General features: G+C 68.8%; 56 protein-coding genes and 1 riboswitch (2 of these 57 only partly in view). Of the genes, 22 read left to right on the top strand and 34 right to left on the bottom strand.

The window, feature by feature from the left end:
• On the top strand, positions 1-217 hold the 3' portion of the coding sequence (locus HNP44_RS02250; RefSeq protein ID WP_259141712.1) for an MFS transporter. It extends 1,133 nt beyond the left edge of the window; only the last 217 of its 1,350 coding nucleotides appear in the window; the start codon falls outside the window, past its left edge; the stop codon is at positions 215-217.
• 113 nt (positions 218-330) lie between these two features.
• Here HNP44_RS02250 and HNP44_RS02255 read toward each other — a convergent pair whose 3' ends face one another.
• Positions 331-936 carry a TetR/AcrR family transcriptional regulator gene (locus HNP44_RS02255; protein ID WP_259141663.1) on the bottom strand — a complete coding sequence of 202 codons (606 nt, stop codon included), beginning with the start codon at positions 934-936 and terminating at the stop codon, positions 331-333.
• On the bottom strand, positions 933-1,637 hold the full coding sequence (locus tag HNP44_RS02260; protein ID WP_259141662.1) for a TetR/AcrR family transcriptional regulator: 705 nt from the start codon (positions 1,635-1,637) through the stop codon (positions 933-935). Before HNP44_RS02260 ends, HNP44_RS02255 begins: the two co-directional genes overlap by 4 nt.
• A 129-nt stretch (positions 1,638-1,766) precedes the next feature.
• Between HNP44_RS02260 and HNP44_RS02265 the strand changes: the two genes are divergently transcribed.
• Positions 1,767-3,062 carry an ABC1 kinase family protein gene (locus HNP44_RS02265; protein ID WP_259141661.1) on the top strand — a complete coding sequence of 432 codons (1,296 nt, stop codon included), beginning with the start codon at positions 1,767-1,769 and terminating at the stop codon, positions 3,060-3,062.
• A gap of 70 nt (positions 3,063-3,132) precedes the next feature.
• On the opposite strand, the gene HNP44_RS02270 is transcribed toward HNP44_RS02265, so the two are convergent.
• The 17 genes from HNP44_RS02270 to HNP44_RS02350 form a co-directional block, all read right to left on the bottom strand.
• Positions 3,133-3,486 carry a hypothetical protein gene (locus tag HNP44_RS02270; RefSeq protein ID WP_259141660.1) on the bottom strand — a complete coding sequence of 118 codons (354 nt, stop codon included), beginning with the start codon at positions 3,484-3,486 and terminating at the stop codon, positions 3,133-3,135.
• Entirely contained in the window at positions 3,483-5,096 is a 1,614-nt protein-coding gene (locus HNP44_RS02275; protein ID WP_259141659.1) for a flavin-containing monooxygenase, read from the bottom strand. Before HNP44_RS02275 ends, HNP44_RS02270 begins: the two co-directional genes overlap by 4 nt.
• A complete protein-coding gene (locus HNP44_RS02280) occupies positions 5,097-5,963 on the bottom strand; it encodes an SDR family NAD(P)-dependent oxidoreductase (protein WP_259141658.1) in 867 nt (288 codons plus the stop codon). It lies immediately after the preceding gene.
• The gene (locus HNP44_RS02285) at positions 5,960-7,528 is read right to left on the bottom strand and encodes a flavin-containing monooxygenase (protein WP_259256826.1); all 1,569 of its coding nucleotides are present in this window, start codon (positions 7,526-7,528) and stop codon (positions 5,960-5,962) included. Before HNP44_RS02285 ends, HNP44_RS02280 begins: the two co-directional genes overlap by 4 nt.
• A 77-nt stretch (positions 7,529-7,605) precedes the next feature.
• On the bottom strand, positions 7,606-8,310 hold the full coding sequence (locus HNP44_RS02290) for a hypothetical protein (RefSeq protein WP_259141655.1): 705 nt from the start codon (positions 8,308-8,310) through the stop codon (positions 7,606-7,608).
• Between the two features lie 21 nt (positions 8,311-8,331).
• Positions 8,332-9,276, bottom strand: coding sequence for an MlaD family protein (locus HNP44_RS02295; protein WP_259141654.1), 945 nt, complete (start codon positions 9,274-9,276; stop codon positions 8,332-8,334).
• Positions 9,276-10,163, bottom strand: a complete 888-nt coding sequence (locus tag HNP44_RS02300) for an MlaD family protein (RefSeq protein ID WP_259172164.1) — start codon at positions 10,161-10,163, stop codon at positions 9,276-9,278. Before HNP44_RS02300 ends, HNP44_RS02295 begins: the two co-directional genes overlap by 1 nt.
• Positions 10,164-10,288: 125 nt before the next feature.
• Positions 10,289-11,359: an MlaD family protein gene (locus HNP44_RS02305; RefSeq protein WP_259141652.1), complete on the bottom strand. Its 1,071-nt coding sequence runs from the start codon at positions 11,357-11,359 to the stop codon at positions 10,289-10,291.
• A 61-nt stretch (positions 11,360-11,420) separates the two neighbouring features.
• Positions 11,421-12,476, bottom strand: coding sequence for an MlaD family protein (locus HNP44_RS02310; RefSeq protein ID WP_310437650.1), 1,056 nt, complete (start codon positions 12,474-12,476; stop codon positions 11,421-11,423).
• Entirely contained in the window at positions 12,473-13,453 is a 981-nt protein-coding gene (locus tag HNP44_RS02315; RefSeq protein ID WP_259141650.1) for an MCE family protein, read from the bottom strand. Before HNP44_RS02315 ends, HNP44_RS02310 begins: the two co-directional genes overlap by 4 nt.
• Before the next feature lie 20 nt (positions 13,454-13,473).
• Complete coding sequence (locus HNP44_RS02320; RefSeq protein ID WP_259141649.1) at positions 13,474-14,520, bottom strand: MlaD family protein; 1,047 nt, start codon at positions 14,518-14,520, stop codon at positions 13,474-13,476.
• Positions 14,521-14,523: 3 nt separating this feature from the next.
• The gene (locus tag HNP44_RS02325) at positions 14,524-15,390 is read right to left on the bottom strand and encodes an ABC transporter permease (RefSeq protein WP_259141648.1); all 867 of its coding nucleotides are present in this window, start codon (positions 15,388-15,390) and stop codon (positions 14,524-14,526) included.
• Complete coding sequence (locus tag HNP44_RS02330; RefSeq protein WP_259141647.1) at positions 15,390-16,223, bottom strand: MlaE family ABC transporter permease; 834 nt, start codon at positions 16,221-16,223, stop codon at positions 15,390-15,392. Before HNP44_RS02330 ends, HNP44_RS02325 begins: the two co-directional genes overlap by 1 nt.
• A complete protein-coding gene (locus HNP44_RS02335; protein ID WP_259141646.1) occupies positions 16,220-17,119 on the bottom strand; it encodes an alpha/beta hydrolase in 900 nt (299 codons plus the stop codon). Before HNP44_RS02335 ends, HNP44_RS02330 begins: the two co-directional genes overlap by 4 nt.
• Positions 17,120-17,323: 204 nt before the next feature.
• The gene (locus tag HNP44_RS02340) at positions 17,324-18,637 is read right to left on the bottom strand and encodes an ABC1 kinase family protein (RefSeq protein ID WP_259141645.1); all 1,314 of its coding nucleotides are present in this window, start codon (positions 18,635-18,637) and stop codon (positions 17,324-17,326) included.
• A 114-nt stretch (positions 18,638-18,751) separates the two neighbouring features.
• Positions 18,752-19,321, bottom strand: a complete 570-nt coding sequence (locus HNP44_RS02345; RefSeq protein WP_259141711.1) for an SRPBCC family protein — start codon at positions 19,319-19,321, stop codon at positions 18,752-18,754.
• 17 nt (positions 19,322-19,338) lie between these two features.
• Positions 19,339-20,925 carry a flavin-containing monooxygenase gene (locus tag HNP44_RS02350; protein WP_259141644.1) on the bottom strand — a complete coding sequence of 529 codons (1,587 nt, stop codon included), beginning with the start codon at positions 20,923-20,925 and terminating at the stop codon, positions 19,339-19,341.
• Positions 20,926-21,109: 184 nt separating this feature from the next.
• Here HNP44_RS02350 and HNP44_RS02355 point away from each other — a divergent pair, with 184 nt between their 5' ends.
• On the top strand, positions 21,110-21,676 hold the full coding sequence (locus HNP44_RS02355) for an SRPBCC family protein (protein ID WP_259141643.1): 567 nt from the start codon (positions 21,110-21,112) through the stop codon (positions 21,674-21,676).
• A gap of 15 nt (positions 21,677-21,691) precedes the next feature.
• Here HNP44_RS02355 and HNP44_RS02360 read toward each other — a convergent pair whose 3' ends face one another.
• From HNP44_RS02360 to thiO, 3 genes are all read right to left on the bottom strand, one after another.
• Entirely contained in the window at positions 21,692-22,495 is an 804-nt protein-coding gene (locus HNP44_RS02360; protein WP_259141642.1) for a thiazole synthase, read from the bottom strand.
• Positions 22,488-22,685, bottom strand: coding sequence for a sulfur carrier protein ThiS (gene thiS, locus HNP44_RS02365; RefSeq protein ID WP_224645278.1), 198 nt, complete (start codon positions 22,683-22,685; stop codon positions 22,488-22,490). Before thiS ends, HNP44_RS02360 begins: the two co-directional genes overlap by 8 nt.
• Complete coding sequence (gene thiO / locus HNP44_RS02370) at positions 22,676-23,713, bottom strand: glycine oxidase ThiO (RefSeq protein ID WP_259141641.1); 1,038 nt, start codon at positions 23,711-23,713, stop codon at positions 22,676-22,678. Before thiO ends, thiS begins: the two co-directional genes overlap by 10 nt.
• Positions 23,709-23,820: riboswitch (TPP riboswitch) on the bottom strand. (Overlaps the previous gene by 5 nt.)
• A 33-nt stretch (positions 23,821-23,853) precedes the next feature.
• Between thiO and thiE the strand changes: the two genes are divergently transcribed.
• Complete coding sequence (thiE, locus tag HNP44_RS02375; RefSeq protein WP_259141640.1) at positions 23,854-24,519, top strand: thiamine phosphate synthase; 666 nt, start codon at positions 23,854-23,856, stop codon at positions 24,517-24,519.
• Positions 24,520-24,636: 117 nt separating this feature from the next.
• Here the strand turns inward: thiE and HNP44_RS02380 are convergent, their stop codons facing one another.
• Positions 24,637-25,107 carry an NUDIX hydrolase gene (locus HNP44_RS02380; RefSeq protein WP_224645283.1) on the bottom strand — a complete coding sequence of 157 codons (471 nt, stop codon included), beginning with the start codon at positions 25,105-25,107 and terminating at the stop codon, positions 24,637-24,639.
• 152 nt (positions 25,108-25,259) lie between these two features.
• Here HNP44_RS02380 and HNP44_RS02385 point away from each other — a divergent pair, with 152 nt between their 5' ends.
• From HNP44_RS02385 to HNP44_RS02395, 3 genes are read left to right on the top strand one after another with little or no spacing between them, the layout of a single operon-like run.
• Entirely contained in the window at positions 25,260-26,597 is a 1,338-nt protein-coding gene (locus tag HNP44_RS02385; protein ID WP_259141638.1) for a hypothetical protein, read from the top strand.
• Positions 26,594-27,574: a glutamate ABC transporter substrate-binding protein gene (locus HNP44_RS02390; RefSeq protein ID WP_259141637.1), complete on the top strand. Its 981-nt coding sequence runs from the start codon at positions 26,594-26,596 to the stop codon at positions 27,572-27,574. The genes HNP44_RS02385 and HNP44_RS02390 overlap by 4 nt, the downstream gene beginning before the upstream one ends.
• Positions 27,575-27,580: 6 nt before the next feature.
• On the top strand, positions 27,581-29,911 hold the full coding sequence (locus tag HNP44_RS02395) for a serine/threonine-protein kinase (RefSeq protein ID WP_259141636.1): 2,331 nt from the start codon (positions 27,581-27,583) through the stop codon (positions 29,909-29,911).
• A gap of 128 nt (positions 29,912-30,039) precedes the next feature.
• Here the strand turns inward: HNP44_RS02395 and HNP44_RS02400 are convergent, their stop codons facing one another.
• From HNP44_RS02400 to HNP44_RS02410, 3 genes are read right to left on the bottom strand one after another with little or no spacing between them, the layout of a single operon-like run.
• Positions 30,040-30,867 carry an ABC transporter ATP-binding protein gene (locus HNP44_RS02400; RefSeq protein WP_259141635.1) on the bottom strand — a complete coding sequence of 276 codons (828 nt, stop codon included), beginning with the start codon at positions 30,865-30,867 and terminating at the stop codon, positions 30,040-30,042.
• 8 nt (positions 30,868-30,875) lie between these two features.
• Positions 30,876-31,967 (bottom strand): FecCD family ABC transporter permease, encoded by a 1,092-nt coding sequence (locus HNP44_RS02405; protein ID WP_259141634.1) that lies wholly within the window; start codon positions 31,965-31,967, stop codon positions 30,876-30,878.
• Positions 31,964-33,067 (bottom strand): FecCD family ABC transporter permease, encoded by a 1,104-nt coding sequence (locus HNP44_RS02410; RefSeq protein ID WP_259141633.1) that lies wholly within the window; start codon positions 33,065-33,067, stop codon positions 31,964-31,966. Before HNP44_RS02410 ends, HNP44_RS02405 begins: the two co-directional genes overlap by 4 nt.
• Before the next feature lie 43 nt (positions 33,068-33,110).
• Here HNP44_RS02410 and HNP44_RS02415 point away from each other — a divergent pair, with 43 nt between their 5' ends.
• A complete protein-coding gene (locus HNP44_RS02415) occupies positions 33,111-34,037 on the top strand; it encodes an ABC transporter substrate-binding protein (protein WP_259141632.1) in 927 nt (308 codons plus the stop codon).
• A gap of 19 nt (positions 34,038-34,056) precedes the next feature.
• On the opposite strand, the gene HNP44_RS02420 is transcribed toward HNP44_RS02415, so the two are convergent.
• The 5 genes from HNP44_RS02420 to HNP44_RS02440 all read right to left on the bottom strand — a co-directional run bounded on the left by HNP44_RS02420 (position 34,057) and on the right by HNP44_RS02440 (position 40,910).
• Entirely contained in the window at positions 34,057-35,616 is a 1,560-nt protein-coding gene (locus tag HNP44_RS02420; protein ID WP_259141631.1) for an adenylate/guanylate cyclase domain-containing protein, read from the bottom strand.
• Positions 35,616-36,773 (bottom strand): acetate kinase, encoded by a 1,158-nt coding sequence (locus HNP44_RS02425; RefSeq protein ID WP_259141630.1) that lies wholly within the window; start codon positions 36,771-36,773, stop codon positions 35,616-35,618. Before HNP44_RS02425 ends, HNP44_RS02420 begins: the two co-directional genes overlap by 1 nt.
• Positions 36,770-38,881, bottom strand: a complete 2,112-nt coding sequence (pta, locus tag HNP44_RS02430) for a phosphate acetyltransferase (protein ID WP_259141629.1) — start codon at positions 38,879-38,881, stop codon at positions 36,770-36,772. The genes HNP44_RS02425 and pta overlap by 4 nt, the downstream gene beginning before the upstream one ends.
• 24 nt (positions 38,882-38,905) lie before the next feature.
• Entirely contained in the window at positions 38,906-39,916 is a 1,011-nt protein-coding gene (gene fgd / locus HNP44_RS02435; protein WP_259141628.1) for a glucose-6-phosphate dehydrogenase (coenzyme-F420), read from the bottom strand.
• An 85-nt stretch (positions 39,917-40,001) separates the two neighbouring features.
• On the bottom strand, positions 40,002-40,910 hold the full coding sequence (locus HNP44_RS02440) for a SpoIID/LytB domain-containing protein (RefSeq protein WP_259141627.1): 909 nt from the start codon (positions 40,908-40,910) through the stop codon (positions 40,002-40,004).
• A gap of 221 nt (positions 40,911-41,131) precedes the next feature.
• On the opposite strand from HNP44_RS02440, the gene HNP44_RS02445 reads away from it, so the two are divergent.
• Positions 41,132-43,000 carry an ABC transporter ATP-binding protein gene (locus tag HNP44_RS02445; protein ID WP_259141626.1) on the top strand — a complete coding sequence of 623 codons (1,869 nt, stop codon included), beginning with the start codon at positions 41,132-41,134 and terminating at the stop codon, positions 42,998-43,000.
• A 19-nt stretch (positions 43,001-43,019) separates the two neighbouring features.
• Here HNP44_RS02445 and HNP44_RS02450 read toward each other — a convergent pair whose 3' ends face one another.
• Entirely contained in the window at positions 43,020-43,382 is a 363-nt protein-coding gene (locus tag HNP44_RS02450) for a VOC family protein (protein WP_259141625.1), read from the bottom strand.
• A gap of 1 nt (position 43,383) precedes the next feature.
• Positions 43,384-44,208, bottom strand: coding sequence for a MerR family transcriptional regulator (locus HNP44_RS02455; protein ID WP_259141624.1), 825 nt, complete (start codon positions 44,206-44,208; stop codon positions 43,384-43,386).
• 66 nt (positions 44,209-44,274) lie between these two features.
• Here HNP44_RS02455 and HNP44_RS20870 point away from each other — a divergent pair, with 66 nt between their 5' ends.
• The 8 genes from HNP44_RS20870 (at position 44,275) to HNP44_RS02495 (ending at position 49,113) form a co-directional block, all read left to right on the top strand.
• Positions 44,275-44,493: a hypothetical protein gene (locus tag HNP44_RS20870; protein ID WP_374758719.1), complete on the top strand. Its 219-nt coding sequence runs from the start codon at positions 44,275-44,277 to the stop codon at positions 44,491-44,493.
• A complete protein-coding gene (locus HNP44_RS02465; protein ID WP_259141623.1) occupies positions 44,490-45,233 on the top strand; it encodes an ankyrin repeat domain-containing protein in 744 nt (247 codons plus the stop codon). Before HNP44_RS20870 ends, HNP44_RS02465 begins: the two co-directional genes overlap by 4 nt.
• Before the next feature lie 67 nt (positions 45,234-45,300).
• Positions 45,301-46,107 carry a class I SAM-dependent methyltransferase gene (locus HNP44_RS02470; protein ID WP_259141622.1) on the top strand — a complete coding sequence of 269 codons (807 nt, stop codon included), beginning with the start codon at positions 45,301-45,303 and terminating at the stop codon, positions 46,105-46,107.
• Complete coding sequence (locus tag HNP44_RS02475) at positions 46,104-46,421, top strand: cupin domain-containing protein (protein WP_259141621.1); 318 nt, start codon at positions 46,104-46,106, stop codon at positions 46,419-46,421. Before HNP44_RS02470 ends, HNP44_RS02475 begins: the two co-directional genes overlap by 4 nt.
• A gap of 41 nt (positions 46,422-46,462) precedes the next feature.
• On the top strand, positions 46,463-47,101 hold the full coding sequence (locus tag HNP44_RS02480; RefSeq protein ID WP_259141710.1) for a helix-turn-helix domain-containing protein: 639 nt from the start codon (positions 46,463-46,465) through the stop codon (positions 47,099-47,101).
• A 94-nt stretch (positions 47,102-47,195) separates the two neighbouring features.
• Positions 47,196-47,663, top strand: a complete 468-nt coding sequence (locus HNP44_RS02485; protein ID WP_259141620.1) for a hypothetical protein — start codon at positions 47,196-47,198, stop codon at positions 47,661-47,663.
• Positions 47,663-48,328, top strand: coding sequence for an ABC transporter ATP-binding protein (locus tag HNP44_RS02490; RefSeq protein WP_259141619.1), 666 nt, complete (start codon positions 47,663-47,665; stop codon positions 48,326-48,328). Before HNP44_RS02485 ends, HNP44_RS02490 begins: the two co-directional genes overlap by 1 nt.
• Positions 48,325-49,113, top strand: coding sequence for an ABC transporter permease (locus tag HNP44_RS02495; protein WP_259141618.1), 789 nt, complete (start codon positions 48,325-48,327; stop codon positions 49,111-49,113). The genes HNP44_RS02490 and HNP44_RS02495 overlap by 4 nt, the downstream gene beginning before the upstream one ends.
• Here HNP44_RS02495 and HNP44_RS02500 read toward each other — a convergent pair.
• Entirely contained in the window at positions 49,076-50,038 is a 963-nt protein-coding gene (locus HNP44_RS02500) for an alpha/beta hydrolase (protein WP_259141617.1), read from the bottom strand. The two genes, HNP44_RS02495 and HNP44_RS02500, sit on opposite strands and share 38 nt — an antisense overlap.
• Positions 50,039-50,189: 151 nt before the next feature.
• Between HNP44_RS02500 and HNP44_RS02505 the strand changes: the two genes are divergently transcribed.
• From HNP44_RS02505 to HNP44_RS02525, 5 genes are all read left to right on the top strand, one after another.
• Positions 50,190-54,098, top strand: coding sequence for a Pls/PosA family non-ribosomal peptide synthetase (locus HNP44_RS02505; protein WP_259141616.1), 3,909 nt, complete (start codon positions 50,190-50,192; stop codon positions 54,096-54,098).
• Between the two features lie 54 nt (positions 54,099-54,152).
• Positions 54,153-54,629: a GNAT family N-acetyltransferase gene (locus HNP44_RS02510; protein WP_259141615.1), complete on the top strand. Its 477-nt coding sequence runs from the start codon at positions 54,153-54,155 to the stop codon at positions 54,627-54,629.
• Positions 54,630-54,666: 37 nt separating this feature from the next.
• Entirely contained in the window at positions 54,667-56,031 is a 1,365-nt protein-coding gene (locus HNP44_RS02515) for a M1 family metallopeptidase (RefSeq protein WP_259141709.1), read from the top strand.
• A 138-nt stretch (positions 56,032-56,169) separates the two neighbouring features.
• Positions 56,170-56,541 carry a YciI family protein gene (locus HNP44_RS02520; protein ID WP_259141614.1) on the top strand — a complete coding sequence of 124 codons (372 nt, stop codon included), beginning with the start codon at positions 56,170-56,172 and terminating at the stop codon, positions 56,539-56,541.
• A 34-nt stretch (positions 56,542-56,575) separates the two neighbouring features.
• Positions 56,576-56,963 carry the 5' end (the start) of an RNA polymerase sigma factor gene (locus HNP44_RS02525; protein WP_259141613.1) on the top strand. Its footprint extends 875 nt past the window's final position, so only the first 388 of its 1,263 coding nucleotides appear in the window; its start codon is at positions 56,576-56,578; the stop codon falls past the right edge of the window.

Below are 56,963 nucleotides of genomic sequence, written 5' to 3' on the forward strand. Positions count from 1 at the left end.
CGCGGGCATCGTCGGCGGCGCCATCCCGCCGCTGATCGCCGCGAAGTGGGTGGCGGACGGCAACCAGCTATGGGTCGGCTTCATGCTGGCCTGCCTCTCCGCGGTGAGCGTGCTCTGCTGCTGTTTGATGGCGGAGACCAAGGACCACGACATCGTCGAGTCCGCGCCGGCCGACCAGGACGACGCGCGCCCCGGCGAGGACCTCGCCAGCGTCTAGTCGACCACGCCGTCCGGGCCCCGCCGACGAGCGCTTCGCGACCATGCGAGCGCCCACGGCGGGGCCTGCTCTGCTCGCATCATCGTCGCGCGTGAGCCGCGTGCTGTGGACCGTCAGCCGATAGCCCCATACAGCAACAGATCTGTGATCACTCGGGCGGACGCCTCGGGTGTCGACACATCCACGTCGTTGATCGTTCCCGCCACGATGCCCGCCACGTACGACAGCCATGCTTCGCTGACGAAGACAGGATCCAACCGCTCGTTGATCAGACCGACGTCCCGCGCCTTGTCGAGGGCTGCCCGGATGTCGGCTGCCGCTGAACGGAACAGCGTGACGTACTGCGCGAACGACTCCGCATCGACACCCGGCACCTCGAGCAACAGGAACCGGTAGGTCTCGCGGTTCTCAGCGACTTCGGTAAGCACCGCGAGCGAGCCCTCATGGACCACTGATTCGAGCAGGTCGACGGTCACGGGCGGTTCGAGCCGGTTCAGCGCGGCACGCATCTGCGCCACCAGAGCGGACGTGTGGCGTTCGACCAGGACCGACAGCATCTGGCGCTTGCTGTCGAAATAGTTGTAGAAGGTGCCGTGGCTGACCCCGGCGCGCTCCGTGATCTCGCGAACACCGATGGTCGCGTAACCATCCTCGAGAAAAGCGGCGAGAGCAGCGTCGAGCAGTTCGGCTGCGCGGCCGGATCCCACTGGCTCCGTCACCTATTCGCCCCCTCGCGGGCGGAGTCGGATAAGATCCCGCGCCGAACCATCGTTGCGGCCGAAGCCACGAAGGCCTCGCGCTGGTCGTCCTCGCCGGTGAGTGCGAGGATGAAGCCGGGAAGAGCGAGGGTGGGCAGCAGTCGGCCCAAGACGCGACTTTCCGCTACCGGATCCGCCGTTCGGGTTCGCACCCAGTCACGCTCCCGAGCATGTTCGAGTGCGCGCCCCGCCATTCCGTCGAAGGTCTGATAGAGCCCTTGGATCCGGTAACGGAGTTCCTCGTCGACAGTGCCCGCTTGCACCAACAGCACTTTGAGGAGCTCCGGTCTGCCGTCGACCAACGCGTACAGGCGATCACCCAGCTCGGAGACGATCTTGCCGGCCTCGGTGAACTCGCCGGTCGTGGTGACGTCGAACATGTCATCCGGCGAGATGGCGGTCATGAGCTCATCGACGCACATGTCGAAAACCAGATCGAGCAACTCTCGCTTGCCGTCGACGTACCGGTACAGAGTCCCCTGACCCATCCCTGCACGCTTGGCGATGTCCCCGACCGACGCTTTCTCGTACCCCTGCTCGGCGAAGACCGAGAATGCGGCCTCGGTCAGCTCGGCGCGGCGTCGTTCGGCCAACCCGACGGAGCGCGGGCGCCCGCGGCGTGGCGCGGCGCCGGCATTCGCTTCGGACGTCAACTCGGACATAGGAGATCATCTTATCCGCAGTTGGCGCAACATCGAAAACGAAACGGTGGTACTGCAGAGAGCGTCTTGCAATTAATCGACTGACGTATCACTATCATACGAGTCGTGTCGAATGCGTGAGGAGCGAACATGCCGGATATCACCCGGGGAAGTACCCGCCGAACGGCGAAACTGATCAGTCTGCCGCTCGGTGCCGCGGGCCGTAACGCTGTCGGCTGGGGCAAGAAGCTCGCCGGCGCCGACAAGGCGGAGGTCAACGCCCAGCTCCAAGCACGCGCGGCCGAGCAACTGTTCGAAGTCCTGGGCGAACTCAAGGGCGGCGCGATGAAGGTCGGCCAGGCCCTCAGCGTGATGGAGGCAGCGGTTCCGGAGGAGCTGTCCGAGCCCTATCGCGAAGCTCTCGCGAAGTTGCAGAACGAGGCACCGCCAATGGCGCCGGAGGCTGTGCACAAGATGCTGACCCAGCAGCTCGGATCCGGTTGGTCCACGCGCATCGCCGAATTCGACGACACAGCGGCTGCGTCCGCGAGCATCGGCCAGGTGCATCGCGCGATCTGGCACGACGGACGTGCCGTCGCGGTCAAGGTGCAGTACCCCGGCGCCGACGAAGCCCTGCGCGCGGACCTCAAAGCGCTGAGAACGCTCAGCCACATCATGAAGCCGCTGACCCCCGGGGCCGACATAGCGTCACTCGTCGACGAGTTGACCGAACGAACCGAAGCCGAACTCGACTACCGCTACGAAGCGACCAATCAACGGATCTTCGCCAAGGCCTTTCACGAGGATCCCGACGTGCTCATCCCGAAAGTGATCGCGAGCGCACCGAAGGTACTGGTGTCCGACTGGGTCACGGGCACCCCGCTGAGGGATGTCATCACCAGTGGTCAGCAGCGTCATCGCGACGACGCCGCGCGCAAACTGACCCAGTTCGAGCTCAGTTCCCCCAGCAGGACCGGTCTCCTGCACGGGGATCCGCACCCGGGCAACTTCATGATCGCCGACGATGGCCGACTCATCGCCCTGGACTTCGGGGCGGTCGCTGAGTTCCCCGACGGCATCCCACCCGCCGTCGGAGCGATCCTCCGTCTGGCGCGCGACGAGCGATTCGACGAACTCACCGGCCTCCTGCGGGACGAGGGTTTCATTCCCCGGGACTATCAGATCTCGCCGGACGAGATCGAGCAGTATCTCGCGCCGTACGTAGATCCGCTGCGCAGCGAGTCCTTCCACTTCACGCGCAAGTGGCTCGCGCGCGCATCGAGTAGTGCACTCGACCCTCGAGGGGAACAATTCCGCACCGGTCGCATGCTCTCGTTGCCGCCGCAGTACCTCATGATATTTCGTGTGCTCCTCGGCGTCGTCGGCATCTGCTCGCAGATGGAGGCTGAGGCGCCGTACCGCGCGCTCATGGAGCAGTGGACCTGAGATCCCCGCGGCAGACGAGAACGCCCCAGCCCTCGTGGGGCCGGGGCGCGCCCGGTACGTTCCGCCTCGATCACCTCGTCATACGGTCGACCGCGAAGCGGACGATCCGTTCCGCGAGGTACACACCGTAGGCGAGCAGAGCAACGACGCCCACGGATCGGGATCTGCGCTCGATCAGTGCGAGACCGATCGCTGCCTCGGAGAGTCCGTTGACGACCACCCACTTCTCCGTCTCGTCCGGGAAGAAGGGCTTCGAGATCAATACGAAGGGCTTGGGAGCGACGAGGTGCGCCAAGCCAGACGCCGCGAGCGCGATACCGGAGACGCGCGCCAGGACGTCGAACACCGTTCCCGCCGACGACGCCGCCCACTTCACGGTGCTCACCGCGCCCGAGACTGTGTTACGCGCCCATACGAGTGTCATGATCGAGCCTCCTGATTGAGATCAGCGGATAGGACGCCGGCGGGCACCGGCAGTGGCGCGCCAGGGTTTCCCGGGGCTGCTGCGAACTCGAAATCGGACAGCGGGAAGTTCTTGCTGGCCCGTGTCGATTGGTAGGCCGTGGTGGGTCGGAGGAATCCGAAGTCGCCGTGCTTGTCGATGTAGTACGAGTTGGCATCGACGCAGGACTTCCCGTGCATCAGAGTGGCTTTGCCTCGTTCCGAGATGAAGTCGAAGAACCTATCGGTCGCTTCCGTGCTGACGGCGACCGAGGTCGCACCGCGTCGCTCCGCCTCCCCGATGACTCGGGTGATGATGCGAATAGCGTTCTCCACCATGACGTGCCAACTGCTCCCACTCCACGCGAACGGGCCGAACACCATGAAGTGATTGGGGAGCTGCGGCATGCAGACGCCCTCGTATGCGCGGGCGCGGTTGTGCTCGTAGAAGTCAGCGAGGTCGAAGCCGTCCCTGCCGCGCACGGGACGTCGACGGTACGGGTCAGGAGACTGAGACATCTCGAACCCGGTCGCCAGCACGAGGACATCGATGTCCCGGTGAACGCCGTCTCGAGTCTCGATACCGGTCTCGGTGACGCGGGCGATCGGATCGGTGACCAGATCCACGTCCGGTCTCGTGTACGTCTTGTAATAGAGGTTCGACACACTGGGCCGCTTACACCCGAACCCGTAGCCGGGCGTCAACTTCTTTCGTAGCTCACCATCGCGCACTTGGGTGAAGAGGAAGGCTCGGCACGCCCACGCCGGAATCAGCGTCAACGGAGCGATCTGCTTGCCGTACACCGTGACACCGACGAGCCCCACCTCCACCGCACCGGCTACCAGTCCACGGACGACGGACTGAAGGACCGGCAGGACCCGGAAGGCGGTGCGTACCATCCGCGGAATCGCGAAGTCGGGTTTGGCGAACACCCAGATGGCGCGGCGTTGGTACACATCCAGATGAGCAGCCATCCTGGCCAGCTGCGGAACGAGCTGGACCGAGGTGGCTCCCGTGCCGATCACGGCTGCCCGTTTGCCCGCGAAGTCGTAGTCGTGATCCCAGACCTGAGTCTGAATCACTTTGCCCTGGAACTTGTCGAGGCCTTCAATGTCTGGCAGTCGCGGTTCGACGAAGGCACCGAGCGCAGTCACCACGTATTTCGCCGTGACCTCATCGCCCGTTGCCAGTCGAAGCCGCCACCATTGCTTCTCCTCGTCCCACTCCCTACTGGTCACGTCGGAGTCGAACCGCAGATGCGCTTCGAGCCCGTACTTGCCCACGAGCCGCTCGATGTACTGCCGGACTTCCGCACCCTTGGGAAAGGTTCGGGACCAATCGGGATTCTTCTCGAAAGAGAACTGGTACACGATTCCCGGAACATCCACTGCAACATCCGGATAGGAGTTCGCGAGCCAGGTGCCGCCGACTCCCGGCGCCCGCTCGAGAATGACGAAGTCGCCTATCCCGGCACGCTTGAGGCCGATACCGACTCCGAGGCCCCCGAATCCCGCTCCGATGATCGCCACCAGATGGTCGGGCTGAGTCTTCGCGCCCGATGCCTCCCGGACCACTTTCGCCTTCCTGGCCATCTAGTTCTCCCCTCCCACGATCTCCGCCTGTCTGCTGATCCGGGAGTCGTACTCGTGCCGCGCGGGTTTGTCGTACGGCGCCAGTGTGCGATCTGCGCCGAACAGACTGCGGCCGAACAACCACAGACCCTCCGGCACTACGTGATAGATCCGCAGGAGCGGCACGGTTCCGGCCGGCGCACCGACGACGGCGGGCCGTCGCGCGAGGGTGCCGACGGCACGCCGAGCCACCACGTTCGGCGTCACGATTCCCAACCTCTCCCACCACTTGAACGGAATCCCGTCGACCAATTGCGTGCGCACGGCTGACGGCATGACCGTCGAGAGTGTGACGCCCGTGCCCACCAGTTCCTCACGAGCACTGCGAGCGAACCCAGTCGCCGCGTGTTTGGACGCGACGTAGGATGCCAGTCCAGGCGAGTGAATCGCCCCAGCGGCGGACGTGATGTTGATGATGTGACCACGTCCGCGAGCGATCATCCTGGGTGCGATCAAGCGGTACGAGTAGTAGTGCGCCCAGAAATTGACGCGCATCGTCGCCTGCGCGACGGCCAGCGGCTCCTCCAGGAGAGGCCCCACCGGCATGATTCCCGCGTTGTTGACCACGATATCGAGCGGCCCAAGGAGAGCCTCGACCTCATCAACGAGGACTTCCAGCGCCTCGGGGTCGCCCGCGTCGAGCTCTCGCCCCACGGCACCGCGGCCGAGTCGCTCCGCCGCGCTCCGCGCCACTTCGCCGTCCAGATCGGCGATCACGACGACCGCACCCTTCTTGGCGAGCCGTTCAGCGATCGACAGACCGATACCACGGGCGCCTCCGGTGACCAGCGCTACTGCGCCGCGCGTGTCGAAGGTCTCGAACTTCATGCGATCGTCCTGTCTGCGAGGTCCTGTTCCACATCGGTGGAAGTGATATCGATGCCTCGGAACTCGTACGCCGACAGATCCACGTTGCGACTCTGCTCCTTCGCCTCGAAAAGGCTCGTCGGCCTGATGTACGGCATGTCGCCGGCGGAGTTGACGTAGTAGGTTCGCAACCCGGCATTGACCGAATTGAAGTAGTAGTCGATGTTCTCGTCGTTCCGTCGGATCTTCGCGTGATAGGCGTTGTGCGCGCCCCATTGGACCTCGGCGGACTGTGCACCTCGTGCCATCGTCGCCTCGATCACGTTGATAGCGTGGCCGGACGAGATCTCCACGAGCTCATGCCATCCGGTACCGATCCACGAGTACGGACCAACCAGGATCCACCGGTTCGGAAGCTGCGGCCCAGCGACCGACTGGTAGGCCTGCAACCGCTCGGAGTTGTAGAAGACTCCGAGATCGAATCCGTCTCGACCCACCACGGCCCCCTCGACGTAGCTCTCGGGATCGGAGAACAAGTGGTATCCGGTGGCGAGGACGATCGCGTCGAGTTCGAAGACACGCCCATCTCGAGTGACGATTCCCTCGGGCACGATCCGTTCGATCGGATCCGTGACCAGCTCTACGTTGTCCCGGTTGAACGCCTGGAGGAAGGAGTTCGACAGCGTCGGACGTTTGCCCAGGAGTCCGTAGTGCGGCATCAAGCCTTGTCGTGTTCCCGGATCCCGTACCACCGCACGCAGATAGCCGCGATAGACCGTTCGGGCGACGCGGTCGAATACCGGTGCCCCTAGCCGGAACAATCTTCTCGGTGTCTGGTACACGATCCGCAGCCCTACCTCCACCACGAGATTCGCGATCAAGGACAACAGATGCCCGGGCCCCGGCGCCGCGATGAGATTACGAATCGGTGCAGGAGTGGCGAAGTCGGGCTTGGGCAGGGCCCACACAGGCGTCCTCTGAAATACAGAGAGGGTTGCGACGGCAGGTGCGATCGAGGGCGTGATCTGCACGGAGCTAGCACCCGTGCCGATCACCGCGACACGCTTTCCGACGAGGTCATAGGTGTGATCCCACTCGTTCGGACGAAGAACGGTGCCCGCGAACTCCTGATATCCCGGAATACCCGGATCGTCCTTCGCGGTGATGTACGCGCCGACCGCCGAAATGACGAACTGCGCGGTGATCTCCTCACCTCCGGAGGTGGAAAGCCGCCACAGGCCGGCGGAATCGTCCCAGTTCTCTCGCTCGATCGACGTATTCCATCTCGCGTGCTGGTACAGGCCGAAACGGCTCGCCACCTCCCGGTGGTACTCGAAGACCTCGCGCCCCTTGGGGAACATGCGGGACCACTTGGGATTGCGGGCGAATGAGTACTGGTAAGTGAACCCCGGTACGTCCACCCCGAGCCCGGGATAGTGGTTATCCCGCCAGCTCCCTCCGAAATCCGAGCCGCGCTCGACGATGAGGAAGTCCGAGATACCACGACGCACGAGCTGCGCGGCGGCACAGATTCCTCCAGGACCGGCACCGATGATCACGATGCGATGTTGAGGCTGTTCAGCCATCACTACCTCCTTGGACTTAGAGATACTGACATATCATTCACCTAATTGTCAATGATCGAATCAGTCACTACAGCAGGTCATTTGATACCCGGCAGGCTTGAGGCAACACCCATCGATTTCGGATCGGGCCCGAAGTTCGCGACCTTCCACCGGCCATCGAGTTGCACCACGACCACCCTCAGCACCATCACCTGCGTGGACTTGTCCGGCTGTTGCGCCGTGGTGCTGGTCTGGTTGGCGATCACGATGACGTCCCACGGCTGTCCGTTACCCGGCGGGTGCGCGAGGTCGCCGTCGAACTGACTGTGTACCACCTCGCCGGAAGCGACCATGCGCAGCTGCTGCTGCAGCTCGACGATCAGTGGACCGGCACCGTTCTCGTTCATCGCGAAGGTGTCACCGAAGGACTTCGTCGTCCCCTCGGCAAGCGACGTGACGTAGTCAGCAGCGCGATTGAAGTCGATCGTCAGCGCCTTCTTGGTGTAGTCCTCGGCGGTCTTGCGCACTGCGGCGAGATCGGTCAATGCGTCGGCGGCTCTGTCGGCTCGCACCTGAGCCTGCGCCACTCTGCGCTCCAGGAAGAAGGCTCCCAGTGCGGCGACGAGAATGGTCACGAGAAGCGCCGCGAGAACGATGCGGAGTCGGCGTAGCAGTACGCTCACCCGTTCCTGCGTCGAGCTCAGCTCCGCTCGGAGCCGGTCCTTCTTCGCTCTCTTAGGCTTGGGCGCATCGATCTCGATCGAGGGATCAGGCTCGGTGGCTTCCACGAGGTCAGTGGTCATCGTCTTCCTCTGTTCAGTCATCTATTTCACCGCTAGTTCCACACGTGCGGGCCCGCCGACGGGGAAGGCCCGAATCCACATGTCGGTGAACGCCCCCGCATTCACCCTGATGCCTCGGAGCTGCCCCGTCACCGGCGCAAGGCTGTCGGCGAAGTCGCCGACCGACGGCAAGAAGGACGACAGAGTCGTCATCAGGTCCGTCAAAGGTGGGCCCAGCGCATCGAAGCCGCGACTCTGCCGCTGCATGTCACCGAGTCTGCCCAACGCCACGACCACCTTCCCGAAGGCCGGCCCTAGGGCGGTGGCACCCGCACCGATTCCCGAGATGTACTGCGTCGCTCCCATTCCGGTGAGCCGCATGGTGAGCGACTGCCCCTCGTTGAAGAGTCCGACCGCATCCCGCCCCTTATCGTGAGCGGTCTGCCCGACCAGGGAGACGATCGCTTTGAGGTTCGCCAACGTCGCCTCGTCCGATGTCACCTGGACCAACAGATCACCCATCCGGCGCACGATCACTGGATCGATCAGCTCGCCGAGCCGATCGATCTTCGCCGTCAGGTCGCCGGCAGTGGCGGTATCCGCCACCTGCTGCATCGCGATCCCAGAGCCCTCCCGCAGGTAGGGACCTGCCGCATCGACCGGCCGGAAGTCGAGGTACTGCTCCCCCGCCGCCGAGAGGTTCTGCACCGCGACCTTCGTCGACGCCGGGATCTTCTGCGCGCCGTCGATCGCGAGCCGCACGCTGAGCCCCTCCGGGCCCGCAATGATCGACCGGACCTTACCGATGGGCAGTCCGAACAGCGTGACGGGCGAGGTCTCCATGAGGCCGGATGACCTCTCCATCTGCACGACGACGTCGAAGGTGCGTTTACCCGGTTCGAGCCGGAGCACGTCGACCACGATGTACGCGGACGCGGTCACGACGATGACGACCAGGGTGACGACAGCCAGAATCCCTTTACGCATCAATACACCCCGATCGCTCGGAGGAAGTCGGCGAGAGCGACGGCTCGGCCGTCCCTCGTAGTGGAATTCACAATGTTCACCTCGGTGGGTCCGGAAAGGAAGGGTCCCAGCTTCTTCGCGACAAGGTCGCGGATCAGGTCCCCATTCGTGGTCAGCGAGCGATCGAGCTCGGCCACGGTCGCCACCATCGGATCAAGCATGGAGACCAAGGTCTTCAGATCGCGATGAGTGGGCTGCTCCAGCAGATCCGCGCCCGGCTTGGTCAAGAACCTCAGATCGGAGATGAGCACGACCATCGACATGAACAGGTCCTGCATCTTGCGGTACCGTTCGGGGCCGATCGTGAGGACGCGATCGATCGTGGCCGCATTGCGCGCCACTTCGTCCAGGATCTTCGCATCTCCGTCCATGAGTCGCCCCATGACTCGTGTCGATTGGCCGGCCTCCAGAATCTGCCGAGTCGCCGTCCGTGTCAGCTCGGCGAGCTCGGCACGATTCGCGGGCACAGCACCATTGACCTCACGGATGGTCTTCTGCACACGACCGACCAGACCACCGTTGATGAGTTGCCCCACGCTGATCATCACTGTTTCCACGTTGTCCGGCGGCGAGGTCTGGGAGAGGGGAATCGTGTCACCCGGCCGCAGGTATCGCGTCGACGCCCCGGACGGCACTACCAGTGCGAGGTACAGATCTCCGAGGATCGTGCCCTGGCGCAGCTCAGCCCGAGTCTCGACGGGGAGTCGCACGTCACGGGCGATCTCGATCGTTGCCGTGGCCGTCCGTTCTCCGAGCGAGACGCTGTCGAGCCGGCCCACCGGAGCGCCGTCGAGCAGAACCTTGGCCCCGGACGGGATGTTGAGGACGCTCGAGAATTCGATGTGCACCTTCTGCGTGGGTCCAGATCTCCCGTCCGGAACGGGAATCGCCTCGAGAGTCACTCCGCATCCGGAAGTGACGGGGACCGACACCAGGAGAAGGGCCGCGAATGCCGCGGCGGTGCGCCGTGCGATCACCGTCCGCCCCCCATGATGAGCTGGACCAGGCCGACGCTGGACGAGTCGACGATGCAGTTGGGCGGTTTAGCCACCGCAGCACAGATCCTTGCGGTGTCCTGTCCCCGCAGGTCCACTACTGGTGGCTTCCACATGACCCGCAGTGCACCGGTCTTCGAGTCGAAGAGTTGATCGGTGACCGTGGCCAGGCCGGGAAGCCGGGCCAGGATGTCGCCGATCCGGGTGGCGTACGGCGCGAGTGTGTTAACCCATGGACCGAGGTACTTGAGCAGGGCGACGATACGAACCCCATAGTTCCCGAAGAACCTGCCGTAGATGGGTACGAAGTGCGTGGCCCGCTCGAGCGTCACGGTGAACTCCTCGGAGAAGGCGGTGAAGGCCTTGAGCGACGCGTTCACGGTCTCGATCGTCGTACGGATATCAGGCCAGGACCGGTTCGCTTGTGCTGTCAGCAGATTCGAGTTCTCCAAAAGTCGACGCAGAACAGCGTCAGTCTCTGGGGCATCCCCGGCCATCTGGACCAGGCTTCGCATCAACGTGGAGAAGTCCGCTCCGCGTTGCGAGACGACCCGATCCGCTACAGTGCCGATCTGGGCGAGGTCATCAGTACGGGGTTTGCCCGGCGTGCTTTCCGCATCAGCCCCGAGCGCGTCGGTCAGGAGTCGATCGGTCACCGTGAAGTTCTCGCTGACTCCCCGCGGTGTCTTGGTGCGCGACTGCGGGATGCACGACGTTCGATTCAGGGACGGTCCGCCGGTATACGGCGCGGAGAACTCCACGCGACGGTCCGTGACGATCGAGTTGTCGATCACCACCGCGCCCACATCGGCGGGCAACGCGATGCCGTCATCGACGGACAGCGACATCCGGACACCGCCGGGCCGAGGCTCGATCCGCTGTACAGTGCCCACGGGAACGCCCATCAGGCTCACTGTGTTCCCCACGTACACCCCCACGGCGTCTCCGAAGTCCGCACACACCGTTGAACGGGCCTGGACGAAGTTCGTCCGCACCAGGCTCGTCCGTGTCGCCACATACCAACCGGCGGCACCGACCAGCAATGTCACGACCAGCCCGAGTAGAGCGAGGCGTCCGAACCAGCGCACGTTCGACGCAGATGTCTGCACCTCAGCACCTCTTCGCAGCATTGGGAACGCAGACCTGGACTCCACGCACGGTCTGCCCTGACTGATCGATGACGACGCCCTGATCGCCGAGCACCTTCCGAAGTTGCTCAAGGGCGCTGTCGACGGACTTGAGCGATCCCTCGACGGAATCGGCGGCGGGCTTGAGTCGCGAGAGCAGATCCGCGCCGGCGTCCACGGCCTTCTCGAATCCGTCCTGGTAGAACGATCCGACTCTGTCGAGCAGGACGAACAGTCGTCCGAGGAGGTTGAACACCCTGCGAACCTGGTCGTACCGGACTCCCAGCCCTACCCCGATCTGCCCGACGTTGTGGATCAGGGTGAAGAGCATGTCGCGGTCCGCCGCTGTGGCGGCGACGTACTCGTCCGAGACACGCAGAGCTCCCCTGAGTTGATCGGTGCGCGAGCTCATCTGTTCCGCGAATACCACACTCGCATCGATCAACTCGGTGAGCGCCCCCTCGTTGCCGGACACCGCCTTCCGAGCGGACTCGATGATCTTCCGTCCGGTCTTGCCGTCGAGCGGCTCGATTTTGGGCGTGCTCTGCTCGACGATGTACGACATGTCGTAGGTACCGGTCACCCGGTCACGAGGAATCACCGTCCGCCCGAGATCGGCACCGCCCCGAGGGGCGAGCTGGAGGAATCTGCCGCCCACGGGGGTCAACATCTTCACGCCGATACTCGTCTCGTTTCCCATCCGTACCGAGGATTTGACCGTGAAGGTGAGCCTGACGCGATCCCCCTCGACCGCGATCCGCTCCACCTTGCCGACGGTGATGCCGGCGACACGGACCTGGTCACCGGGCCGGACTCCCGAGGCGTTCCCCATGTCTGCGCGGTATTCGGAGTATCCCGGCGGTCGTACGTAGAGCACGCCCAGCGCGATCGCTACGACCCCCACGAGCAGCACAGCGAGTACACCCACCGCGATCTGGTCCCGCCTGTTCTCCTCGTCGCCACGCAGCCGGCCCGTTCCGAGAAGTTCCTGTCCGCGTTCGAGAAGCTGCTGTCGTGCGGAGATCATCGATGAGCTCATCGGCAGGCAACCACCTTCGTGCCACCGATCAGAATCTGCACCGTCGCAGGCAGATCCATTCGGCCCCGCGAGCAGGTCATGGTCGGCTCCGGCGCCGGAGGCAGACCTCGTGCGAACCTGTCGAGCAGGCCGGGAACAGACTTGATCGCGTCGATGATCTGAGGCGTGGCCGGCACCAGGCGGTGTGCCATCGCTTCCAAGGCCGTCCGATTGTTGTCCAACGCCCCCACGAGGCTCTCGAGCACGTCGATGAGCGGTACCAGGACACGGTCACCCTCCGACAGCGACTCCTGGACCACGCCGATGTCGGCGGTGAACTTGACGACGGTGGCATTGAGCTGCGTCACCAGTTTCGCAACCTGTCCCGACCGTCCGGAGATTTCGCCGGCGACCGTGTTCAAGTTCTCCACCATGCGTCCGATCACCTCATCCCGGTTCTTGGTGAACGTCGCGATCTTCGCCAATGACTGGACGGCCGGTGCCAGCCCGGCGTCGTCACCTTGTAAGACGATCTGAAGGTTCTCCGCAAACGTGTTCAGCTCCGCCGGATCGATTTCATTGATCAGCGGCGCGACACCGTTGAAGAGCTCAGTGATGTCGAACGACGAGATCGTCCGGGCCGGAGGGATGATCTCCGTCTGATTCTGGTGCGCCCTCGCGCCGTCCTTCCGGACTATCTCCAGGTATCGCTGGCCGATCAGGTTCTGGTACCGGATCGCGACCTCCGAATTATCCTCGGGCGCGTGCGCGTTCTGGGCGGTGAACGTCACTCGCGCGAGCGCACCATCGACCTCGACCGAGGTCACCTTGCCGACGGCGACGCCGGCGAGCCGGACACTGTTGCCTCGGTAGAGGCCCGCGGCATCGTTGAACAGCGCGGAGTAGGTCCCGACCTTCCCCTCGACAGGTGCCACCATCGTCTGCATGATCACCACCATCGCTGTCACGACGACGGCGATGAAGGCGAGCACCGACACCAGAGACACTCGGAAGCCTGTCATTTCGGGTTCGTCTCCTTACTGATGAGCGCGGGCACCGCGATCTGCGGTGCGGCGGAGAGGATGAGCTCGACGTTCAGACGCGTGCGTCCGTCGCTGCCAGTAGTGAAGGCGTCGGCCGTCCCTTTCAGGGCGGTGCTCAGTCGGTCGTACGCACGAGGGAAGGACGCGAACGAGACGACCGTCGGCACCCCCAGATCGAGGGCCACAGCGATGATCTTGGTCAACGCGGCATTGTTGTCGTGCAGCATGTTTCCCAGCGGGAGGACTACCGTCTTGGAAAGCTTGAGGATCGCGTCGTTCGAATTCCGCAGCCTCACGTGATCGTCCACGTATCCCGATGTGTCGAGCGACGTGGTGACGACGGAGAGCATCGGCGTGATCGCCGGTTGGATCGCGTCGATCGAATCCGCGGCGTCCGTGAGGAACCGCGTCAGAGTGATCTTCTGGTCCTTGGCCACCTGGGAGACCACTGGAAAGGTCTCCTTCAACAGGCGAACGTACGGGTCGGAATCATTGGTGAGCTTCAGGATCGCATTCACCACCGCGGGATCGCCGAGCGTTCCCGTCAACTTGCCTGCCCGGTTGAGAACGCTGGTGAGCGTGCCGAAGGACATATCGGAGCGCACCCCCAATGTCTGTCCGTTGGACAGTGGCCGCCCCCGCTGCACACCCGGCACGAACTCGATGTCCGTCGAGGTGAACATGCTCGACGCCGTGTACACCGGCACCACATCGGTCGTGAGCGCGCGCGCCTGAGCTGGATCCAAATCCAGCGTCACGTACTGCTTTCCGTCCGCACGCACCTGAACCTCGTCGACCCGACCGATCCGCAGGCCACGGAACCTGACGTCCGTCCCGGATTGCAACCCGTCGCCAACCTTGTCGGAGGTCAGGGTAACGACGAAACGCTCGTCGAAGCCGCCTGTGGTCCACCGTCCGATCACGTATCCCACCACGACGAGAACGATCATGACTGTGACGCCGACTTCAGCCAATCGCCTGCGTGCCGGCTCCCGCCCCGATGGGTCCTTGTACAAAGGCATGCTCTACCCCGTGATCCTCACGCCGGAGTCGAATCCCCAGAACAGCAGCGTCATCACCATGTCGAGCGAGACGACGATCACCAGGCTGGCCCGAATCGCACGTCCCGCAGCGACTCCCACGCCCTCCGGGCCACCACTGGCGTAGTAGCCCTGGTAGCTGTGAATGAGGATGACCGCGACCGCGAAGACCACCGCCTTGACCAGCGAGTAGCCCATGTCCTGCGGGGAGATGAAGGACGAGAAGTAGTGGCCGTACGTTCCCGAGGACTGTCCGTGCACCACGGAGACCATCAGCTCGCAGGTGAGGTAGCCCGCGATCAGAGTCAGGAGGTAGAGCGGCACGATGGCGACTACGCCCGCGATCACCCGGGTGGTGACGACGAAGGGTATAGGCCTGATCGCGGATGCATCCAGCGCATCGATCTCCTCCGACATGCGCATCGCACCCACTTCGGCGGTGATCCGGCAGCCCACCTGCGCCGCGAACCCGACCGCTGCGATGAGCGGTCCCATCTCCCGGGTCGTCGCGTACGCCGCCACCAGACCGGTCAACGGCCCCATGTTCACCATGTCGAGGAGCGAGAAGCCCTGGATCGCGATCGTTCCCCCCATGGCAACGCCGAGGAAGACGAGCACGCCCAGCATTCCGCCGCCGACGATGATGGCACCGTTGCCGAAGACCACGGCACCGATGTGGCTGAGGATGTGCTTGGGATAGGTCCTGACCGCAAACGGAACCGACCGGAGAGCAAGCATGACGAACCTCGCCTGATGGCCGAGCATCGCGAACGCCGTGACCGGCCTTCCCAACGCCGCCCCCATCGCGGTGCGCACCCGTCCCAGCCGGAACGGGACGTACGGCGCCGCCATCAGACGATGCTCCGCATCGGGAAGAACATGGTGGTCACCTGCGTCAACGCCATGTTCAGACCGAATGCTGCGACGACGCCCACGACCACCGCGGCGTTGACCGAGTCGGCGACCGCCTTCGCGCCGTGCTTGGTCTCCATGCCCCGCTGGCAGGCGACGACGGCGACCACAAGTCCGAAGATCAACGACTTGCCCACGGCGATCACAACATCCGTCATGGACGAAAACGAGGCGAACGAGGAGAGATATGACCCGGGCGCGACCCCCATGAAAGCGATCGAGATGAAGTAGCCGGTCGTCACACCCATGATGATGGCCAGGAAGCAAATCAGGGGCGCGACCCCGACCATGGCGACGATCCGCGGGGCGACGAGGCGACGGACGGGGTTGATTCCCATCGCGCGCAACGCATCGATCTCCTCGCGCATCGCCCGGGCCCCGAGATCGGACGCCACCGCGGCACCGGCCGCGCCACCCAGCAGCAGCGCGGCGACGATGGGCGCTCCCTGTTGAATCACCCCCAGGCCTCCGGCCGCCCCCGATACGCTCGTCGCACCGACCTGCTGCGTCAGGCTGCCGACCTGCGCGGCCACGATCACCCCGAACGGGATGGAGACGAGCACTGTGGGGGTCGCGGTGACTGTGACGATGAACCAGGTCTGCTTGACGCACTCCCGCCACGAGAATCGCCTGGTCGCGATATCGACGATCGCGTAGTAGACCGCGCCCGCCGCGATCTGGATCGCCCGGCCGAAGGTGGCGAGTGAGTCGACCACCGTCCGCGTCAGATAACTGCGGAACCGTCCCAGGACGCCGTCGATCGAGTCGATCATGCCGCGACTCGTCTGCTGGCGCGCAGGGCGGTGCGAATGTGCTCGGTGATCGAGGCGACGGCACTGCGCGCCTCCGGGATCACATCAGCGCCGACTTGGAAGACGTGCAACTGGCCTGGGTACACCTCCAGTGTGACTCGCACTCCTGCTGCGGCGAGGCGAGCGGCGATGTCCTCCGAGTCCGGCCGCAGGATCTCGCCACCACCGACCTGAATGAGGGTCGGCGGAAGTCCGCGCAACTCGGCCTCCGTCGCTGACGCCGGCGTGAGCAACTTCTCGAGGGCATCCCGATCCCTCTCGGAGGCAAGGGTCATCTGCCACATCGCGTGGAGTGCACTGGCGGGGAACAGCGGATCGTTGACGCTCGCGGAGGCGAGCTTGGATGAGGGCTCGAGGTCGATGATGGGCGACAGACATACGAGCGCACCGGGCGCCCCGAGCCCACCGTGCAGCCCTTCAAGCGCCACTCGCAGGGCGAAATATCCGCCGGCGGAGTCACCGACGACAGCGATTCTGTCCGCTGCGATGCCCGCGGTGCGGAGCCGTCGGAAGCCGTCCAAGCAATCGTCGAATGCATCGCTGACGGACGCATGAGGAAGTTTTCGATAGTTCACTGCAAGGACGGGAACACCTGTGTCACGTGCCAGTCGGGAGACCAGGCGACGATGGGAGCGCAGCCCGCCGACCAGCCAAGCACCGCCATGGAGATAGAGGATCGCCGAATCGGATCCCGCGCCAGCGATCCGAGTGTGCTCGGCTTCGCAGTTCCGCAGGCGCACACGCGCACGTTCCACTCCGCGGACCGGCGGAAGCAGTACGGCCGCGAGATCGACCAGGAAGTACGGCCATGGAAACCGCCAGGTCTTCGACCAGATCGCAATGACCGGGCGCACCACGAACCACGAACCGGCCGTTGCCAGGCGCGCGACGACGCCCGGGCCGCCCCCCGTTCGCGTCACGACGACACCGCGACCGGATGTGATCCGTCCAGGCTCTGATGCACTCATGTGATTCTCCTCACTTCGTCAGAAGTATAAACAGACTGACGTCTCATTCGCTAATTGATCGCCGGAGCTGACACCGACGGAAGGTGTCTGGGCTCAGTCCGACTGTCCGGCGCGCCAGCGTTCGATCTCACGTCCCATGGACGTGGCCGGCGGAGCTAATCCGAGCACCTCGGTGGCGATGGCACGCCATGCGCCCGTCGCGCGGATCTCGCTCAACAGCGCGACGGTGGACATCTCCGTTCGCCGCCCCAGAGCATGCACCTCTTGGAGGCGCTGGCCGACGAACCGATCGTAGAAGCCACCGTGCGGCAGCATTGCCGCCGCAATCGCGTCACGTGCGATGTCCGGGGTCAACTGCATCTCGCCGTCGCGCACGTGCCATCCCACGACTGCTTCGATGAAGTCGGCCAGGTCGTCCGCATCCATCACGTCGGGCCGGCCGATGAAGCCTCCCAGAACCGCCAATTCGTGGACTCGCTCCCGCTCTCCGGAGAGCACCGCACCGAAGAGATCTCGCTCGTAGCGGTGATCGTCGGGCTCGAGTTCGATGCACATCCCGAAGTCGACGAAACCGACCCTGCCATCGGACAGCAACAACACGTTTCCGGGGTGCGGATCGGCGCAGAACCGCCCGGCCCGATACATCTCACCGCAGTAGAAGCGGTAGATGGCCTCGCCGATCCGATCGCGGCGCTGTTGGTCGTACTCCTTGGCAGCGGTGAACGGATCACCATCGAGGAACTCCGTGACGAGCACTCGCTCGGTGCACAGCTCGGGCACGGGCCGGGGAACCACGATCACCGGGTGACCTTCGAACTGTTCCGCGAAGTAGCTTTGATTCGCCAACTCCGAGACGAAGTCGAGCTCTGCCATCACCTGTTTGGCGATCTCTGCGCCGAGGGCATGGGCGTTCGCCGCCGGGAGGTATCGCGACAGGACCTTCATCAGCAGGCGCATGTTCTTCAGATCGGCGCGCACCATCTTGTCGATCTTCGGGTACTGCACCTTCACTGCGACGACCCGACCGTCATCGAGCATCCCGCGGTAGACCTGCCCGATCGAGGCCGAGGCGATCGGACCCTCCAGCTTCGTGATGCGCGAGCGTGCGTCGCCGAGCTCCACCTCCAACTGCCGCATCATCGCCGTGTCCGTCCATGGCGGAGCAGTGGAGAACAACGGTGCCAGGCGCTCGGCGAACTCCTTCCGCGCGCGGCGCCCCGAAATACCGATATCGACCACCGCGAGGAGCTGCCCGAGCTTCATCGCCGCGCCGCGCATGCCACCGAGGACGACCACCAGGTCGTCTGCGAGAGCAAGAATCGCAGCGTCTCGTGCCGCACGCTCCGCCTGCTCGTCACGGAAGCGCGAGCCGGCGGCGTTCGTCGCGGTACGGACTGCGTGCCGCATCGCGACACCTCCGATTTTCGCCCCGCGGCGAACCCGTCCGACCGGCAGACTCGACGAGGCGTCACCAGATTCAGCCATCCCGCGCCCTCCTTCGTCGCGAATTCTATCGAGCGATCACCGAATGCGGCGGCGCTCCGAGACCTCGCCACCGACCATGCGAACTTCGCGCGCACCCCCGTCGCCGACCTCCCTGCGGACGCCCCGAAGACCGAACCTGAGGACCGGAGTCAGAAGCCTGGAGAGCCACCTGGCGGGAAGCCAACCGACAAACCTCGGCCGGACTCCCATGCGCCACACCAACCGCGAGCCGGCCCCCACCGGCTCGATGCGGTAGTCCTCGAGCCAGGTTCCGAAGAACGGCAGAGTGGCGTCGGTGGCCGTGTACATCATCCTGCGGCCCGGCTCGACGTGAATGATTCGCTCCCGCTGCGCGTAGACGAGCCAGTGATGGACGTACATCTGGAAGTCGCGGACCACTCCGGGCTCGACGCCGGCCCCCTCCGGGTAACGACAACCCCACACGGTGGGGAGCCACGACCACATCCGATCACTGGAGACGACTCCCCAGAGTTGGTCGGGAGTCAGGTCAGGGAACTCGTAGGACACCTTGGCCAGGAACGGGGCTGCTGAGAAGAAGCGCTCCGCATCGTCGACCGCGACCGGCTCCGTGGCACGGAACCTCAGCAAAGCGAAAGGCTGCATCACGCCACCGTGCCCGGTGCCGCGACGGCCGCCGCCTGAGTCTGTGCCGTCGTGATCGACTCGTATCGATAGTCATCGCGATCGAATCCTGTACTGCGTCGATACGATTGGAGCAGCGTCCACGGACGAACGTAGACGGCCTGCTTCTGCGAGTTGACGAAATAGGTGTTCGACCCGGCGCAGTGCACGTTGAAGTAGTGGTTCAGATTGGCCCCCTTCGTCACCATGTCCTTGTGGAACGCCTCCTGCGCACCGATCCGGACCTCGACCTTGGTCGCTCCCCGCGTGCGCGCTTCGGCCAACACCGACGAGATGTGTCGGATCGCGTTCTCGAGGATGTAGTGAAATGCCGTTCCGGTCCAGGAGTAGGGACCGACCATCAGCCATCGATTCGGTAGACCGGCGACCGATGTCGAGTGGTACGCCCGCAAGCCTTCGTCGTTGTAGTACACCCCCAGGTCGAACCCATCGGCCCCGACCACCGCTCCTTCCCGGTACGACTCAGGATCGGAGAACATCTCGTACCCGGTGGCGAGCACGAGTAGATCTGCCGGGTGACGCACCCCGTCGGCGGTCACGATCGCATCTCGCTCGATCCGCGCGATCGATGTCGTGTGCAGCTCCACGTTACGCCGATTGAAAACCGCGAGGTAGCCTCCGCCGAGGGTGCCCCGCGTACAACCGGCGCCGTACGCGGGCCTCAACTTGCGGCGGGTCTCCTTGTCCCGGACACAGATCCACATCCAGAGGTCGTACAGACTATGCGCGCCGTGATCGAATCGCCGAGCGCCGAATCCGAAGAGCCTGCCCGGCGTGTAGATCAAAACACGCAGCGCCACGTCCACGAACGCCAATGCCGAACCGTGGAGCAGGCCGGCCAGCCCCGGCACTCGGAGCAGCTGTTGCAGCCATCGAGGGTTGCGGAAGTCGGGCTTGGGGAAGTACCACTGCGGGGTCCGCTGGTAGATGTCGAGATGTGCCGCCCGCTCAGCGAGCGCCGGCGCGATCTGCACAGCGCTCGACCCGACACCGATCATCGCAGCGCGAATACCCGAGTAGTCGAACTCGTCGTCCCAGTCCGACGGGATCATCACCTTCCCCTCGAAGTCTTCAAGACCTGGGATGTCCGGCTTGTCCTTCGGATTGATGTACGCACCCACCGCGCTGATGACGAACCGGCCGGTGATCTGCGAGCCGTCGTCGATGTGGAGGCGCCACAGGTGAGCCGCTTCGTCCCACTCTTCACGAACGATCGTGGTGTTCAGACGAACCTTGCGATCGAGCCCGGCGTCGCGCGCGAGACCGACGTGGTATTCCTGAATCTCGCCGCCTTTCGCGAAGAAGTGCGACCAGTCGGCCTTCGGTGCGAACGAGAACTGGTACGCGAGGAAGGGCAGATCCGCGCCGACATTGGGGTACGTGTTCGCCCGCCACGTCCCGCCCATCGCCGGAGCGCGATCCACCAGCACGAAGTCATGAATCCCGATCTCCTGCAGCTTGATACCTGCGCAGATACCTCCTGCTCCCGCGCCGATTACCACGACCTCGTAGTCGGGCTGAGGCCATTCCGAGCTGTCGTCGACCATCTCGTCTCCATCCTGTGATGCTCACTGTCGATGAGCATGAACCTAGCTTCGACTGACACGTCAGTCGACTAATTGCTCCTCCAGCTTGCATGGGATCAGTTTAGTGATTGACGTCTCAGTCGTTGAATGATTTGATCTTACTCACAAGTCAGTTCGTTGCAGTCGCACCCTCAGGGAGTAGCCCGTGAACCAGCAACTCGTCCTCGCCACGGCGGCAGTCGCACTCGTCGCCGTCGTCCTCGGCGCCATCGTCCTCGCCGTTCTCGCCGCGGGCTCGGGAGGGCCACGGCGATTCGCTCTTCGCCGCCCCGAGCGGGCCGTCGACACCTACATAGACAGGGACGCGTCCTGGGCGGCGGCCGTTACCGCCGAGTCCTCCCAGTCGGCGGACGCCGTCTTCGCACTGGTCACCGAGCGGCCGTACCTCGGCCGGATCCCCTTCGTCGAAGGCCCGAATCCTCGGTCGGACGGACGGCGTGTCACCAGGACGCCGATCCTGGCCTTCGAAGAAGACGTGATGGACCAGCAGCGTCGGGTGCATACGACGGTCGGCACGGGCATCTCGGTCCCCCTCGTCATCGCTTCGTTCGCCCAGCGATTCCGAATCGAGGAGGGCGCCAACGGGTGCCGAGTCGAATGGGCGATCGCAGTGACTCCTCGGTGGATCGACTGGTTCCCACTTCGGTGGACCGCGTTCCTCGCACGGCCGGCGATGCGCATCGCACTGGGATGGATCCTGCGCGGAGCCTGAACCGGGGGCCGGCGCTCAACGCCGTGCGAACCCCGGTCGGCCACTGACGAGGCGTCCCTCCATGGGCGACGAGGGCACGGCCCAGCGGCGCTGCGGGATCCGGCCGGCACTGCGAGCGAGGCGGCCCGCCTCCACGGCGAGTCGCATCGCAGTCGCCATCGCCTCGGGGTTCGCCGCGCGGGTCACGGCGGACGCGAGCAGAACGGCGTCACAACCGAGTTCCATGGCCAGCGCCGCGTCACTCGCGGTGCCGATGCCCGCGTCCAGGATCACCGGAACGGGTGACTGCGCCACGATCATCTCGATGTTGTGGGGGTTGAGGATCCCGAGCCCGGTGCCGATGGGCGAGCCAGCCGGCATCACCGCGGCGCAGCCCACATCGGCGAGGCGCCGCGCGAGGATCGGGTCGTCGTTGGTGTAGGGCAGCACCGTGAAGCCGTCGGCGACCAGCTCCTCGGCGGCTTCCACGAGGGCGACCGCATCGGGCAGAAGGGTCCGCTCGTCGCCGATCACCTCGAGCTTGATCCAGTCGGTGTGCAGCGCCTCGCGCGCGAGGCGCGCGGTGAGGACCGCCTCCGCGGCGCCGAGGCAGCCAGCGGTGTTCGGCAGCGGCATGATGCCCAGTTCGCGGATGGTCTCCAGGACGCCGCCGCCCTCGGCGAGGCTGGCACGCCGCAGCGAGACGGTGGTCAGTTCGGTGCCGGACGCCACGAGTGCGGCCCGCAGGTGCTCGAGGTTGGTGCTGCCGCCGGTGCCCGTGATGAGCCGCGAGCCGAACCCCCGGCCGGCGATGACCAGCGGATCGGACTGCTCAGCCACCCTGGACCGCCGTCAGCACCTCGATGTCGGCGTAGGCCGGCAATGCCTCATCCCACCGCGATCGCGGATGAACGGCGCCGTTCACCGCGATCGCGACGCCCTTGTCCGGCAGCCCGAGCTGTTCGAGCAGCGTCTGCGCGGACGTCCCGTCGAGTACCTGCCGGTCGTCACCGTTCACCGTCAGCTCCATGCCTGCACCTCCTGCTTCAGAACCATATCCGCCACTCGTGCCCCGGTCACCGGAGCGAGCAGCAACCCGTTGCGGCCGTGCCCCGTCGCCGCGAAGACGCGGCCGCCGAGCGGCGCGATCACGGGGACGTTGCTCGCCGTCGTGGGCCGCAGACCGGCCGCGACCTCCACGAACTCGTACTCGCGGAGGAAGGGCAGCACGGCGAAGGCGTCATCCAGCAACTCCACGACAGGACCGATCCGCACACCGAGGTCGTGGTCGTTCTCGTACTGCGTCGCGCCGACGACCACGCCGTCGGCGCGGGGCACCACGTACACCTGCCTGCCGCGCACCCGGGCGCGCACCGTCACTGCCGGGGGCGGAAGGCAGGTCGGTCCACGCCGCAGCCGCACCACCTCGCCCTTCACCGGCCGCACGCCCAGACCTGCCACAAGCGAACCGGAATCCGCACCGGCGCAAATGATCACGGCGTCACCTGGGAGGCCTTCGAGCGCCGCGGCGCCATCGACCGCCGCGGCACGGAAGGCCACGCCCTCCGCCGCGCACGCGGCCCGGAGCGCCCCGTGCAGCAGGCGGTTGTCGACCGAGATCTCGTCGGGTGCCGACGCGGCGGCCCGGATCCGCGGCGACGCACCGGGAACCGCGCGGGCCGCGGCCGACGGGCGCAGCGGTGCGAACAGCGCGGAGTCACCGATCGCGGCGGCGACGGTCTCCAGGTCGGCGGCGTCGCCCTCGTCGACGGCGAGGTGCACGGTGCCGCGCGACGTGATCAGCAGACCGTCGGCGTAGGGCTGCAGGTCGCGCGCGAATGCGTCCCACAGGCCCAGGGATTCGACGCCGAGCCGGTTCAACTCCTCCTCGCCGGGCCACGCCTCCGAGTACGGGGCGATCATGCCGCCCGCCACCCACGAGGCCCCCGACCCGGGCCGGGAATCGACGACGGTGACGATGCCCCCACGCCGCGCCAGCGTCCAGGCGACGGTGAGGCCGACGGTGCCTCCGCCCACGACCGTCACAGTCTTCTTCACGCCTATGGATCCTTCCTTCGCCGGCATTACCCGGATCAGGTCTGACGGTCAGGGGCGCCACGTGCCCCACTCTCAGCCCCGCGGCGGGAGCTCCCGTGTGTACGTGATTCAGCCTACTCCGCCACGCCTACGCTGGGGCCATGATCTCCCCCCGCGAGCGGCTCGCCTCCGCCTCCCTGTACCTGTGCACCGATGCCCGCCGCGAGCGCGGCGACCTGGCCGAGTTCGTCTCCGCGGCGCTGCGCGGCGGCGTCGACATCGTGCAGCTACGCGACAAGGGCTCGGCGGGCGAGCGGGAGTTCGGAGCGATCGAGGCCGCACAGGAGATCGACCTCGTCGCGCAACTGCGGGAGATCGCGCACGAGCACGGCGCGCTCGTTGCGGTGAACGACCGCGCCGACATCGCGTACGCCGCCCGCGCCGACGTGCTACACCTCGGCCAGGATGACCTGCCGGTGTCGATGGCCCGGGATATCGTCGGGCCGGACGTCGTGATCGGGCGGTCCACGCACGACGGTGCCCAGGCCCGCGCTGCCGCCGCCGAGGACGGCGTCGACTACTTCTGCACCGGACCATGCTGGCCCACACCCACCAAGCCGGGACGCGCAGCGCCGGGCCTGCCGTTGGTCCGCGAGACCGCCGCGATCGCGTCCACGCGGAAGTGGTTCGCGATCGGCGGCATCGACCTGGCGCGCGTCCCCGAGGTGACCGCCGCGGGCGCCGACGCCATCGTCGTCGTCCGCGCCATCACGGCCGCCGACGATCCCGAAGCCGCCGCCCGCGCCCTCAAGGCCGCCCTCCGCTGAGCCGGGCGCCTCCCTAGCGGGAGGTGCTCCACCTTCGCGTGTCGTGCACTCCCTATGTCCATGGACATAGGGAGCTGGCCGCCCCGCTAGGGAGCGCGCGGAAGGGAGTGCGGGGCGCTAGTCCTCCGCGAGGGCGCGGACCTGGACCTGGAGATCCGGCCAGGCGGCGGCGAAGGCGGGGTGCAGCTTGCGGTCGGTCACCGAGCCCAGCGAGACCCACTCCAACGCCGTGGACTCCTCGTTGGGCACGAGATCGCGCGGCTCGACGAGACGGGCGAGCACCGTCGTATAGGTCCAGCCGACCTGCGAGCGGGCGGTGACCACCTCGGAAAGTACCTCAAGTGACGTGGGCGGGAGGCCCGTCTCCTCGAAGGCCTCGCGGAGTGCGGCGTCGGCGGCGGACTCGTGCGAGTCGCGTGCTCCGCCGGGCAGCGCCCAGGTTCCGCCCTGGTGGCTCCACCATGCGCGGTGCTGCAGTAACACCCGGCTCTCGTCCGGCGACAGAGCCAACAGACCCGCGGCGCCGAACCGGCCCCAGAACCGGGAGCCGTCCGGGTCGCGGACCCAGCCGTTCCCGTCACCCAACACGACTCCCACCGTAGCGGACGAAGCGGCCACTCGGGGCGCGCACAATGCGCGTCATCGCGTCTGCAGGAGGGGGTCGCGCGATAGGGTCGAAGGCACCACGTTCGCAGTGACCCGACCCGGCCGAAGGGTGGCTCTCAGGGAAGGAGCAGACGGTGACAGCCCAGGCGTCGAAGAATCGGCAGCTGTCGTCCCTGCGCCTCCGATCCTTTCCGGAATCCTCGGTATTCGCGGAACTGCGGGAGTTCTTCACCTCCAGCCCGGGCAAGCTCGTCTCCATGGCTCTCGTGCTCATCACGATGTGCTTGTTCGCCGGATGGTTCACGTCTGCGGCGCAGCTCTCCCGAACCGAGGTGCTGCAGCAGAACCTGGCCGACTACGAGCCGCGCGCGCACGCCGCACAGGTCCTCTACAGCTCGCTCTCGGCGGCCAACGAGTCCGCCAACGCCGCCTTCGTCGCGGGCGGCCTCCCGTCCGACGAGATCCAGGGCAGCTACAGCATCGCCCTCGCCACCGCCGGCAAGGCGCTCATCACCTCCGCAACGAGCCTGCCGGCGGACGACGGCCGCGCTCACGACAACCTCGACACGATCGCGATGAACCTGCCCGTGTACACCGGCTTGGTCGAGACGGCGCGCACGAACAATCGGCTCGACAACTCGGTCGCTGCCGCCTATCTGGCGACGGCCTCGACCCTGATGCAGGACACCCTGCTGCCCGCGGCGGAGAGCTTCTACCGCGAGGAGACGGAGAACCTGCGCCGCACGCACGATCAGTTCGCCTCGCCGCCGTGGGCCATCTACGGGGTGCTCGGCATCGCGCTGGCGTCGGTACTGCTCACTCACCAGTACCTCGCGCGGCGCACGCAGCGCCGGGTCAACCGCGGCCTGGTTGTCGGGGCGGCGGCGCTGACGATCGCGATGACCTGGGTGGTGGTGGCGGGCTTCACCTCGTCGACCTATTCGCTGCGCGCCGAGCAGCGCGGGACCGCCGCGGTCGATGCGCTCTCGCAGGCCCGCACCCTCACGCAGAAGGCCCGATCCATGGAGACGATGGCGCTGGTGCAGCGCGGCGCCGGACGCGGCGTGCCGGCCACGGCCTTCGCCGAGACGCTGCAGAGCGCGGAGAAGGACCTCGAATCCGTCGCCGACTCCGACCCGCAGATCGCCGCCGCCGTCGATGCGGCGCGGGCCGACGCGCAGCGCTGGGTCACCGCGCACCAGCAGATCGCGGCACGTGAGGCGACGGGCGACTACCTGGGTGCGACGCGGCTGGCCATCGGCACCGACCCCGGCTCCGCGGCCGTCGCGTACCGCTCCCTCGACGGGAACCTCACGGCGGCGATCGACCGGGCCCGCACCCTGTACCGCGACAACGTCAACACCGCCCGGTTCGCGATCGCCTTCTCCGGACCGGGCGCGTTCATCCTCTGCGTGCTCGCTGCCGCTGGGGTCGCCGCGGGCTTCTACCCCCGGGTCAGGGAGTACCGATGATGCGCCGCACACTGCAGGGGATCGCCCTCGCTCTGACCGTCGCGCTGGCGTCGACGGGCTGCGTCGTCGCTGCGCCCGAGGCCCCCGGTGACGCGGTGACCGGCGTCGTCCAGCCGGTGCCCGGCTCCGGCTCCATCGTCCCGACCGATGCCCCGATACCGTCCGAGGTGTCGATGTGCACCGCGACGCCGTCCCCGTCGGGTCTGCCCGCGCCGGGTCAGATGGTGCCGGGCACGACGATGGCGGACATCCAGGACCGTGGCCGCCTCGTGGTGGGCATCGACATCGGCTCCAACCTGCTCTCCTTCCGCGACCCCATCACGGGCGAGATCAAGGGCTTCGACGCCGACGTCGCGCACCAGATCGCCGCCGCGATCTTCGGCGACCCCGACCGCATCCACTTCCGGATCCTCTCCACCGCCGAGCGGCAGAGGGCGCTCGTGGAGGGCACCGTCGACGTGGTGGTCAAGACGATGTCGGCTACCTGCGAGCGGGCGAAATCGGTGGCCTTCTCCGCCACCTACTTCATCGCCCAGCAGCGCATCCTGGCACCGCGGGGCGCGCCGATCAACACCGTCGGCGATCTCTCCGGACGGCGGGTGTGCGAGGTGCGGGGCACCACCTCGCTCGACCGGGTGCGCCGGCTGGTGCCGAGCGCGTCCGTCGTCGCCGTGGACTCCTGGTCGGACTGCCTCGTGATGCTGCAGCAGTCGCAGGTGGACGCGATCTCCACCGACGACGCGATCCTCGCCGGGCTCGAGGACCAGGACCCGAACCTCACCATCACCGGTCCGTCGATGGGGCTCGAGTACTACGCCGTCGGCGTCGGGAAGAACCGGACCGACCTCGTGCGTTTCATCAATGGGGTGCTTCTGCGGATGGCCTTCGACGGGACGTGGATGCGCCTGTACAACCAGTGGTTCGCGCCGTCGCTCGGCCAGGTCTGGTCGGCGCCGGCGGCGAGGTACGAGGGGTGATGCACGATGACTGACGACGTCGAGGAACACACGCAGGCACAGGCCGTCTCCTTCGACGAGGAGGAGGAGCCCGAGCAGGGCACCGTCGGCGCTCCGATGGTGGACCTGTTCGACGACACCGATCCTCCGCCCGTCGGCACCCAGGTGACGACGGTGCCGCCGCCTGCCCCCACCGTGGCGACCGAGGCCACGCCGCGGTTCGGCAACGGTCCCGTGCGAACCGCGAGCACCACCCGCGTCGCGGCGCGGCGGCGCGTGGGCGGCGGTCTCGTTGAGATCCCCCGGATCACCGAGGTCGATCCTTCCGAGGCGATCCGCACCAACCCGATCATCGCGGAGGGCAAACGATACTGCTGGAACTGCCGCAAGCCCGTCGGCCGCGCGCACGACGGGGAACCCGGCCAGCTGATCGGAACGTGCCCGCACTGCGGAGCCAGGTTCTCCTTCGAGCCCGCACTGAAGCCCGGCGACATCGTCGCCGACCAGTACGAGATCAAGGGCGCGATCGCCCACGGCGGCATGGGCTGGATCTACCTGGCCACCGACCTCAACGTGGTCGACCGGCCCGTGGTCCTCAAGGGACTGCTCAACTCAGGCGACGCCCAGGCGCAGGCCGTCGCGGTCTCGGAGCGACGGTTCCTCGCCGAGATGACCCACCCGTCCATCGTCAAGATCTACAACTTCGTCGAGCACCCCGATCCGGACGGCACCCAGATCGGCTACATCGTCATGGAGTACGTCCCGGGGAAGACGGTCAAGGACATCCTCGCCGAGGCTGCGGACGACGCCGACGCGGGCGCCAAGGTGGAGGTCGAGCAAGCGATCGCCTACATCCTCGAGGTGCTGCCCGCCCTCGGCTACCTGCACAGCCTGGGCCTGGCCTACAACGATCTCAAGCCCGACAACATCATGATCAGCGAAGAGGACGTCAAGCTCATTGACCTCGGTGCTGTCGCCCCGCTCGGCGGCTACGGATACATCTACGGCACACCGGGTTTCCAGGCGCCGGAGATCGCGCGGACCGGGCCGTCGGTGGCCTCGGACGTATACACCGTGGGCCGCACTCTGGCGGTCCTGGTCGCCAAGGTGCCGATGGAGGCCGGCCGGTACGTCGACGGTCTGCCCTCCCCCACCGAGGACGACACCCTCGCGAGGTTCAACTCGCTGTACCGGCTGCTGGTGAAGGCGACGGCGGAGGACCCGAACGAGCGCTTCTCCTCAGCGGCGGAACTGACCGACCAGCTCCTAGGCGTGCTCCGGGAGTGCCTGTCCACCAAGTCCGGTGAGCCGCGGCCCGGCCTGTCCGTGGTCTTCACGCCGCAGCGCTCCACCTTCGGCGTCGAGCTGATGCTGCGGGCGGTCGACCCCGATCCGGAGGTCCACGACGACCGTCTGCGCGCACCCGAAGTCCTTGCAGCGTTGCCGATCCCGATCGCGAACCCGGCAGATCCGGCGGCCGGGGTGCTCGCGCTGACGATGCGCAGCGACCCGACGCAGATCCTCGACTCACTCGCCGAGCTCCGGGAAGCGATGGCGGGCACCGTCGAGATCGATCTGGCGGAGGCTCGCGCGCATCTGGAGCTGGGCGAGGTGGACGCGGCGACCACGCTGCTCGACTCGCTGGCCTCCCGCGAGCCGCACCGCTGGCAGGTCACCTGGTACCGAGCCGAGACCGCGCTCATGCAGGGCGACTACGCGGCGGCCTACGACTACTTCGAGACCGTGACCGACCAGGCGCCCGGCGAGGCAGCCCCCAAGCTGGCCGCCGCTGTGGCAGCCGAATTCTGCTACGTCTCCGGCGAATCCGACCCCGAAGGCTGGCTGGACCGCGCGCGCTGCCGATACGAGAACGTCTGGCGCACCGATCGCGGCATCATCTCGGCCGCCTTCGGTGCCGCCCGGATGAGGCGCGCCGCGGGCGACATCGTGGGCACCGTCGAGATCCTCGACCAGGTCCCCTCGACCAGTCGGCACTATCACAACGCGCTGTGCTCGTCGGTGGTTGCGCTGGTGCACGGCCGTGACCTGGCCGACGTCACGGAGGCGCAGCTGCACGAGGCCGCACGGCGCGTGCGCACCCTGCCCAAGTCCGAGTTCCGACGGTTGCAGCTGCGCGCCTTGGTCCTCGGCGTGGCCCTCGGCTGGGTGCAGCACCGCAACCAGCACGGCCGGTTGGACGGTACCCGCACCCTGCTCGACCACGCACTCACGGAGCGCGGCCTGCGCAAGGCGACCGAGAAGTCGCTGCGCGACATCGCCGCCCTCGCCGAGCGCAAGCGGCAGCGGCACGCTCTCGTCGACCTGGCGAACGCGATCCGCCCCCGCACGCTGTTCTGACGCGCGCCCCGCTCGCGCGCTCCCTAGCGGGGCGGCCGCCTCCCCATGTCCATGGACGTGGGGAATGCACGGCGCGCAATGGCTATTCACGTCCCGCTAGGGACCGTTGCGGCGGTGCTGCGGCCCCCCTACTCCGAGCCGGTACGGCGGGTGCCGATCGGCACGATGCACGGGCGGCCCGGGGCGACGGGATCGTCGATCACCTTGGAGTGGAGCCCGAAGGTCTCGCGCAGCATCTCCTCGCTGATGACGTCCGCAGGCGCACCCTGGGCGACCACGGCACCGTCCTTCATCGCGATGATGTTGTCGCTGTAGCGGATGGCGAGGTTCAGGTCGTGCAGCACCATGACGATGGTCCGCCCCTGGCTGCTGAGCTCATCGACGAGGTCGAGCACGTCGAGGGCGTGTGAGAGATCGAGGTAGGTGGTGGGCTCGTCGAGCAGCAGCAGGTCGGTGCCTTGCGCGAGGGTCATCGAGATCCACACCCGCTGCCGCTGGCCGCCGGAGAGGGAGTCGACGGTGCGGTCCGCGAGATCGCGGACGCCGGTCTGCTCGAGCGCGGCGTCGACGACCTCGGCGTCGTCGGAGCTCCATTGCCGCAGCCAGGTCTGATGGGGGTGCCGGCCGCGGGCCACGAGGTCGCCGACGGTGAGGCCCTCAGGCGCAAGCGGGCTCTGCGGCAGCAGGCCCATCGTCGTCGCGATCTGCTTCGACTTGAGCTTGGCGATGTCCTTCCCGTCGAGCACCACGTGCCCGGACGAGGGCTTGATCAATCGGGCCAGGGTGCGCAGCAGCGTCGACTTGCCGCAGCCGTTGGGGCCGATGATCGTGGTGACGACGCCCGACGGGATGTCGAGGTCCAGGTCGTCGAGGATCGTCACCGGTCCATAGCCGGAGGTGACCTTGCGGGCGCCCAGGCGCGACGGTGCCGTCGTCGCGGTTTCGGTGGTGGTCACGGCCTGATTCACTTGGCCCCCTTGAGGTTCTGGCGGACGAGGAGATAGACGAGGAACGGGCCGCCCACGGCGGCGGTGATGATGCCCACCGGCAGCGCGACGGCGAACAACGTGCGCGCCGCGAGATCGGCGCAGGAGAGCAGTGCCGCACCCATGAGCGCCGACGGGATCAGCGGCGGCGTGGGCAGCCGGGTCAGTCGCATCGCGAGCTGGGGCGAGACGAAGGCGATGAAGCCGATCGGGCCGGCGGCGGCGACCGCCGCGGAGGCGAGGAGCACCGAGGCGATGAGCAGCACCGCGCGGTTGAACCCGAGGCGCACGCCGAGGCCGAGCGCCACGTCGTCGCCGAGCTGGACGGCGCGCAGCGGAAAGGCCGCGGCAAGCGCGATGACTGCGGCGGGCACGCCGAGACCGAGTGCGGTCCACACGTCCGACCAGTCGCGGCTCTCGAGCGAACCGACGAGCCAGGTCTGCGCGCGGGCCACGTCGCGGATGTCCGCGCGCACCAGCATCCAGTCGACGAGAGCCCGCATGAGGAAGGTGATGGCGATGCCGACGAGGATCAGCCGCATCCCGTCGACCCCGCCGCGGACGGCGAGGAGGTAGACCAGCCCGCCTGTCACGAGGCCGCCGGTGACCGCGACGACGGGGAGCCCGAAGTCGGTGTTGAGGGTGGCGGCAAGGGTGCCGGTCGAGGTCACCAGGAAGACGGCGGCCACGCCCGCGCCGGCTGTGACGCCGAGGATGTCCGGGCTGGCCAGGGGGTTCCGCGCGATCGATTGGACGATGGCGCCGGACATGCCGAGGGCCGCGCCGACGACCAGTCCCACGAGGGCGCGCGGCATGCGCAGTTCCATGACGATGAAATGCGTCGTCGAATCGCCGGTACCGGTCAGTGCTTGCAGGACCTCGCCGAAGGTCATCGGGAAAGCGCCGAGACGGATGCTCGCACAGAAGGCGATGAAGGCCACCAGCGCGAGGAAGAGGGTGACGGCGACGGGCCACGGCCGCCACACGAAGGACACGACATTCCCGAACCGGAGGCCGGGCCGGATCGGGGGCTTCTTCTGCTCGTCGACCGTGTCGAGGGTGGTGCTCATACCTTGACCGCCTTCCGCCACCAGACGAGAGCCACGAAGAAGGGCGCGCCGAAGAGCGCCACGACGATGCCGACCTCGAGCTCGCCGGGTCGGGCGACCACGCGGCCGACGATGTCGGCGGCCAGCAGCAGCCAGGCGCCCATCAGCGCCGAGTACGGCAGCAACCAGCGGTAGTCGGGGCCGGTGAAGTAGCGCACGATGTGCGGCACCATCAGCCCGAGGAAGGAGATGCTGCCGCAGGCCGCGGTGGCGCCGCCGACGAGCAGGGTCACGGCGGCGATGCCGACGGTGCGCGCCAGGCCGATGTTCAGGCCCAGGCCCTTTGCGACGTCGTCGCCCATGTTGAGCAGGTTCACCGCGGGCCCGTTGGCCAGGGCGAGCAGCAGGCCGACGGCGATGAACGGCACGACCACGAGGATGACGTCGTAGCCGCGGCCGACGACGGCGCCGGCGTTCCAGAACCGGAGGGTGTCGAGCGAGGCGTTGTCGCTGAGTGCGATCGCCGAGGTCATCGAGCTGAGGAACATGGCGACGCCCATGCCGGCGAGCACCAGGGTCAGCGGCGAGCCGACGCCGCGGCCGAGGCTGGAGAGCCCGAAGACGAGGATCGCGGTGAGCGCGGTCCCGAGGAAGGCGAACCAGACGTACTGGATCGGCTGGGTGAGGCCGCCGAGGAAGGTCGCGCAGACCACGGCGAAGGCGGCGCCCTGCGTGAGGCCGAGGAAGCCGGGATCGGCGACGGGGTTGCGGGTGTGTCCCTGGATCAGCGCGCCCGCGATCGCCAGCGCCGCGCCGGCGATGAGCGCCAGCAGGGTGCGGGGCACCCGCAGCGTCTGGATGATGATCGCGGCCTGGTTCAGTTCGGGGTCGGCGGGGTTCGGCCCGGTCGTGTACCGGTGCCACAGGCCGTCCCACACCAGCGAGGGCGCGAGGCTGCGGGAGCCGATCGCGAGCGAGGCGATCACCGTCACCACCAGCAGCACGATCAACAGCACCAGCCCGAACAGGCGGCGCTTGCGCCGGGGGGCGCCGGAGGTCGTCTCCGGCCGCGCGGGCGGGGTGCCCCCGGCGGGGGCCTCCTCAGTCGCAGATAGGGTCACGACCGTAATGATAGGCTGCCCTTCATTTCAAGGAAGGGGCGGTATGCGTCTGGTCTCAGCGGTGCTCGCGATCCTGCTCTCGTTCGCCCTCGCGGCGTGCGCGGCGGTCTCCGATCCGGGCGCGCCGAGCGAGGCGCCGGCCGCGCCGCAGCGGGTGGCCTCGCTGGGCCTGGGCGACGTGGACACGCTCCTCGCACTCGGCGTGGTCCCCGTGCTGGTCGCGCCGTGGGCGCAGGACGCGAAGGAACCCGTCGGCGAGTGGGCGAAGCCGCTCCTGCAGGGCAAGAACCCGCAGATGCTACTCGGCACAGGCACCAACCTGGACACCAAGGCCATCGAGACCCTCGCCGCGACGAAGCCCGACGTGATCGTCGCCGTGAACTCCGGTTTCGACGACGCCACCTTCGCCCGACTGGAGGCCGTCGCGCCTGTGGTCCGGCGGCCCGCCCAGTTCTCCGCCTGGAGCGTGCCCTGGGAGGACCAGGTCCGCGCCATCGCCGGCGGCGTCGGCCGCGCCGCGCAGGGCGACGCGCTGATCACCAAGACGCAGGAGACGATCCGGCGCACGCAAGAGCAGCACCCGCAGTACAAGGGAAAGACGGCAGCCACCATCCTGCCCAAGTCCGACGGGGGCTTCTACGTGTACGCCACCACCGACGGCCGCGGCCAGGTGCTCACCATGCTCGGTTTCGCGCTGCCCGAGACCGTCTCCTCGCTGGTCCCCGCCGGCAAGTTCTTCGCCGAGATCTCCGCGGAGCGCGTGAGCGTCCTCGACCTCGACACCCTCGTCTACCTGGACTATGGCACCAAGGTCGACGAGGACACCGGCTTCCGCGCGCTCGCCGTGAGCCGCGAGAACCGGGTCACCACCATCGACCGCACTCTCGGCAATGCGATGTCGATGCCCAACCCGGTGACCATCGAGTGGGTACTGCAGCAGCTGCCGCCGCGGCTCCCCGCCTTCGCCTGACCGTCACCGTCGGGCCGGGTCAGCGCTTCGCGACGTACATCCGAGTCTCCTGGGAGCGCCCCCGCAGCACGTCGACGGGGCCGGGCCGCCACCGCGCGCACTCCCCCGGGTCGGCGGTCTCGACCGCCGGGGCCGAGGCCCATGGCACCGTCGGGTCCGCCTTGGCATAGGTCGACAGCCGAGCCGCCTCGTTGACCGGGTCGCCGATCACGGTGTACTCGAACCGATCCGCCGCGCCGACGTAGCCGGCGACGACGACGCCGTAGGTCACACCGCAGCCGGCCCGGACCTCCGGCACCTCCAGCGCGAGGCGCCGCATCATCGCCCGCGACGCCGAGAGCGCGGCGCCGGCCGGATCGGTCAGCGGGGCGGGCGCACCGAAGATCGCGAGCACCGCGTCGCCTTCGAACTTGTTGACCAGCCCGCCACGGCTGTTCACCTCCGCGACGACGACCCCACAGAACCGGTTGAGAATCCGGACCACCTGCGCGGCGGGACGCTCGGCAGCCAGCGCCGTGGAGCCGACGAGGTCGATGAAGATCACCGCGACGGTCTGCTCGACGCCGCCCAGCTCGGGTTCGCTCTCGATGGTGGCGCGGGCGACCTGCTCGCCGACTTGCCGGGCGTACAGGTCCCGGACCCGCTCCCGCTCGCGCAGCCCCGCGGCCATCGCGTTGAAGCCCAATTGCAGGTCGCCCAGCGAGGTGCCGTCGTAGACCACGACCTCGGTGTCGTACCGGCCCTCGGACACCCGGCGCATGCCGGTGGTCACGCTCTTGACCGGGGCGGAAACGCGCGAGGACGAGAGCAGGTTGAACGTCATGCCGGAGAAGAAGCCGCCAGCGGCGAGGGCGCACATGCTCACGGCGATACCGGGCACGGTAGCGGCCGGCTCGAAGAGCGCGAACAGCGCGACGGTGATGACGCCGAGGAAGGGCAGCCCAGATCCGAGCAGCCACAGCCTCAGGGAGCGGCCCTGCAGGCTCTGGTGCCGCGGCTCGGGCCGGGTGACCTGCAGCGCGATCGCCGTGACGGGCCGCATGCTGAACTCCATCAGGACCCGCACGACGCCCGAGGTCATCAGTCCGGCGCCCAACACCACCAGGGAGACCTTCGGCACCAGGTCCGGGTCGACACGGCCGTAGAGCCAACCGAACAGGATCGCCGCGCACAGCCAGGCCATCATCTCGAACCAGTAGAGGCGGCGCGGTAGGGCGAGGGCGTCGGAGGCCTCCTGCTGCGTCGGCGGGTCGTCGCCGCCGGTCCACCGCAACGAGCGGTAGACCAGCCAGAAGGTGTACAGGTGGCCCACGACGAGGCCCGCCGCGATGTATGACGGCACCGCCACGGTGTTGACGGTGTGCAGTTCGGGTCGCTGCACGGAGGGCTCGGGGATGCCTACCACGATCAGCATGGCCGCGAACCCGCCGCCGAGGAGCGTCGCGACGGAGGTGCTCGCGGCGATCAGCGCGACGGTGCGGGTCCTGCGCCGGCGGGCGCCGTCGGTGCGGGTCCCGAGGAGCGGCGAGCCGTAGTCGGCCCCGTCGCCCTCGATCCCCACCGCGCGCCCGAGGGGCATCAGAGTGCCGCTGCTTCGCGGGCGATCGCGAGTTCCTCGTTGGTCGGGATCACGAGCACGGCCACGGGAGCCTCATCGGGCGAGATTCGCGTGGGCTCGGTGATGCGGCCCGCGTTGCGCGCGGGATCGACGACGATGCCGAACCGCTCCAGCCCCGCGAGGGCGTCGGCGCGTACCTGCGCGGCGTTCTCGCCGACCCCGGCGGTGAAGGTGATGGCATCGGCCCCGCCGAGGTCGACGAGGTAGGCGCCGATGTACCGGCGGAGGCGGTGGATGTACACGTCGTAGGCGAGTTTCGCGTTCTCGTCGCCCTGCTCGATGAGCGCGCCCAGCGCGCGGAAGTCGTTCTCCCCCGCGAGGCCCTTGAGCCCCGAGCGGCGGTTGAGCAGGTCGTCGATCTCGTCGATGCTCATGCCCAAGTTGCGCCCGAGGTGCAGCACCAGGCCCGGGTCGACGTCGCCGCTGCGGGTCCCCATGACGAGGCCCTCGAGCGGGGTCAGGCCCATCGACGTGTCGACGGCGCGGCCGCCGCGGACGGCCGAGGCGGAGGCGCCGTTGCCCAGGTGCAGCACGATCTGGTCCACCTCGGCGTTCGGGCGTCCCAGGAACGCAGCGGCCTGCTGCGAGACGTACTCGTGCGAGGTGCCGTGGAAACCGTAGCGGCGCAACGCGTGTTCCGCGGCGAGCTCGCGGTCGATCGCGTAGGTGGCCGCCGCGGGCGGAAGGTCGTAGAAGAAGGCCGTGTCGAAGACCGCCACCTGCTTCACTCCGGGCAGCAGCTCGCGCGCCACCTCGATGCCCTGCGCGTTGGCCGGGTTGTGCAGGGGCGCCAGCGAACTGAGCCGGCGGATCTCGGCGAGCACGTGGTCATCGATGAGCGTGGGCGAGTGGAAGGAGCGGCCGCCGTGCACCACCCGGTGGCCGACGGCGGCGATGCCCGCCGGGGTGCCGGCACCGTCGGCGAGGTCGAGTCCGCGCGCGGTGAACTCCGTGAACACCCGGCGCAGCGCGGCCTTGTGGTCGGGCACGTCGCTCTCGCCGATCCGCTCGACGATGCCGCCGTGCACCACCTCGCCCGTCTCCGGGTGCAGCAGTTGGTACTTCAGCGACGACGAGCCGGAGTTGAGGACCAGGACCGTCCCCGCGACGGCGCTCATCGGGCGCTCCGGTCCGCGGCGAAGGCCTGGGCCTGGATCGCGGTGATGGCGACGGTGTTGACGATGTCCTCGACCAGCGCGCCGCGCGAGAGGTCGTTGATCGGGGCGTTGAGGCCCTGCAGCACGGGGCCGATCGCGATGGCGCCGGCGGAGCGCTGCACGGCCTTGTAGGTGTTGTTTCCCGTGTTGAGGTCGGGGAAGACGAGCACCGTCGCCTTGCCCGCCACGGCGGAGTCGGGCATCTTCGACGCCGCGACGCCGGGGTCGACGGCCGCGTCGTACTGGATCGGGCCCTCCACCAACAGTTCCGGGGCGCGCTCGCGGACGAACGCGGTGGCGGCGCGCACCTTGTCGACGTCGGCGCCGGTGCCGGACTCGCCCGTCGAGTAGGACAGCATCGCGATCCGCGGGTCGATCCCGAACTGGGCGGCGGTCTGCGCCGACGAGATCGCGATGTCGGCCAGCTGCGTCTCGGTCGGATCGGGCACCACGGCGCAGTCGCCGTAGGCGAGAACCTTGTCCGCCAGGCACATCAGGAAGATCGACGACACCGTCGAGACGCCCGGCTTGGTCTTGATGATCTCGAAGGACGGCCGGATGGTGTGCGCGGTCGTGTGCGCGGCGCCGGAGACCATGCCGTCGGCCATGCCGAGGTGCACCATCATCGTGCCGAAGTAGCTGACGTCCACCACGGTCTCGGCGGCGCGCTCGAGCGTCATGCCCTTGTGCTTGCGCAGCTCGTAGTAGGCCTGCGCGAACTTGTCGACGAGGTCGGTCGCGCGCTTGGGGTCGATCACGTCGGTGTCCCCGAGATCGACGCCCAGCTCGGCGGCGCGGGCCCGCACGCGGGACTCCTGGCCGAGGATGGTCAGGTCGGCCACCTCGCGCTGCAGCAGCCGACCGGCGGCGCGCAGGATGCGGTCGTCGCCGCCCTCGGGCAGCACGATCCGCTTGCGGTCGGCGCGGGCCCGGGCGATGAGGCTGTACTCGAACATCTGCGGGGTCACGACGCCCGGGTTGGAGACCTGCAGCGCCTCCAGCAGCGCGTCCGAGACGACGTACTTCTCGGTGAGCGCGATCGCGAGGTCCACCTTGCGCTCGGAGCCGGGGCCGACGCGGCCCCGGGTCGTCGCCGCGAGCCGGGCGGTCTCGTACGTGCCGTACTCGACGGAGATGATCGGCACGTTGGGCTTGAGGCCGTCGACCAGGGCCGCGGTCATCGGGTGCGGCATGTACCCGCCGTTGAGGATGATCCCGGCCAGTGACGGGAAGCCGTTCGCCCGGTGTGCGGTCACCATGGCGAGGAGCACCTCCGACCGGTCGCCCGCGGCGACCACGGCGACGCCCTCGGTGATCCGCTCCAGGCTGTGCTCAGCGGTCATGCCCGCGACCAGCACGGACATCGCCTCGCGCGAGAGCAGCTCGGGGTCGCCCCAGAGCAGCCGGCCGCCCATGGCCTCCATCAGCTCGCCCATGGTGGGCGCGGTGAGCACGGGCTCCTCTGGCAGCACCCAGACGGGCAGGCCGGTGTCGGCCTTGAGCGCCTCGCACACCGCCTCGAGCTGCTGCGGCGCGCATCTGTTCGCGATGATCGACGCGGTGTGGGCGTGGTTGGCCCTGATCTCCGCCATCGACTGCTCGGCGACGGCGACGACCTGCTCGGGCGTGCGGTCGAGGGCCTTGACCGCGAGCAGGATCGACGAGCCCAGGTTGGCGGCGATCCGCGCGTTGAAGGAGAGCTCCGTCGGCGTGGTCACGTCCGTGTAGTCGGAGCCGAGGACCAGCACGAAGTCGCACTTGTCCGCGACGGCGTGGAACCGGCTCACGATCTCGGCGATCGCGGCGTCCGGGTCCTCGTGCACCTGCTCGTAGCTGACGCCGACGCACTCCTCGTAGTCGAGCTCGGCCGTGGCCTGCTCGATGAGCAGCTCCAGGATGTAGTCGCGCTGCTCGCCCGTCGACCGTGGGATGGGCCGGAACACGCCGATCGTCCACCCGGTGGACGTGAGGAGGTTCATCGCGCCGAGCGCGATGGTGGACTTGCCCGTGTCCCCCTCGGGGGAGGCGATGTAGATGCTGGTCGTCTTCGGTGCTCGATCCGCGGCCATGGGATTTACTATCGCAGCCGCGGGTCAGCCGAGCGCGCGCAGGCGGGGCTCGAGATCGCGCTGGAAGTTGTCCAGGAACCGGCGCTGGTCGTGGCCGGGTGCGTGGAGGACGAGGTGGTTGAGCCCGGCGTCCACGTACTGCTTCACTGCCGCGACCGCCTCATCGGGATCGGACGCGACGATCCACCGCTTGGCGACCTGCTCGATGGGCAGCTCATCGGCGAGGCGCTCCATCTCTGCGCTCGAGTTCACGGAGTGCTTCTGCTCCGCGGTGAGCGAGAGCGGCGCCCAGAAGCGGGTGTTCTCCAGCGCCAGTTCGGGATCCGGGTCGTAGCTGATCTTGATCTCGATCATCTTGTCCAGCGCGCCGAAGTCGCGTCCGGCGAGGTCCGAGCCCTCCTTCGCTGCGGGGATGAGCTTGTCGGTGTAGAGCTCCATACCCTTGCCGGAGGTGCAGATCATGCCGTCGCCCACGCGGCCCGCGTACTTGGCCACGACGGGGCCGCCGGCGGCGATGTACACCGGCACGGGCTTGTCCGGGATGTCGAAGAGGACGGCGTCCTTGGTGTGGTAGTAGTCGCCCTCGAAGTTCGTGATCTCGCCGGACCACAGCTCGCGCATGAGCCGCACGGACTCCCGCAGCCGCGCGAAGCGCTCCTTGAACTCAGGCCACTCGCCCTGGAAGCCCGTGGCGTACTCGTTGAGCGCCTCTCCCGAGCCGGCGCCGAGGAAGATGCGATCGGGGTACATGCACGCCATGCTCGCGAAGGCCTGCGCGATCACCGCGGGGTTGTAGCGGAACGTGGGCGTCATGACCGAGGTGCCGATCTTCACCCGTTCGGTGCGCTCGCCGACGGCGGCCATCCAGGCGAGGGAGAACGGGGCGTGCCCGCCGTTGACGCGCCAGGGCTGGAAGTGATCGCTCACGGCGACCGAGTCCATGCCCGCGGCCTCCGCCGCGACCGCGATCTCCACCAGTTCGCGGGGCCCGAACTGCTCCGCCGATGCCTTGTACCCCAGCTGCAACTTCGCCATGCGCCTCACACTACTGCGTCCGATCGGACACCGTCACTGTGCGCAGCGGCCTGGGACTTCGCCGACGGCAGCGACGTTCGCTCGCCTATCGGGAGGCGGGGTCGTCGGCGCGGGAGGCTCCGTACTCGGTCTCGAAGACGCGGCCGTCCTTGGCCATGACGAGGCCGTACGTGCTGACGATGACGGCGTCGGTCCGCGGGTCCTCCTTGTCGACACCGCCGTACACCTGGGAGGCCTGGGTGTCGTCGAAGGTCTCGCCGCGTTCCGCACCACGGACCAGGACGTAGGAGCGCGCCGCGACGGCCTGCGCCTGCAGCGCCGCGACGCCGCCCTCATCGGCCCAGCCGGGCGAGTTCTCGACGGGGACCACGCTGCGCACGTAGTCCTCGATACCCACCACGTTGAGCACCGCGCCGTCGCGGGCGACGAGCCGGCCGCGATACCGGGCGTTGTCGCCGCAGAACCGCAATACCTGGTCGGGGGCGATGCCCTGGTCCGCCGTGAGTGGACTGACGGTGCGGTCCGCGGATTCGACGGTGCCGAGCACCTGCCCGCCGCAGCCCTGCCGAATCGTGGCGGTGGTCCCGTCGATGCTGACGGCCTGCCCCGGCATGACCTGCTTGCCCCCGACGAGGGCGCCCGCCGGCGCCAGCACGTCGACGCGGCTCCGCTCGCTGAGGCGGACCGTGACAGGGAGGCCGGTGTGGACGGTGCCCAGAGTGGTGCCGGGGTAGTAGAAGGCGAGGATCCGCTGCGCATCCCATCCCTGCTTGGCATAGGTGAGCGCGCCGAGCTGGCTCATGCCGCGGCCATGCCCGCCGGAGGCTCCCGGAGCGACATCGCCCGGGGCGTCGACGAGCGCTGTCTCAGGCAGCGTCCCCGTTCCCGCGAGGACCCCGCCGATGGCCAGGACGGGTATCGCCGCGAGGAGCGCGGCTCGGGCGGCACGACTGCGCCGCGATCGCCGGGGGCCGCCGTCGATCCACACGGGCATCCTCGGGTCTCCTTCAGTCGTCAGCCACGAGCCCGTGGGGCCGACGTGACTGTTGTGATTATTGAGACTCAAGTAAAGATCGAGGGTTGTCAAGCGCTGAGCGCCATCGGCGTGCCCGGGAACACGCTCCCGAGTCGATGCAGCGCCGCGATCGAACGCCGCCTTCGCCGAGCGCGAACGGACTGGACATCAACGTAACTTGAGGTCCTAGGCTTCAATGCATGAGCATGGAATCGGTCGCGTGGAGCACGCTGTATCAGACCAATCGGTCGCTCGACGCACCGTCGCGCCGCCCGGGCGAGACGATGCGCCGGATGGGTCCGTTCGCCCGCCCGCACCGCTGGCGGCTCGCCGCGTTCCTGGGCCTGTCGGTCTTCTCCGCGCTGCTCGCGGTCGCCACTCCTCTGCTCGCCGGCCAGGTCGTCGACCGGATCGTCGGCGGCGGCCCGACCAGCACCGTCGTCGAGATCGCGCTCCTCATCGCCGCCATCGCGATCGTCGGCGCCGGGGTGGACCTGCTCTCCCGCTGGTTCTCCTCGCGCATCGGCGAGGGCCTGATCTACCAGCTGCGCACCGCGGTCTTCGACCACGTCCAGACGATGCCGGTGGCCTTCTTCACCCGCACCCGCACGGGCGCGCTGGTCAGCCGCCTCAACAACGACGTGCTCGGCGCGCAGCGCGCGTTCTCCGATACCCTCGCCGGCGTCGTGACCAACGTCGTGACGCTGGCGCTCACGCTGGGCGTCATGCTCAGCATCTCGTGGCAGATCACGCTGCTCGCGCTGGTGCTGCTGCCGGTCTTCATCATCCCGTCGCGCAGCATGGGCCGCAGGATCGCCGGCATGTCGCGCCGTGCGGCCCGGCACAACGCGTCGATGAGCGACCAGATGACCGAGCGCTTCTCCGCGCCCGGCGCCACCCTGGTGAAGCTGTACGGCCGCCCCGACCTCGAATCGCACGCCTTCGCGACGCGCGCCGCGGCGGTCCGCGACATCGGCGTGAGCACGGCGATGTGGCGCATGACCTTCGTGACGATCCTGACGCTGGTCAGCTCCCTGGCCCTGGCGCTGGTCTACGGCCTCGGCGGCTTCTACGCGATCCGCGGCGACCTGCAGGCGGGCGCTGTGGTGTCCCTCGCCCTGCTGCTCACCCGTCTGTACGTGCCGCTCACCGCGCTCGCCAACGCCCGGGTCGAGGTGATGACCGCCCTGGTCTCCTTCGAGCGGGTCTTCGAGGTGCTGGACCTGGAGCCGATGGTGCGCGACGCGCCGGACGCGCGCGACATCGCGAAGGGCCCCACCGAGCTGCGGTTCGAGGGCGTCGACTTCGCCTACCCCTCGGCCGAGAAAGTCTCGCTGGCCTCGCTGGAGGAGGTCGCGCAGCTCGACACCCGCGGCGGCGAGACCGTGCTGCACGGGATCGAGTTCACGGCGGCGCCCGGCTCGATGGTCGCGCTGGTCGGCAGCTCCGGCGCCGGCAAGTCGACGATCGCGCAGCTCGCCACCCGCCTCTACGACCCCGACGCCGGGGCGGTCACCCTGAACGGCGTGGACCTGCGCGACGTCACCGCCCGGAGCCTGCACTCCGCCGTCGGCCTGGTGACCCAGGACGGGCACCTGTTCCACGACACCATCCGCGCGAACCTGGTGCTCGCGAACCCGGGCGCGTCCGAGGCCGACATCCGGGACGCGCTGCGGCGCGCACGCCTCGAGGAGCTGGTCGCGCACCTTCCCGACGGCCTCGACACCGTCGTCGGCGAGCGCGGCTACCGCCTCTCCGGCGGCGAGCGCCAGCGCCTCACGATCGCGCGACTGCTGCTCGCGCAGCCCTCGGTCGTCATCCTCGACGAGGCCACCGCGCACCTGGATTCGACGTCCGAAGCCGCCGTGCAGGCCGCGCTCGCCGAGGCGCTGGCCGACCGCACCTCGCTCGTGATCGCGCACCGTCTGTCGACGATCCGCGCGGCCGACCAGATCCTGGTGCTGGAGGCCGGACGCATCGTCGAGCGCGGGACACACGACTCGCTGCTCGCGCGCGGCGGCCGCTACGCCGAGCTCTACCGCACGCAGTTCGCCGACCAGGCGGCCTGAGACGGGGCGTCAGCCGGGCTCAGTGCCCGCCGGCGTAGGCGATGCAGAACTCGTTGCCCTCGGGGTCCTGGAGCACCGTCCACTGGATGCCCCACCCGTCGTGCTCGCGCACCGTCGTCGCGCCGAGCGCCTCGACGCGCGCGACCTCCGCCGCGCGGTCGTCCGCCACGAGGTCCAGGTGCAGGCGGTTCTTCACGGTCTTGCCCTCGGGCACCGCGAGGAACATCATCCGCGGCAGAGCAGGATTCGCGTAGCCGATGGTGCGCATGAAGGCGTTGCCGTCGTTCTCGTCGACGGGCACGCCGAGCACCTGCGACCAGAACGCCGCCTGTCCGGCGACGTCGGCGCAGTCGAGGTTGATCATCTGCAGCGTGAGGGCCATGTCAGTTCTCCTTCGTCGCGGCGGCCTGGACGGGCCACCAGATCTCGGTGCGCAGGTCCGCGGGGGTCGCGGCGGCACAGGGGTCCACGAGGTAGCGCTCGATGACGGCGCCGCCCGCGTCGGTGGCGTTGCGGGCCACCCACGCGCCGAGCTGGCCGTACGTCTCGTCGAACGTCGAGTACGAGCCGTGGTGCACGGCGACGGCGCACAGCGCGCGGCCCAGCCGCCGGTTGCGCACCCGCCCGGTCACGGCGCCGGGGCCGGAGACGGGGATCAGCGCGGCGACCTGTTCGACCTCGGCGACCTGCGACGGGTACTCGGCGAGCGAGGGCCCCGTCACCGTGAGGCCCGATGCCGCCGCGCACGCCTCGAGCTCGGAGTAGGCGGCGTCGAGGAACTCGGGAAGACGCGCGTGCTCGACGGTGCCGGCGATCTCGAGCACGTCGATCGCCTCGAACTCGCGCAGGTGGGTGGGCGTGTGCGCGACCGGGGCGGTCGCGTTCTGCAGCGCGACGATGGCCCGCTCCAGGTCGGCACGACGCTCCCGCAGCGTCGCCTCGTGCTCGGCGAGGATCTCCCGGGTCACGTCGGGGTCGCGCGCCTCCAGCACCCGCGCGACGGCCGCGAGCGGCACGTCGAGATCGCGGAGCCGGGAGAGCACCGCGGCGTCGTGCACCTGCGCCGCGTCGTAGTGCCGGTAGCCCGTCGCGGGGTCGATCGCGGCGGGCACCAGCACACCCTGCTCGTGGTAGCGGCGCAGCTGCTTGACGGAGAGCAGGGTTGCGCGCGAGAACATCCCGATCGACATGAGGCCCGGTGTGGTCACGGGTCGAGTATGGGGTCTCCCCCCGAGGGGAGGGTCAAGTCCGGCGCCGCGGGCTACGGTCGAGCGATGACCGTCTCCGCCCCCACCGCCGCCGGACACCTCACCCCGGCGGAGCGCGTCGCGCCCGTGGCCCACACGTCGGGCGAGCACTGCGCGATGTGCAGCGCCGCGCACGCCTGGGTCGGGCTGGACCGCATCGACTACGCGGGGACCAGGGAGCGGTTGGTCGCCTGGCACACGGGATGGGGCACCCTGCACGCGCGCGCGGCGGGGGTCGACGCATGAGGAGCCTCGCCGCCATCGCCGCCGCGGTGCTGCTCGCAGGCTGCTCGGTCGAACAGGTCGAACAGCTCCCGCCGGCTCCGTCGAGCACACAGACGGCCCCGTCGGGCCCGGCCGCGGCACCGTCGTCGACGGTGCGCCCCGCCCCTACCCCGGAAGCGACCCGGGCGCTGGTGCGCGCGGTCACCGACGGGGACCTCGCGGCGACCCGCGCCGCCATCACCGACGGCGCCGACCTGGAGGTGCGCATCACCCGCGCCCGCACGGCGGTGGTGGCGGCGACGAAGGCCGGGCACACGCAGATCGCGCTGGCCCTGCTCGACGCGGGCGCGGACCCGAACGCTAAGGACGACATCCAGGACTCCGCGTACCTCTACGCGGGCGCGGAGGGGATGACCGAGATCCTCGCGTCGACGCTGCGGCACGGCGCGAACGTGCGCAGCCTCAACCGCTATCGCGGGACGGCACTGATCCCGGCGTGCGAGCACGGGCACGTCGAGAACGTGAAGCTGCTGATCGCCGCCGGGGTGGACGTGGATCACGTCAACAACTCGGGCTGGACCTGCCTGCTGGAGGCGGTGATCCTCGGCAACGGCGACGCGGACCACGTGGAGACGGTCCGCCTCGTGCTCAACGCGGGCGCCCGCCCGGACCTCGCGGACCGGCAGGGCGTCACCGCGCGACAGCACGCCGTCGCGCGCGGGCAGACCGCCGTCGCCGCGGAGATCGACCGGCACCACTGAGACAGTATTGGCAAGGCTCGCCTATTTAGTGCAATACTCTCCGGTAAATACCGAGAGAGGCGGCGAGATGCCCGAACCCACCAACGAACTCCCGCTGCACGCTCGCAGGACCGAGGACCTGCCCGGCCACTGGCTGCTCGCACGCCTCGGCAAGCGGGTGCTCCGGCCCGGCGGCCGGAAGATGACCAAGGACCTGCTCACCGACGCGGGCCTGCAGGGTGCCGACGTGGTCGAACTCGCCCCCGGCCTGGGCAAGACCGCTGCCGAGATCGTGGGCCGCGCCCCCGCGTCGTACGTCGGCGTCGAATCCGACCCGGCCGCCGCGGACTGGACGGGCGCGGCGGTGGGTGCCGCCGGCCGCGTCGTTGTCGCGGAGGCCCAGGCCACCGGCCTGGACGCGGGCAGCGCCGACGTCGTGATCGGCGAGGCGATGCTGACGATGCAGACCGAGCGCGGGAAGAAGGAGATCGCCGACGAGGCGCACCGCGTCCTCCGCCCCGGCGGCCGCTACGCGATCCACGAGCTCGCGCTGCACCCCGACACGCTGCCGGACGAGACCAAGACCGAGATCCGCAAGGCCCTCGCCCGATCGATCAAGGTGAACGCGCGCCCGCTCACCGAGGACGAGTGGCGGGCGACGCTCGACCGGTCGGGCTTCGATGTCGAGGTCGTCCGGTTCGCGCCGATGGCACTGCTCGAGCCCCGGCGCGTCATCGCCGACGAGGGCGTCGCGCGGACCCTGCGGTTCGTGGGCAACGTCCTGCGCGACGGTCCGGCACGCAAGCGCATTCTCGCGATGCGCACGGTGTTCACCCGGCACAAGGCCAACCTGGCCGCGATCGAGATCGTCGCCGTGAAGCGGTCGGAGGCGTGAGCGCGGGCTGGGCCGAGGTCGACGGGCTCGCCGCGGGAACCCCGAAGGCCGGCGACGCCCCCGACGTGAAGCTGCGGCAGCGCACCGACGCCGCACGCATCATCCAGATCACCTTCGCCGCAGGCCAGAGCATGCCCGGACACAGCGCGCCCCGGCCGATCGTGCTCCTCGGGCAACGCGGCACCGTCACCGTCGAGATCGACGGCGATGTGGTCGTTCTCGAGTCCGGGCGGGCGGTCCAGCTCGACGAGCGCGTCCCACACTCCCTCACCGCGGTCACCGACGCCGACGTCACCCTCATACTGGTGGGGTGAGCGCCCGGGCCCCGGGCGAGAGGGTCCGGGAGGTCATGCGCATGGAATCGGCGGGACGCGACGGGGTGCTGACGCTCGTGCGCACGAGGGGTCCGATGACCGCCACCGAGGTCGCCGACGCGCTGGACGTCCACGTGAGCACGGCCCGGTTCCACCTGACCAACCTGGTGGAGTCCGGCCTGGTCGAGACTGCTCCGGACAAGCGACGCACCGTCGGCCGGCCGCGCGTCACCTACGCTGCCCGCCCGCAGGCGCCGACGGGCGAGCTCCTCGGACTGCTCCTCGCACAGCTCGGTCCCACGCCCGAGCTACGCGAGCGGGCGGCGGCCGACGCCGGCCGACTGTGGGCCGCGTCGCGCACCGTCGTCGCGCCGTCCGACGGCCTGCCGGACCCCGCGGCCGTCGCGGGCGCGATCCTGCGCGTCCTCGGCTTCGAGATCGAGTCCACGACCAGCGCGTTCGGAACGCACACGCTGCAGATCTGCGCGTGCCCGCTGCAGAGCCTGGCGGGCGGCTCACCCGAGGTCGCGCGCGGCGTGGTCCGGGGCGCCGTCGAGCAGGCCCTCGCGATCGCCTCACCCTCTCTCGGCTCGCAGTACGCGGTGCACGTGCAACCGGATCCCCACGGCGACTGCGCGATCGGCGTCCGCCTGGCCCCGATGGCAGTCCGCAGCGTGTGATCGACATCTCCACAAGGCGAGCCTTGCCTAATTTATTTGAATGAGTCAGACTCCTTTTTATCCGGGCGACCGTCGTCCGGTGAGAGAGGAACCGATGCCGACCATCCGCCCGCGCACCGTCGCCGCCGCCACGCTCGTCGCCCTCAGCGCGCTCGTGCCCGCCGCTCCCGCCCTCGCCGCCCCCGGCCCTGGATTCCGCGTCACCTCGGAGAACCCCACCGCGGCCGAGCTGAACGACCTGGTCCAGTTCATCGTCACCACGCCCGCCAGCGACGCCGACAAGGCCGCCAACGTCGAGGGCGGCATGTCGTCGGTCGTCGTGCCCCGCACCGTCTACACCCTGGGCCTGTTCCGCGCGCCGCGCGGCTCCAGCGAGGTGACGGGCCCACTGGCCCGCAACGGCAACCGGGTCAGCGGCAACCTGACGGCGAGCTCGGTCGGCATCCCCACCGTCCGGATGAAGGTCGACTTCGTCCGTGAGGGCGGCAACTGGAAGCTCGCCACGAGCTCGATGTGTGAGGGCGTCAAGGCCGTCGGCCTGCCCATCTTCTGCAACGCCTGATGATCGCCGTCCAGGAGCTGCGAGTGCACCGCTCCCGGCGCCCGGTCCTGCGAGGCGTCACGCTCACCGTCCCCGACGGTGCCGTGACCTACCTGCTGGGACGCAACGGCGCCGGCAAGTCGACTCTGCTCCGCGCCGTCGCCGGGCTGGTCCGGCCCAGTGCGGGCACCGTCGACCCGGGCGGCGACATCGGCCTGCACCTGGGCCCGGACACGGCCGACCCTGGTCACACCGTGCGCCGCCACCTGCGCTGGGTCGCCGCAGCGTCGGGGTGCCCGCGGTCGCGCGTGGGCGCCGTGATGGGCGACGCCGGCCTCGGCGAGGTGGCCAGAACCCGGATCGGCGCCCTCTCCCTGGGCTGGCGGCAACGCGTCGCGGTCGCCGCGGCCCTGCTCCCCGAGGCGGGCACCGTCGTCTTCGACGAGCCGCTCAACGGCCTCGACATCGACGCGGCGCTGTGGTTCCGCGGCGTGCTCGCCGACCTCTCCGCCCGCGGCGCGAGCGTCCTCGTCGCGACGCATCACCTCGACGAGGCGTTGCGCACCGGCGACCGGCTCGCGGTACTCGCGGGCGGGCGGATCGTCGGCGAGCACGTCCCGTCGGACTTCGCCGACGGCGCCTCCCTCGAGGCCGTGTACCTGCGCGCGATCGGCGCGGCGGCGTGACGGTCCTCGCCCGGGCCGCCCGCGCGGAGGTGGTGCGCGCCGGAGGACTGCGCGGAGCGGGCGCGGTGCTCCTGGCCCTCGCGATCGCGGTCCCGGCCGCGGTGACACTCGCGGTCGCGGCGCTCGCGGAACACGTCGCGCGGCTCGCGTCGTCCGTCCAGGTCACCGCGGTCGCGACGACGAACTCCGCGTACTGGCTGCTGTCGCTGACCCCGGTCACGTGCTGCGCGGTCGCGGCGTACGCGGCGGCGGGCTCGGCACGCCGCGAGTGGGATCGCTTCCTGGTCCCGAACCAGGCCGTCGGAGCCGCGGCCCGGTGGCTGGTCTTCGGTGGCTTCGCCGCGGCCGCGACCTCGGGACTCACCGCGATCACGCTCGCCGCGCTGCCCCTCGTCTTCCCCCGCGTCTACGGCGACGTGCAACTGGTGAGCGGCGCGGGCGCGCGGATGGTCGTGGTGGGCGGAGTCACCGCGTTCCTATTGGTGGGCGCCGCGATCGGCGTCGCGCTCCTGCTCCGGCATCCAGTCGCGGCCCTGATCGCCGTGGTCGGGTGGGCGGGGATCGTCGAGCCCGGCATCGCACTGGTCCCCGGCGCGGCGAACGCCCAGCGGTACATGCCCTTCCTCAACGCCATCTACGCGAGCGGGCAGGAGCTGATCTTCGCGCCGCCCTGGTCGCCCGACGGTGCCGTCGCCTACCTCGCCGCACTCTGCCTCGGCGTGTTCGCAGCGGGACTGCTCAGCAAGCTCAGGCCGCTTCGCTGCGCTGCGCCTCGGCCTCGGTGAGGTGCTCGGAGAGGAAGGCGACGGCCGTCTTGTACGCGGCCCACGACTCGGGCGTCAGGCCCGCGCTGACGACGAAGGCGTGCACCTGTCCGTCGTAGACGTGCACCTCGTTCTCGACCTCGGCGCGGTCAAGGGCGGCGTGCAGCTCCAGCGAATCCAGCTCCAGCGCTTCGCGGCTCGCGGCGAACAGAATGCTCGGCGGGAAGTAGCGGGCGGTGGCGTCCGTGGTCATGTCCTCCGGACCGCGCAGTTCCTCCGGACCGCGGCCCAGCACCGTGCGCAGCTTGCGGATCTTGCCCAGCGGCAGCATCGCGTCGTGCCGCGAGGAGCGCGGAAGACCGGCGCTGATGTCGAGGAACGGGGAGAAGCCCGCGAACGCCGTCGGCCCCTGGATACCCGCCTCGGCGGCGTACTGGATCACTTTCGCGCACACGAAGCCGCCGGCGGAGTCGCCCGCTACGAGGATCCGGTCGACCTCGCCCGAGTCCAGCAGCTCGCGGTACGCGGCGAAGCCGTCGGCGACGGACGTGCCGACGCCACCGTCGGGGTACTGCCGGTACTCGACGTTGTAGACCGGCACCCGCAGGCCGCGAGCCAGCAGCACCGCGATCCGCCGGTGGGTGTCCAGGTTGCAGCCGATGAACGCGCCGCCGTGGTAGTAGACGAGGGCAGCGCGCGGGTGCGGGTCGGCGTCACCGTCGGGAATGATGCGTTCGGTGGGCACGCCGCCGAGGAGGATCTTCTCGATCCGCACGCCGCGCACCGACTGGGGCACCCGGCTCAGGTACGGCTCCGCGGCGCGGAGGATCGGCAGGGTCCGATCGCTCATCGGGAAGACCCGGAAGATGGTCTTCATCACGATCCGGACGAACCACAGCACGATCAGGGCGCGCACACTGCGGCCACGATGAGCGATGACGGCCATGTCGAACACTCCTTGTTACTGGCCAGTAATCTGTGCCACCAGGATAGCCCCGCCGGTCGATGCGGCGACATCCGCGTGACCTGACACAATCAACCCGAAGTTCTGTGTTCTCTGTCGTGCCCGTCTGCATAACCGGAGGAAGTCGGCCATCGTGGTCCCGAACGAGATCCCCCCGCAGTACCTGTTGTCCGCCCAAGCACCCGAGCCACGCACCCTGATCGACATCCTCCGGGCGACCGTCGACGCCTACCCCGAGGTGCCCGCCATCGACGACGGCGACGCGGTCCTTACCTACTCCGAGCTGTGGGAGGAGGTTCTCGAGGGCGCCGCCTTCCTCGGCCGCAGCGGCGTGCAGGCCGGCGACCGCGTCGGCATCCGGATGCCGTCCGGGCACCGCTCGCTCTACATCGCGATCCTCTCGACGCTCGCCGCGGGCGCCGCGTACGTGCCCGTCGACGCCGACGACCCGCAGGAGCGGGCCGACCTCGTCTTCGGGGAGGCGCACGCCGCCGCGATCTTCACCGGCGACGGGCTGTGGCGCGCGCCGTCGACCAAGGAGCGGGCGGCGGCGATCGAGGCCGGCACCGTCGAGCCCGGCAACCGCCTGCCCGTGCCCTACGACGACTCCTGGATCATCTTCACGTCCGGATCCACCGGCACTCCGAAGGGCGTGGCCGTCACGAACCGCAACTCCGCGGCCTTCGTCGACGCCGAGGCGCGCCTGTTCCTGCAGGACGAGCCGCTGCGTCCCGGCGACCGCGTGCTCGCCGGCCTGTCCGTCGCCTTTGATGCCTCGTGCGAGGAGATGTGGCTCGCCTGGCGCCACGGCGCGTGCCTGGTGCCCGCGCCGCGCTCGCTGGTGCGGTCCGGCATGGACCTCGGGCCCTGGCTGGTCTCGCGCGACATCTCCGTGGTGTCGACGGTGCCTACGCTCGCCGCCATGTGGCCCGCGGAAGCGCTGGAGGCGGTCCGCCTGCTCATCTTCGGCGGTGAGGCCTGCCCGCCCGAGCTGGCGCAGCGGCTCGCCGTCGACGGCCGCGAGGTGTGGAACACTTACGGCCCCACCGAGGCCACCGTCGTCGCGTGCGCCGCGCCGCTCGACGGGCAGGGCCCCGTGCGGATCGGCCTCCCCCTACAGGGCTGGGATCTCGCGGTGGTCGACCCCGCCACGTCGCTGCCGGTGGCAGTCGGCCAGTCCGGCGAGCTGGTGATCGGCGGCGTGGGCCTGGCCCGCTACCTCGACCCGGCGAAAGACGCCGAGAAGTACGCGCCGATGGAGACGCTCGGCTGGGAGCGCGCCTACCGCTCCGGCGACCTGGTCCGCCTCGAGCCCGAGGGCCTGCTCTTCGAGGGGCGCGCCGACGACCAGGTCAAGGTCGGCGGCCGCCGCATCGAGCTCGGCGAGGTCGACACCGCGCTGCAGAACCTGCCCGGCGTCTCCGGCGCGGCCGCGGCCGTGCGGAAGAACTCGGCCGGCACGTCGATGCTCGTCGGCTACCTCGCGTCCACGGACCCCGACTTCGACCTCAAGGCCGCCCGCGAGCTGCTCGCCGAGCAGCTCCCGGCAGCGCTGGTCCCGCGACTCGCACTGGTGGACGAGCTGCCGACGCGCACGTCGGGCAAGGTCGACCGGAACGCTCTCCCCTGGCCGCTCCCGGGTTCCGACGACACCGACACCGGCGATCTCGAGGGCACCGCGGCCTGGGTCGCCGAGCGCTGGTCCGGCATCCTCGGCGCGTCGATCACGAGCGAGGACGCCGACTTCTTCGCCGAGGGCGGCGGCTCGCTCAGTGCTGCCCAGCTGGTGACGGCGCTCCGCGAGCAGTACTCGTCGGTCACCGTCGCCGACCTCTACGACCACCCGCGCCTCGGATCGCTCGCGTCGTACCTGGACTCGCTGCGGCCCGCCGAGGTCGCCGAGCCGCGCTACGTCAGGCCGACGCCGCGGTCGACGGGCGTCGCGCAGATCCTGCTGTCAGTGCCCCTCACCACCCTCACCGGCCTGCAGTGGCTCACGTGGATGGCGATCGCCAACAACGTCTTCGCCTGGGCCACCGGCTCGACGCTGCTGCCCACGCTGAACTGGTGGGTCGTCCTCGCGCTGTTCCTGGTGTTCATCACCCCGATCGGGCGCATGGCGCTGTCGGTGATCGCCTGCCGCCTCTTGCTCGGCGGCCTGCAGCCCGGCGTCTACCGTCGGGGCGGCCCCGAGCACCTGCGACTGTGGATCGCCGAGCGGTTCACCGCGGCGTCGGGCGCCGAGAACCTCTCCGGCGCACCGTGGATGATCTACTACGCCCGCGCCCTCGGCGCCACCATCGGCCGCGGCGTCGACCTGCACGCCCTGCCCCCGGTCACAGGCATGCTCGAGCTGGGCGACCACGCCTCCGTCGAGCCCGAGGTCGACCTCGCAGGCCACTACCTCGACGGCGACGAGCTGCACATCGGCGCGATCAGCATCGGCGAGGAGGCCTCGATCGGGGCACGGTCCACGCTGCTGCCCGGCGCGAAGATCGGCAAGCGTGCCGAGGTCGGCCCCGGCTCCGCGGTATTCGGCAAGGTCAAGGCGAAGCAGCACTGGGCCGGCTCTCCCGCGGAGAAGATCGGCAAGGCCGAGCACCCGTGGCCCGCGGAGCATCCACCGCGCAAGCCTTACTGGGTGTTCGTGTACGGCGTCAGCTCGGTTCTGCTGGCCGGCCTGCCGATGGTCGCGATCGGTGCGGGGCTCGCGCTCCTCGGTTGGATCGTGCGCGACGATTCGAACCTCAAGGAGGCGGCGCTGCACGCCCTTCCGGCCCTCCCCGTCGCGGTGATCGTCTCGCTCACCGTGTACGCCCTGCTCACCCTGATCGCCGTCCGGCTGCTCGCGATCGGCCTCAAGCCGGGATACCACGCGGTGCGCAGCCGCATCGGCTGGCAGGTGTGGGCGACCGAGCGCCTCATGGACGCCGCGCGCACCTTCCTCTTCCCGCTGTACGCCTCGCTGCTGACCCCGATCTGGTTCCGCATGCTGGGCACCAAGGTGGGCAAGGACGCCGAGATCTCCACCGCGATGGTGATCCCCAAGTTCACGACGATCGGCGAGGGCTCCTTCCTCGCCGACGACACCATGGTCGGCAGTTACGAGCTCGGCGGCGGCTGGATGCGTATCGATGAGGCGAAGATCGGCAAGCGCGCCTTCCTCGGCAACTCGGGGATGACGGGGCCGGGCCGCCGCGTCCCGAAGGACGGCCTGGTAGCCGTGCTGAGCGCGACCCCGTCGAAGGCGAAGAGCGGCAGCTCCTGGCTCGGCTCTCCCCCGGTCCGTCTGCGCCGCACTGCCGGCAACACGGACTCGACCTTCACCTACAACCCGTCGTTCGCGCTGCGCGTCGCGCGCGGCTCAGTCGAGACGGCGCGCTTGCTGGCCGTCTTCGTCAGCTTCGGCCTCGGCCTGGCGACCTTCGTGTCGCTGAACTACTTCGTGATCAACGTGGGCTGGTGGCTCGCCGCCCTGCTCTCCGGCGTGACCCTGCTCGTGGCCGGCGCGATCGCCTGCTGCGTCGCCGCGGCCGCGAAGTGGCTGGTGGTCGGGCGGATCGGCCGCGAGGAGCACCCGCTGTGGTCCTCGTTCGTCTGGCGCAACGAGCTCTCCGACGCGTTCGTCGAGTGCGTCGCGGCGCCGTGGTTCGCGCACGCCGCCACCGGCACCCCGATCCTCAACCTGTGGCTGCGGATGCTGGGCGCGAAGATCGGCCGCGGCGTCTGGTGCGAGACCTACTGGCTGCCCGAGGCCGACCTCGTGACCCTCGGCGACGCCGCGACCGTTTCGCGCGGCTGCGTCGTGCAGACGCACCTCTTCCACGACCGGATCATGGCGATGGACACCGTGGTGCTCGGCAAGGGCGCCACGCTGGGCCCGCACTGCGTCGCCCTCCCGGCGTCGTCCGTGGGCGACGGTGCCACCGTCGGCCCGGCGTCGCTGGTCATGCGCGGCGACTCGGTGCCCGCCAACACCAAGTGGCAGGGCAACCCGATCTCGCCGTGGATCTTCAACGAGGGCAAGCGCAAGCGCGACTGATCCGGCGATCCGCCACTAGGGTTGGCACCGACACCCCCGACGAAAGGGTCACCCGTGAGCGACGGGCTCGAGATCACCCCGTTCCAGCCGAGCGACGTGGCGGAACTCCTCGTCCTGCAGCGCTGCTGTTGGGTGCAGGAGGCGATCGCGAACGACAGCCTTGAGATCCTGCCGCTGACCGAGACCCACGACGACATCCTGGAGTGGGCCGCACAGTGGGCGACGTTCGTCATGCGGCTCGACGGCCGGCTGATCGGCGCGGTCCGCGGCCGGGCGGAGCCGAACCACCGCTGGCACATCGGACGCATCATGGTGGCGCCGGATCTCGCGGGTCGCGGCCTCGGCACCGAGCTCATCGCCCTCATGGAGTCGCTCGCCCCACAGGGCACGGCAGAGTTCGTCATGTTCACCGGCGCGGGGAGCGCGCGCAACATCCGGACGTACGAGCGCGCGGGCTACGTCGTCTCCGATCCCGAGCCCGCGCCGCACGGCGGCGTCGCCACCGTGACGCTGCGCAAGCCGGTAAGGTGATCATCCGACCCCCGAGCGAAAAGGAAGTGGATCAGTGGTGCGCAAGTCGGCCAGGCCGAAGCTCGTCGCAGCACCGAATCCGCAGCACGCGCGCGCAGTGGATCCGTACATCCCCGGCCACGGCAACCCCGGTTACCGGGTCTCGCGGTACGACCTCGAGCTGACGTACAAGGTCGAGAGCAACCGCCTCGAGGGCAAGGCGGAGATCACCGCGACGACGAACGAGCCGCTCAAGCGGCTGGCGATCGACCTCTCCGCCGCGCTGACCGCGTCCAAGATCACGATCAACGGGCGCCGTCCGCAGCGGTACGCGCGGCGGGGCGGCAAGCTGGAGCTCACTCTCGCGTCCGAGGTGCCCGCCGGCGCCGCGATGACGATCTCCATCCGGTACGCGGGCACGCCGAAGCCGATCCGGTCGACGTGGGGCGAGGTCGGCTGGGAGGAGCTGTCCGAGGGCGTCATCGTCGCCTCACAGCCGAGCGGCGCACCGTCGTGGTTCCCGTGCGACGACCATCCCGCCTCCAAGGCCTCGTACCGCATCGCCATCACAACCGACTCGCCGTACCGCGTCGTCTCCAACGGCAAGCTCGTCTCCCGCAAGGTCTCGGCCGCGCACACCACCTGGGTCTACGAGCAGGCCGCGCCGATGGCGTCGTACCTCGCGACCATCCAGATCGGCAGCTACGACCTGCTCAAGGTCGCCGAGAAGCCGGTGCCTATCCGGGCGGCTGTCCCGGCGCGCCTCACCTCCGACTTCCAGCGCAGCTTCGGCAACCAGGAACGCATCATGCGCGCCTTCACCCGCTGGTTCGGCCCGTACCCGTTCCCGGAGTACACCGTCGTCGTCACCGACGACACGCTGGAGATCCCCGTCGAGGCCCAGACCGTTTCGATCTTCGGAGCCAACCACTGCGACGGGACACGGCACGCCGAACGCCTCGTCGCCCATGAGCTGGCGCACCAGTGGTTCGGCAACTCCCTGACGCTGACCCGGTGGAAGGACATCTGGCTGCACGAGGGCTTCGCCTGCTATTCCGAGTGGCTGTGGGCGCAGGAGTGCGGCGAGGCGACCACCCAGCAGATGGCGGCGCGCTACTACGCGAAGCTCGCGGGCTCGCGGACCGACATCGTGGTCGGCGACCCGGGCCCGGACCTGATGTTCGACGACCGCGTCTACAAGCGCGGCGCGCTCACGGTGCACGCGGTGCGCGTGGCGCTCGGCGACCCCGCGTTCTTCACGATGCTCCACGAATGGACGTCCGAGTTCGCCCACCAGTCGGTGACGACCGAGGATCTGATCACGCTCGCGGCGAAGTACAGTCCGGAGCCGCTCCGGAACCTGTGGCGCACCTGGTTGTACGAGACCGCGCTGCCGCCGCTCCCGGTGCTCACCGCGCTCTGAGCCGATCCCGCCCGCCCCGGCGCGGGGCGGGTGGAAACTTTCTGTGGGGACGATGTCGAAACGGGGTCGTCCCGTTCGACGCCTGTACGAGACACGCTCACCACCACAGAAGAAGGACTGATCGATATGCCTCGTTTCATGGGATTCGTACGGATGGCCGAGGGACCCGAGGTCGGCACGCCGCCCAAGGCGCTCTTCGACGCGATGGACGTCTACATCGGCGAGCAGGCCGCGAAGGGCCACTTCCTCGACGGCGGCGGCCTCTACGGCTCGGAGGACGCCATCAACTTCGTCGTCCGCAAAGGCGAGATCACCCGGGTCGACGGCCCGTACGCCGAGTCGAAGGAGATCGTGGGCGGCTGGTCGCTGCTGCAGTACGACACCGTCGAGGAGGCGATCGTCGCATCGGAGGAGTTCGCGCAGCTGCACGCCACGCACTGGCCCGAGCTGAACATGGTCTCCACGCTCCGGCAGATCGCCGACGAGCCGCCCACGCCGGCCGAGGACTGACGCGCCCGGCGGTGGTCCCGCCTACGCTGGTCGAGTGCCAGCCGGGACCACCGCCGAAGCGATCACCGCCACCTGGCGGGCCGAATCCACGCGCCTCGTCGGCGCGCTCATCCGCATGACCCGCAGTATCCAGCTCGCGGAGGACCTCGCGCAGGACGCGCTGGTCGCCGCCCTGGAGCAGTGGCCGGAGACGGGTGTCCCCAACAACCCGGCCGCGTGGCTCATGACCACCGCGAAGCGCCGCGGCGTCGATTCGATCCGCCGCGCCGAGAACCTGCGCCGCAAAACCGAGGAGATCGGTCGCGGCCTGCGGGAGGACGACGGTATGCCCGACCTCGACGCGCAGATCGACTTCATCGAGGACGACGCGCTGCGCCTGATCTTCCTGTCCTGCCACCCGGCGCTCACCCCCGAATCGCGCA

It is taken from the genome of Tsukamurella ocularis (genome assembly GCF_024807615.1).
Classification (GTDB): Bacteria; Actinomycetota; Actinomycetes; order Mycobacteriales; family Mycobacteriaceae; genus Tsukamurella; species Tsukamurella ocularis.

Bases quoted from the DNA above. Each gene is read 5' to 3' on its own strand.
- HNP44_RS02260 (WP_259141662.1), bottom strand. From the start codon at position 1,637: ATGTCCGAGTTGACGTCCGAAGCGAATGCCGGCGCCGCGCCACGCCGC.
- HNP44_RS02265 (WP_259141661.1), top strand. From the start codon at position 1,767: ATGCCGGATATCACCCGGGGAAGTACCCGCCGAACGGCGAAACTGATC.
- HNP44_RS02270 (WP_259141660.1), bottom strand. From the start codon at position 3,486: ATGACACTCGTATGGGCGCGTAACACAGTCTCGGGCGCGGTGAGCACC.
- HNP44_RS02275 (WP_259141659.1), bottom strand. From the start codon at position 5,096: ATGGCCAGGAAGGCGAAAGTGGTCCGGGAGGCATCGGGCGCGAAGACT.
- HNP44_RS02280 (WP_259141658.1), bottom strand. From the start codon at position 5,963: ATGAAGTTCGAGACCTTCGACACGCGCGGCGCAGTAGCGCTGGTCACC.
- HNP44_RS02285 (WP_259256826.1), bottom strand. From the start codon at position 7,528: ATGGCTGAACAGCCTCAACATCGCATCGTGATCATCGGTGCCGGTCCT.
- HNP44_RS02290 (WP_259141655.1), bottom strand. From the start codon at position 8,310: ATGACCACTGACCTCGTGGAAGCCACCGAGCCTGATCCCTCGATCGAG.
- HNP44_RS02295 (WP_259141654.1), bottom strand. From the start codon at position 9,276: ATGCGTAAAGGGATTCTGGCTGTCGTCACCCTGGTCGTCATCGTCGTG.
- HNP44_RS02310 (WP_310437650.1), bottom strand. From the start codon at position 12,476: ATGAGCTCATCGATGATCTCCGCACGACAGCAGCTTCTCGAACGCGGA.
- HNP44_RS02320 (WP_259141649.1), bottom strand. From the start codon at position 14,520: ATGCCTTTGTACAAGGACCCATCGGGGCGGGAGCCGGCACGCAGGCGA.
- HNP44_RS02325 (WP_259141648.1), bottom strand. From the start codon at position 15,390: ATGGCGGCGCCGTACGTCCCGTTCCGGCTGGGACGGGTGCGCACCGCG.
- HNP44_RS02330 (WP_259141647.1), bottom strand. From the start codon at position 16,223: ATGATCGACTCGATCGACGGCGTCCTGGGACGGTTCCGCAGTTATCTG.
- HNP44_RS02340 (WP_259141645.1), bottom strand. From the start codon at position 18,637: ATGCGGCACGCAGTCCGTACCGCGACGAACGCCGCCGGCTCGCGCTTC.
- HNP44_RS02350 (WP_259141644.1), bottom strand. From the start codon at position 20,925: ATGGTCGACGACAGCTCGGAATGGCCTCAGCCCGACTACGAGGTCGTG.
- thiS (WP_224645278.1), bottom strand. From the start codon at position 22,685: ATGGAGCTGACGGTGAACGGTGACGACCGGCAGGTACTCGACGGGACG.
- thiE (WP_259141640.1), top strand. From the start codon at position 23,854: ATGATCTCCCCCCGCGAGCGGCTCGCCTCCGCCTCCCTGTACCTGTGC.
- HNP44_RS02390 (WP_259141637.1), top strand. From the start codon at position 26,594: ATGATGCGCCGCACACTGCAGGGGATCGCCCTCGCTCTGACCGTCGCG.
- HNP44_RS02395 (WP_259141636.1), top strand. From the start codon at position 27,581: ATGACTGACGACGTCGAGGAACACACGCAGGCACAGGCCGTCTCCTTC.
- HNP44_RS02405 (WP_259141634.1), bottom strand. From the start codon at position 31,967: ATGAGCACCACCCTCGACACGGTCGACGAGCAGAAGAAGCCCCCGATC.
- HNP44_RS02415 (WP_259141632.1), top strand. From the start codon at position 33,111: ATGCGTCTGGTCTCAGCGGTGCTCGCGATCCTGCTCTCGTTCGCCCTC.
- HNP44_RS02420 (WP_259141631.1), bottom strand. From the start codon at position 35,616: ATGCCCCTCGGGCGCGCGGTGGGGATCGAGGGCGACGGGGCCGACTAC.
- HNP44_RS02425 (WP_259141630.1), bottom strand. From the start codon at position 36,773: ATGAGCGCCGTCGCGGGGACGGTCCTGGTCCTCAACTCCGGCTCGTCG.
- pta (WP_259141629.1), bottom strand. From the start codon at position 38,881: ATGGCCGCGGATCGAGCACCGAAGACGACCAGCATCTACATCGCCTCC.
- fgd (WP_259141628.1), bottom strand. From the start codon at position 39,916: ATGGCGAAGTTGCAGCTGGGGTACAAGGCATCGGCGGAGCAGTTCGGG.
- HNP44_RS02440 (WP_259141627.1), bottom strand. From the start codon at position 40,910: ATGCCCGTGTGGATCGACGGCGGCCCCCGGCGATCGCGGCGCAGTCGT.
- HNP44_RS02445 (WP_259141626.1), top strand. From the start codon at position 41,132: ATGAGCATGGAATCGGTCGCGTGGAGCACGCTGTATCAGACCAATCGG.
- HNP44_RS02450 (WP_259141625.1), bottom strand. From the start codon at position 43,382: ATGGCCCTCACGCTGCAGATGATCAACCTCGACTGCGCCGACGTCGCC.
- HNP44_RS20870 (WP_374758719.1), top strand. From the start codon at position 44,275: ATGACCGTCTCCGCCCCCACCGCCGCCGGACACCTCACCCCGGCGGAG.
- HNP44_RS02465 (WP_259141623.1), top strand. From the start codon at position 44,490: ATGAGGAGCCTCGCCGCCATCGCCGCCGCGGTGCTGCTCGCAGGCTGC.
- HNP44_RS02470 (WP_259141622.1), top strand. From the start codon at position 45,301: ATGCCCGAACCCACCAACGAACTCCCGCTGCACGCTCGCAGGACCGAG.
- HNP44_RS02480 (WP_259141710.1), top strand. From the start codon at position 46,463: ATGGAATCGGCGGGACGCGACGGGGTGCTGACGCTCGTGCGCACGAGG.
- HNP44_RS02485 (WP_259141620.1), top strand. From the start codon at position 47,196: ATGCCGACCATCCGCCCGCGCACCGTCGCCGCCGCCACGCTCGTCGCC.
- HNP44_RS02490 (WP_259141619.1), top strand. From the start codon at position 47,663: ATGATCGCCGTCCAGGAGCTGCGAGTGCACCGCTCCCGGCGCCCGGTC.
- HNP44_RS02500 (WP_259141617.1), bottom strand. From the start codon at position 50,038: ATGGCCGTCATCGCTCATCGTGGCCGCAGTGTGCGCGCCCTGATCGTG.
- HNP44_RS02520 (WP_259141614.1), top strand. From the start codon at position 56,170: ATGGGATTCGTACGGATGGCCGAGGGACCCGAGGTCGGCACGCCGCCC.